This is a genomic window from Rheinheimera sediminis (assembly GCF_004005375.1).
Lineage (GTDB): Bacteria > Pseudomonadota > Gammaproteobacteria > Enterobacterales > Alteromonadaceae > Pararheinheimera.
This window is the reverse complement of sequence record NZ_RZUF01000003.1, coordinates 1-57671: the sequence shown is the minus strand read 5'-3', so window position 1 is coordinate 57671 and position 57671 is coordinate 1. Positions and strand designations below refer to the sequence as shown.

The 57671-nt window shown below is 47.1% G+C and carries 45 protein-coding genes and 1 pseudogene (1 of these 46 running past the window's edge); 21 read left to right on the top strand and 25 right to left on the bottom strand.

Annotation, left to right across the window (positions count from 1 at the left end; genetic code table 11):
• On the bottom strand, positions 1 to 1482 hold the 5' portion of the coding sequence (gene waaA, locus EMM73_RS02430) for a lipid IV(A) 3-deoxy-D-manno-octulosonic acid transferase (RefSeq protein ID WP_409994295.1). It extends 576 nt beyond the left edge of the window; the window shows 1482 of its 2058 coding nt (coding positions 1–1482); the start codon lies at positions 1480 to 1482; the stop codon falls past the left edge of the window.
• Between the two features lie 177 nt (positions 1483 to 1659).
• On the opposite strand from waaA, the gene EMM73_RS02425 reads away from it, so the two are divergent.
• Positions 1660 to 2490, top strand: coding sequence for a glycosyltransferase family 2 protein (locus tag EMM73_RS02425; RefSeq protein WP_222422577.1), 831 nt, complete (start codon positions 1660 to 1662; stop codon positions 2488 to 2490).
• 48 nt (positions 2491 to 2538) lie between these two features.
• Here the strand turns inward: EMM73_RS02425 and EMM73_RS02420 are convergent, their stop codons facing one another.
• Positions 2539 to 3297: a glycosyltransferase family 25 protein gene (locus EMM73_RS02420; protein WP_127684868.1), complete on the bottom strand. Its 759-nt coding sequence runs from the start codon at positions 3295 to 3297 to the stop codon at positions 2539 to 2541.
• A 212-nt stretch (positions 3298 to 3509) separates the two neighbouring features.
• Here EMM73_RS02420 and EMM73_RS02415 point away from each other — a divergent pair, with 212 nt between their 5' ends.
• The 6 genes from EMM73_RS02415 (at position 3510) to EMM73_RS02390 (ending at position 9086) form a co-directional block, all read left to right on the top strand.
• Positions 3510 to 4115 (top strand): D-sedoheptulose-7-phosphate isomerase, encoded by a 606-nt coding sequence (locus tag EMM73_RS02415; protein ID WP_127684867.1) that lies wholly within the window; start codon positions 3510 to 3512, stop codon positions 4113 to 4115.
• Positions 4115 to 5575 carry a bifunctional D-glycero-beta-D-manno-heptose-7-phosphate kinase/D-glycero-beta-D-manno-heptose 1-phosphate adenylyltransferase HldE gene (hldE, locus tag EMM73_RS02410; protein WP_186435097.1) on the top strand — a complete coding sequence of 487 codons (1461 nt, stop codon included), beginning with the start codon at positions 4115 to 4117 and terminating at the stop codon, positions 5573 to 5575. Before EMM73_RS02415 ends, hldE begins: the two co-directional genes overlap by 1 nt.
• Before the next feature lies 1 nt (position 5576).
• On the top strand, positions 5577 to 6641 hold the full coding sequence (locus tag EMM73_RS02405; protein WP_127684866.1) for a glycosyltransferase family 9 protein: 1065 nt from the start codon (positions 5577 to 5579) through the stop codon (positions 6639 to 6641).
• Positions 6638 to 7195 (top strand): D-glycero-beta-D-manno-heptose 1,7-bisphosphate 7-phosphatase, encoded by a 558-nt coding sequence (gene gmhB, locus EMM73_RS02400; RefSeq protein ID WP_222422576.1) that lies wholly within the window; start codon positions 6638 to 6640, stop codon positions 7193 to 7195. The genes EMM73_RS02405 and gmhB overlap by 4 nt, the downstream gene beginning before the upstream one ends.
• Positions 7196 to 7226: 31 nt before the next feature.
• On the top strand, positions 7227 to 8156 hold the full coding sequence (locus EMM73_RS02395) for a hypothetical protein (RefSeq protein ID WP_127684865.1): 930 nt from the start codon (positions 7227 to 7229) through the stop codon (positions 8154 to 8156).
• Positions 8157 to 8261: 105 nt separating this feature from the next.
• Complete coding sequence (locus tag EMM73_RS02390; RefSeq protein ID WP_127684864.1) at positions 8262 to 9086, top strand: hypothetical protein; 825 nt, start codon at positions 8262 to 8264, stop codon at positions 9084 to 9086.
• Between the two features lie 25 nt (positions 9087 to 9111).
• Here EMM73_RS02390 and EMM73_RS02385 read toward each other — a convergent pair whose 3' ends face one another.
• The 7 genes from EMM73_RS02385 to EMM73_RS20275 form a co-directional block, all read right to left on the bottom strand.
• Positions 9112 to 9585: a peroxiredoxin gene (locus tag EMM73_RS02385; RefSeq protein WP_127684863.1), complete on the bottom strand. Its 474-nt coding sequence runs from the start codon at positions 9583 to 9585 to the stop codon at positions 9112 to 9114.
• 32 nt (positions 9586 to 9617) lie between these two features.
• Positions 9618 to 10376 (bottom strand): class I SAM-dependent methyltransferase, encoded by a 759-nt coding sequence (locus tag EMM73_RS02380; RefSeq protein ID WP_127684862.1) that lies wholly within the window; start codon positions 10374 to 10376, stop codon positions 9618 to 9620.
• Between the two features lie 367 nt (positions 10377 to 10743).
• Positions 10744 to 11814, bottom strand: a complete 1071-nt coding sequence (locus EMM73_RS02375; RefSeq protein WP_127684861.1) for a hypothetical protein — start codon at positions 11812 to 11814, stop codon at positions 10744 to 10746.
• A 188-nt stretch (positions 11815 to 12002) separates the two neighbouring features.
• Positions 12003 to 12566 (bottom strand): hypothetical protein, encoded by a 564-nt coding sequence (locus EMM73_RS02370; protein ID WP_127684860.1) that lies wholly within the window; start codon positions 12564 to 12566, stop codon positions 12003 to 12005.
• A 504-nt stretch (positions 12567 to 13070) separates the two neighbouring features.
• Positions 13071 to 13772, bottom strand: a complete 702-nt coding sequence (locus EMM73_RS02365; protein WP_127684859.1) for a DNA-3-methyladenine glycosylase I — start codon at positions 13770 to 13772, stop codon at positions 13071 to 13073.
• A gap of 126 nt (positions 13773 to 13898) precedes the next feature.
• On the bottom strand, positions 13899 to 15920 hold the full coding sequence (gene prlC / locus EMM73_RS02360) for an oligopeptidase A (RefSeq protein ID WP_127684858.1): 2022 nt from the start codon (positions 15918 to 15920) through the stop codon (positions 13899 to 13901).
• A gap of 131 nt (positions 15921 to 16051) precedes the next feature.
• A complete protein-coding gene (locus EMM73_RS20275; RefSeq protein WP_261373306.1) occupies positions 16052 to 16183 on the bottom strand; it encodes a hypothetical protein in 132 nt (43 codons plus the stop codon).
• 400 nt (positions 16184 to 16583) lie between these two features.
• Here EMM73_RS20275 and EMM73_RS02355 point away from each other — a divergent pair, with 400 nt between their 5' ends.
• Complete coding sequence (locus tag EMM73_RS02355) at positions 16584 to 16853, top strand: hypothetical protein (RefSeq protein WP_127684857.1); 270 nt, start codon at positions 16584 to 16586, stop codon at positions 16851 to 16853.
• 390 nt (positions 16854 to 17243) lie between these two features.
• Here EMM73_RS02355 and EMM73_RS20450 read toward each other — a convergent pair whose 3' ends face one another.
• A complete protein-coding gene (locus tag EMM73_RS20450; protein WP_186435096.1) occupies positions 17244 to 22502 on the bottom strand; it encodes a S8 family serine peptidase in 5259 nt (1752 codons plus the stop codon).
• A gap of 127 nt (positions 22503 to 22629) precedes the next feature.
• The gene (locus tag EMM73_RS02340; protein WP_127684855.1) at positions 22630 to 22857 is read right to left on the bottom strand and encodes a hypothetical protein; all 228 of its coding nucleotides are present in this window, start codon (positions 22855 to 22857) and stop codon (positions 22630 to 22632) included.
• Between the two features lie 190 nt (positions 22858 to 23047).
• On the opposite strand from EMM73_RS02340, the pseudogene EMM73_RS02335 reads away from it, so the two are divergent.
• The 6 genes and pseudogenes from EMM73_RS02335 to EMM73_RS02305 all read left to right on the top strand — a co-directional run bounded on the left by EMM73_RS02335 (position 23048) and on the right by EMM73_RS02305 (position 28386).
• Positions 23048 to 23872, top strand: a pseudogene (locus tag EMM73_RS02335) (MipA/OmpV family protein).
• Between the two features lie 17 nt (positions 23873 to 23889).
• Positions 23890 to 24267: a DUF3019 domain-containing protein gene (locus EMM73_RS02325; protein ID WP_186435095.1), complete on the top strand. Its 378-nt coding sequence runs from the start codon at positions 23890 to 23892 to the stop codon at positions 24265 to 24267.
• Positions 24267 to 24968, top strand: a complete 702-nt coding sequence (locus EMM73_RS02320; RefSeq protein ID WP_127684852.1) for a response regulator transcription factor — start codon at positions 24267 to 24269, stop codon at positions 24966 to 24968. Before EMM73_RS02325 ends, EMM73_RS02320 begins: the two co-directional genes overlap by 1 nt.
• On the top strand, positions 24965 to 26158 hold the full coding sequence (locus EMM73_RS02315; protein ID WP_127684851.1) for a sensor histidine kinase: 1194 nt from the start codon (positions 24965 to 24967) through the stop codon (positions 26156 to 26158). The genes EMM73_RS02320 and EMM73_RS02315 overlap by 4 nt, the downstream gene beginning before the upstream one ends.
• An 82-nt stretch (positions 26159 to 26240) precedes the next feature.
• Positions 26241 to 27590, top strand: coding sequence for a glutathione-disulfide reductase (gene gorA / locus EMM73_RS02310; protein ID WP_127684850.1), 1350 nt, complete (start codon positions 26241 to 26243; stop codon positions 27588 to 27590).
• A 130-nt stretch (positions 27591 to 27720) separates the two neighbouring features.
• Entirely contained in the window at positions 27721 to 28386 is a 666-nt protein-coding gene (locus EMM73_RS02305; RefSeq protein ID WP_127684849.1) for a type 2 periplasmic-binding domain-containing protein, read from the top strand.
• On the opposite strand, the gene EMM73_RS02300 is transcribed toward EMM73_RS02305, so the two are convergent.
• The 9 genes from EMM73_RS02300 to EMM73_RS02260 all read right to left on the bottom strand — a co-directional run bounded on the left by EMM73_RS02300 (position 28377) and on the right by EMM73_RS02260 (position 43789).
• Positions 28377 to 28601, bottom strand: coding sequence for a hypothetical protein (locus tag EMM73_RS02300; protein ID WP_127684848.1), 225 nt, complete (start codon positions 28599 to 28601; stop codon positions 28377 to 28379). The two genes, EMM73_RS02305 and EMM73_RS02300, sit on opposite strands and share 10 nt — an antisense overlap.
• 123 nt (positions 28602 to 28724) lie before the next feature.
• Complete coding sequence (locus tag EMM73_RS02295) at positions 28725 to 38612, bottom strand: Ig-like domain-containing protein (protein ID WP_127684847.1); 9888 nt, start codon at positions 38610 to 38612, stop codon at positions 28725 to 28727.
• Positions 38613 to 38648: 36 nt separating this feature from the next.
• Positions 38649 to 39878, bottom strand: coding sequence for a TIGR03032 family protein (locus tag EMM73_RS02290; RefSeq protein WP_127684846.1), 1230 nt, complete (start codon positions 39876 to 39878; stop codon positions 38649 to 38651).
• A 165-nt stretch (positions 39879 to 40043) separates the two neighbouring features.
• Positions 40044 to 41240: a S8 family peptidase gene (locus EMM73_RS02285; RefSeq protein WP_127684845.1), complete on the bottom strand. Its 1197-nt coding sequence runs from the start codon at positions 41238 to 41240 to the stop codon at positions 40044 to 40046.
• The gene (locus EMM73_RS02280; RefSeq protein WP_127684844.1) at positions 41230 to 41793 is read right to left on the bottom strand and encodes a phage tail protein; all 564 of its coding nucleotides are present in this window, start codon (positions 41791 to 41793) and stop codon (positions 41230 to 41232) included. The genes EMM73_RS02285 and EMM73_RS02280 overlap by 11 nt, the downstream gene beginning before the upstream one ends.
• 10 nt (positions 41794 to 41803) lie before the next feature.
• Positions 41804 to 42325 carry a phage tail protein gene (locus EMM73_RS02275; protein ID WP_222422575.1) on the bottom strand — a complete coding sequence of 174 codons (522 nt, stop codon included), beginning with the start codon at positions 42323 to 42325 and terminating at the stop codon, positions 41804 to 41806.
• 10 nt (positions 42326 to 42335) lie between these two features.
• Positions 42336 to 42866, bottom strand: coding sequence for a phage tail protein (locus EMM73_RS02270; protein WP_127684842.1), 531 nt, complete (start codon positions 42864 to 42866; stop codon positions 42336 to 42338).
• A 63-nt stretch (positions 42867 to 42929) separates the two neighbouring features.
• A complete protein-coding gene (locus EMM73_RS02265; protein ID WP_127684841.1) occupies positions 42930 to 43229 on the bottom strand; it encodes a DUF6916 family protein in 300 nt (99 codons plus the stop codon).
• A 41-nt stretch (positions 43230 to 43270) separates the two neighbouring features.
• Positions 43271 to 43789, bottom strand: coding sequence for a GNAT family N-acetyltransferase (locus EMM73_RS02260; RefSeq protein ID WP_127684840.1), 519 nt, complete (start codon positions 43787 to 43789; stop codon positions 43271 to 43273).
• A 177-nt stretch (positions 43790 to 43966) separates the two neighbouring features.
• Here EMM73_RS02260 and EMM73_RS02255 point away from each other — a divergent pair, with 177 nt between their 5' ends.
• Positions 43967 to 44740 (top strand): sulfotransferase family protein, encoded by a 774-nt coding sequence (locus EMM73_RS02255; RefSeq protein WP_127684839.1) that lies wholly within the window; start codon positions 43967 to 43969, stop codon positions 44738 to 44740.
• On the opposite strand, the gene EMM73_RS02250 is transcribed toward EMM73_RS02255, so the two are convergent.
• From EMM73_RS02250 to EMM73_RS02240, 3 genes are read right to left on the bottom strand one after another with little or no spacing between them, the layout of a single operon-like run.
• Positions 44710 to 45840, bottom strand: coding sequence for a hypothetical protein (locus EMM73_RS02250; protein WP_127684838.1), 1131 nt, complete (start codon positions 45838 to 45840; stop codon positions 44710 to 44712). The two genes, EMM73_RS02255 and EMM73_RS02250, sit on opposite strands and share 31 nt — an antisense overlap.
• Positions 45841 to 47823 carry a phytanoyl-CoA dioxygenase family protein gene (locus tag EMM73_RS02245; RefSeq protein WP_127684837.1) on the bottom strand — a complete coding sequence of 661 codons (1983 nt, stop codon included), beginning with the start codon at positions 47821 to 47823 and terminating at the stop codon, positions 45841 to 45843.
• Positions 47786 to 48388, bottom strand: coding sequence for an aspartyl/asparaginyl beta-hydroxylase domain-containing protein (locus EMM73_RS02240; protein WP_127684836.1), 603 nt, complete (start codon positions 48386 to 48388; stop codon positions 47786 to 47788). The genes EMM73_RS02245 and EMM73_RS02240 overlap by 38 nt, the downstream gene beginning before the upstream one ends.
• A 65-nt stretch (positions 48389 to 48453) precedes the next feature.
• Between EMM73_RS02240 and EMM73_RS02235 the strand changes: the two genes are divergently transcribed.
• The gene (locus tag EMM73_RS02235) at positions 48454 to 48945 is read left to right on the top strand and encodes a hypothetical protein (RefSeq protein ID WP_127684835.1); all 492 of its coding nucleotides are present in this window, start codon (positions 48454 to 48456) and stop codon (positions 48943 to 48945) included.
• Positions 48946 to 48947: 2 nt separating this feature from the next.
• Here the strand turns inward: EMM73_RS02235 and EMM73_RS02230 are convergent, their stop codons facing one another.
• Complete coding sequence (locus EMM73_RS02230) at positions 48948 to 50399, bottom strand: FG-GAP repeat domain-containing protein (protein WP_127684834.1); 1452 nt, start codon at positions 50397 to 50399, stop codon at positions 48948 to 48950.
• 163 nt (positions 50400 to 50562) lie between these two features.
• On the opposite strand from EMM73_RS02230, the gene ylqF reads away from it, so the two are divergent.
• The 5 genes from ylqF to EMM73_RS02205 all read left to right on the top strand — a co-directional run bounded on the left by ylqF (position 50563) and on the right by EMM73_RS02205 (position 56011).
• Entirely contained in the window at positions 50563 to 51498 is a 936-nt protein-coding gene (ylqF, locus tag EMM73_RS02225; RefSeq protein ID WP_127684833.1) for a ribosome biogenesis GTPase YlqF, read from the top strand.
• A 40-nt stretch (positions 51499 to 51538) separates the two neighbouring features.
• Complete coding sequence (locus EMM73_RS02220; RefSeq protein WP_127684832.1) at positions 51539 to 53200, top strand: amidohydrolase; 1662 nt, start codon at positions 51539 to 51541, stop codon at positions 53198 to 53200.
• A 202-nt stretch (positions 53201 to 53402) separates the two neighbouring features.
• Positions 53403 to 54152, top strand: coding sequence for a TrmH family RNA methyltransferase (locus tag EMM73_RS02215; protein WP_127684831.1), 750 nt, complete (start codon positions 53403 to 53405; stop codon positions 54150 to 54152).
• 87 nt (positions 54153 to 54239) lie between these two features.
• A complete protein-coding gene (gene cysM / locus EMM73_RS02210) occupies positions 54240 to 55121 on the top strand; it encodes a cysteine synthase CysM (RefSeq protein ID WP_127684830.1) in 882 nt (293 codons plus the stop codon).
• The gene (locus tag EMM73_RS02205; protein WP_127684829.1) at positions 55121 to 56011 is read left to right on the top strand and encodes a DMT family transporter; all 891 of its coding nucleotides are present in this window, start codon (positions 55121 to 55123) and stop codon (positions 56009 to 56011) included. Before cysM ends, EMM73_RS02205 begins: the two co-directional genes overlap by 1 nt.
• 3 nt (positions 56012 to 56014) lie before the next feature.
• On the opposite strand, the gene EMM73_RS02200 is transcribed toward EMM73_RS02205, so the two are convergent.
• Positions 56015 to 57214, bottom strand: a complete 1200-nt coding sequence (locus tag EMM73_RS02200) for an alpha/beta fold hydrolase (RefSeq protein WP_261373305.1) — start codon at positions 57212 to 57214, stop codon at positions 56015 to 56017.
• Positions 57215 to 57671: the final 457 nt, after the last annotated feature.

Below are 57671 nucleotides of genomic sequence, written 5' to 3'. Positions count from 1 at the left end.
ATAATGCCGCAGCACCGCCTCTTTGGCATTCTGCTGGCGGATAAACCAAACTGTATTACGGCCTTTCGACTGACCTGCGACTAAGCCCTGTTGCAACCAGAATTCGCTTTGGAAGTAAGCCAACTCAAAGTTCGGATAAAAGTGCGGGTCAAACCAGGCTAAGTTATTGCCTTGATTTAACTTTTCAACTTCAGCCATAGGCACTAATTCCTGCACTTTTGCCATAATCCGCGCCACTGCACCTTGTTGCTGCTGATACAGCTGTAAACCCTTAGCGCCGGTCTGAATAGCAAGCTCTGGCTGCTGAATAAGTTGAGCTACAGTGCTCACCAAATCAGTCACTGTACTTACCTGAACATAAGCCTGCTGCTGTTGCAGCAACTGAAACACCAGCTGAAAATTAAACACATAAGGGCCGGATAAAACGGCTTTGCCAAAAGCCATAGCTTCCAGCGGGTTATGGCCACCACGTTCAATCAGGCTGCCACCGATAAAAACAAAATCAGCGAGTTGATACCAGCTTAATAACTCGCCCATCGAATCGCCAAGCCAGACTTGGGTGCTGACATCGGGCAAACCATTCACACTGCGGCGGACAAAGTTCAGTTGCTGTTGTTGTAATAGCTCTGCCACAGCATCAAAACGCTCCGGATGTCGTGGTACCAGCACCAGCAGCAGCTGTGGGAACACAACTTTTAATTGCTGATAAGCCTGAATAAGCAGCTCATCTTCACCCACATGAGTACTGCCAGCCACCCAGACTGCCCGGCCTTGCAACAGAGGTTTTAAGCTGTGCGCCAGTTGAATGCTGCTTTTAGACACATCCAGTTCAAATTTTAAGTTACCTGCCACCTGCACATGCTTTGCACCCAAAGCTAAAAAGCGGCGGGCACTGGCTTTATCCTGCGTCAGAATTTGGCTGATGTTCTGTAGCATAGGCCGAGTGAAAAAACTAAAACGCCGATAACCTTTGGCTGAACGTGCCGATAAACGCGCATTGACCACCAAAGTTGGAATAGACAGCGCTTTGCAATTCGCTATCAGATTAGGCCACAGCTCAGTTTCTAAAATCAGTAGCAACTGCGGCTGCATAAAACTCAGCCAGCGCCGCATCAATACAGGGTAATCAAAAGGCAGGTAACAATGCTCTAGCTTGCGGCCCAATTCGCGCTGTTCAGCCACTAGCTTAGCAATAGCGGCTGAAGCTGTAGGTGTGGTGCAAGTGATAGTTAAGGGAAGTTGCGGGTACTGCACTAACAACTGTTTAATCAAAGGCTTGGCGGCGTTAAACTCCCCTACAGAGACTGTATGCAGCACTATGCCGTCTTTAGCTGAAGCTGCAGGTAAGGTTAAAGCGAAACGCTCCGCAAAACGCTGGCGATATGCCGGGTCTTTGCGCGAGCGCAATAGCAGATAAAGCAACACTAAGGGGGTTGCCAATAGCAGTAACACTGAATAGAACAATAAACTCAAAGCAGTCACAGCCTCAGCAGAAAAGGTATTCAAGCCGGCAAATGATACCAGATAAAATCCTGAGCCGGAAAAATGCAATTCAGCAGTTCACCAGCGTCAAAGGATATATTCCTTGATCCAAAGCCTGTCTTTAGATGATCATAACCTTCTATTTAAGTTTTAATCTCTGAATAAATGGTTTATCGCATGCCTGAACATAACCCTCAAATCAGTATCATTATTTCTACTTACAATAGCCCATTGTGGTTAACTAAGGTGCTGTGGGGCTTTGCCGCCCAAACCGATACAGATTTTGAAATCGTGATTGCAGACGATGGCTCTACCGAAGCTACAGCTGAACTGATTAAGGAGTTTCAGCAACAAAGCACACTTCGGATCCAACATGTATGGCATGCGGATAACGGCTTTCAAAAATGTATTATTTTAAATAAAGCCATAGTGGCAAGCACAGGCAATTACCTGATATTTACGGATGGTGACTGCGTGCCACGCCGTGATTTTGTTGCCGTGCACAGAGCCAATGCCAAACCGGGTTATTTCTTGTCAGGTGGCTACTTCAAATTACCTATGAGTTGTAGTGAAGCCATTGATCAGGACGCTATTCAATCAGGTAAAGCTTTTGATATGAACTGGTTAATTCAGCATGGCTACCCGGCCAAAGGCAAAAAATTACGTTTAACGGCATCAGGTTTGCTGGCTGACCTTTGCAATGCCCTGATCCCTACGGCCAAAACCTGGAATGGTCATAATGCGTCTGGCTGGAAAAAGGATATTCTGGCAGTAAACGGTTTTGACGAGCGCATGCAGTATGGTGGTGAAGATTGCGAAATGGGCGATCGGATGAAATTTAACGGTATTGAGGTAAAAAGAGTTCGCTACACCGCAGTGTGCGTACATTTGGATCACGCCCGTGGTTATGTCACGGACGAAATGAGAGCAAAAAATAAACAAATCCGTAAACAAACCCAGCAACAGAAAAAACGCTATACCGACTATGGCGTAGTCAAAGCCGGTTAAAAAACGTAAAAACAGGCTAGCTCAGGCCTGTTTTTACTGCAGCCTTTCTTAGCTCTGACTTATGGTGCTTAAATCGCCTGATATAGCGGTTTTACGAACCCAGCCTAGCTGCACTCTATACCTTATGTTGTGCCAAAACGCAGTGCCGCCTTTGCGGCTACCGCCACTCATCAAATCAATTTCACTTTCAAACCTACTGGAAGGCCAGACGGTATAGGGCAAAATTGAGTAGACAGTAAAATCCAGTTCAGGATAAAACTGCAAATCGACATCCACAGGCCGGAAAATTTTTGGCCTTGCCAGTAGTTTTTTCGCACCTTGTAAACTAATGGCATAACCCGTAGTGCAGTTTGGCACTTTACGAAAATTCACTAGCCTGTAGTCTGCAGTTAATGGTAAAGATTGATAGCCCTGGCCATTACGGTTATCCGACAGTTTGATCATGTCCCATTGCTGCAATTTCTCAACCAGTGCCAGCACATCAGGAAAACCTGGTTCAACCTCTATATCGTCTTCCAGCACTATAGCCACTACGATATTCTCATCGACCATACGCTGCCATAAAGCCCTGTGGCTTAAATAGCAACCAATTTCACCTGGCGATAAAGGTCGGCGAAACAAGGATTTATTCAAATGGCGGTCGTAACAGGCTTCAACTTGCTCTGCAGTTAAATTTTTACCATACACTGCACTAAAACGTTCCGCAGTTAACCCCAGCTGCTTTAGTTGCTTTACTGTAGACTCATAACGCTCGAAAGAGCTATCCAGATTTATCACCCAAATTGGCATAGTAATAGCGGCCGTCAAAGCTGTCTCCTGACTGATTCTGCCTGTGAGTCCACAATCTTATCCTATAAGCAGCAATGGACAAAAACTGTTTCATCCAGTCCATTGTTCAGTCCGGGCTCAGGTCTTTACCGCAAAATCATCAGCTAAAAAAAGTTGAACGCTAAAAAGTTCTTTTGCAATAAACAAGATCCGTTAAAATGCTTTATTCATTGAGCTAAACCGAGCCTGCTATGTCAGATGTAAAATCCAATTCAACACCCAGTTTAAAAAGCAGCTTTTTAGATAGTTTACAACGTCACCGTGACGCTTTTGCCACAGTGGAAGCCTATCATGAGCAAGCCATGCAGCTGTTGGAAGCAGTACAACACTGCTTAAAACAAGGTGGCAAAGTAGTATGGATGGGCAATGGCGGCAGCGCCGCCGACAGCCAGCATTTAGCAGCGGAATTTATGGTGAGATACAAAGCAGAACGTGGCCCACTGGCCTCTATCGCCTTAACTACCGACACTTCTATTTTGACCGCCCATGCCAACGACTACCATTTTGACAGCGTATTTGAGCGCCAGGTGTTAGGTTTAGTACGGCCACAAGACGTGGTGATTGGCCTGACGACTTCAGGCAAAAGCCCAAATATCAATTTAGCTTTAAAAGCAGCCAATGACTTAGGCGCTTTCACAATCGCCCTGACTGGCCGTGATGGTGGTTTAGTCAAAGACATCGCCAAACTGCCTATTATCGTTAAAAACGACGAAACAGCCCGTATTCAGGAAGTACATATGTTTATTGGCCACTGGCTTTGTGAAGCGCTGGATTTAGCCATTACGGGAAACAACTGATGATTAACTTAAGCCTGCTGCAAAATTTGTCTTCTGCTTCTGTGCTGGTGGTGGGTGATGTGATGCTGGACCGCTATTTTAATGGCGACTCGCAGCGTATATCGCCCGAAGCCCCGGTGCCTGTGGTGAAAATCAGCAAAATAGAAGACAAAGCCGGCGGCGCTGCCAACGTGGCACGTAATATCGCCCATTTGGACGGTAAAGTGGGCTTATTAGGTATTATTGGTAACGACAGCGCTGGTGAATCGCTGCAGCAATTGCTGGCGGGTGAACAAATTCATTCAGAATTGTTTAGTCAGAATGACAAACCTACTATCGCCAAAATGCGGGTGGTGTCACGCCAACAGCAAATAGTGCGGCTGGATCAGGAAGAAAGGTTCAGCAGCGAAGATGCCGAACTCCTGGCGGAACGTTTTGCTGCTGTGTATCAAAACTACGATGTGATCCTGTTTAGTGATTACAATAAAGGCTCGTTGCAGCAGATTTCTAAAATGATCACACTGGCCAAAGCGGCAGGCAAAACCGTATTGGTTGACCCCAAACAAGCAGATTTATCGGTGTACGCCGGTGCTGATGTGATTACACCGAATTTAGGTGAATTTAAAACCGCTGGCGGCAAAATAGCTTCAGTGGAAGAAATGCTCAGTTCAGCCCGCGAACTGATGCAAAAAGCCGGTTTAGCCTCGATTTTATTAACCCGCAGCGAACAAGGCATGAGCCTGATTACCGCGACTGAACATCATCACTTCCCGGCCCAAGTGCTGGAAGTCAGTGATGTAACAGGTGCTGGCGATACCGTAATAGCCACTTTAGCTGTGATGTTAAGTGCTGGCATGTCGCTGCATGACGCTACTCAACTGGCGAACTTGGCGGCTGGCATAGTGGTCGGCAAAGTCGGCGCAGCCACAGTTTCTCCAGAAGAGTTGGCCGCTAAGCTAAATAAAGATTTATTCCGTCAGGGCGATTTTTACCAGACGCCTTTTGATAAAGTACTGCAGCATATTCAGTTTGCCCGTCAAAACGGCGAGCGTATAGTTTTTACTAATGGCTGTTTTGACATTTTACACGCTGGTCATGTGCGTTATTTAGCTCAGGCTAAGGCCTTGGGTGATCGTTTAGTCGTAGGCCTGAATTCTGATGCTTCAGTGCGCCGCTTAAAAGGCGAACAGCGCCCTATCAATACCTTAGAAGACCGCGCCACAGTGCTGGCAAGTTTGGCCAGTGTCGACTGGGTGGTGCCTTTTGGCGATGACCTTGCCGAAAATGACACGCCGCTCAAATTAATCAGCACCATATTGCCAGACGTCTTAGTCAAAGGCGGCGACTACAGCATTGCAACCATAGTAGGTGCAGATGTGGTGATAGCTCATGGTGGCGAAGTACAAGTACTGACTTTTGTTGATGGCCGGTCCACCAGCAAAGTCATACGGAAAATTCAGGACTTGCAGGGAAATAACTAATTTGTCAGTGCCACAGTTCAAGTCCATTTGTATTCTGCGTTTATCCGCTATAGGTGATGTCTGCAATGCAGTCTCTGTAGTGCAAGCTATTCAGCGCCAGTACCCAGAGGCACAAATCACCTGGATTATCGGCAAAATCGAAGCCCGTTTGCTGGAAGGTTTGCCAGCTGTACGTTTTGTCGTCTTTGATAAAAAGCTCGGCAAAGCCGCTTATAGCCAGCTGAAGCAGGATTTAAAACACGACTATTTTGATCTGCTGCTGCATATGCAGGTGGCCTTTCGCGCTAACCTCGCCTCGCTCTGCATTAAGGCGCGCAAAAAGATTGGTTTTGACTGGCACACTGCCAAAGAGTTACATGCGCTTTTTATGCGTCACCGCATAGAACCAGCACCACGCAGCCATGTATTGGATGGCTTTCGCCAGTTTGCCAAAGCTGTTGGGGTTACAGAGCAAGAACTTGGAAAAACTCCAACATGGCAACTGCCTATTCCTGCAGCAGACGAGTTATGGGCTAAACAGCAGCTAGCCGCCACTGGCAACTCCCGCGTTTTGATTATCAGCCCTGCCGCCTCTAAAGCAGAACGTAACTGGCTACCAGAACGTTATGCAGCTTTGGCCGATTATGCTCATGCCAAAGGCTTTGCCGTGATCTTATGCGGCGGCCCAACAGAGCTGGAACGCAGTTTAAGTCAGGCCATTCTGGCTTCAGCCAAGCAGCCCATTACAGACCTGACCGGCAAAACCAATTTAAAACAGCTGCTGGCTTTATTAAAACACGCCAGTTTAGTCTTGGCACCCGACACAGGCCCAGCTCATATGGCGGTGGCTGTTGGCACTCCGGTGATAGGTTTATATGGCCACAGTAATCCGGACCGCACCGGGCCTTATTTATTCCGCCAGTATGTGGTGGAGGTCTATCACCAGTCGTTACTGGCACAGCAAGGCAAAACTGCAGCAGAGCTGAAATGGGGCACCCGCGTCAAAGGCAGCGATATTATGCAGAAAATAGCTGTAGAGGCCGTGACTGCTATGTTTGATAAAGTAGTGGCCGAACAGAAACTATGAAAAAGATGCAAAAAGCCGCCTTTTTAGACCGTGATGGTGTGATTAATGTCGACCATGGCTATGTCAGTGAGCCTTCGCAATTCGAGTTTATTGACGGCGTATTTGACGCTTGCCGTCATTTGCAGCAACTGGGTTATCTTTTGATAGTGGTCACTAACCAATCTGGTATAGGCCGCGGCTATTACAACGAGCAGCAGTTTCATGAATTAACTGACTGGATGAAAGCACAGTTTGAAGCTCATGGCGTGACTCTGACCGATGTATTTTTTTGCCCACATCATCCGGTCAATGCCAAGCCACCTTATCAAATCGACTGCGATTGCCGTAAACCAGCGCCAGGTATGCTGCTGGAGGCCATCCACAAGTATCAGATTGACCCCAACCAAAGCCTGATGCTGGGTGATAAAAAAGCCGATATGCAGGCAGCCAAAGCTGCTGGTGTTGGCCGTAAAGTACTGGTGTTATCAGGCCAAAGCTTAACAGCGGAAGACCAGGCCAGTGCTGATGAAGTCTGGCCTTCAATTCAAGCGGCGCTGGAATTAGTTACAAACTAAACGCCTGGCTCGCACTTTTACAAGGAATGTAATGCAAAAGCTTTTAACTAAGACCTTAGTGGCTTTGCTGTTCGCCTTGCTGGTCTGCGGTGGCCTGGTTTTTATAGCCAGCAATCACAGCAACACTAAGCCGCAAACTCAGCAAAGCGATGATATTGAAGAACCCAACCCTGTGCCCTTCGCTGTTCAGAAAGAACTGGTAACACAAACCAACCCGGCCCCAGCAGCTACAGCTGAACAGCTGGTCGTGATTGAACGACCAGACTGGACACTGGATCAGCCTTTACAAACTCAGCTGATAACACTGAAAAATCGGGCAGACCAAGGCGATCTGCCAGCTGCTTATAGTCTGGCAATGAACCTGAAGTTTTGTAACACAGCGCCACTGGATGAGACTGATTTAGAGGAGCGGCTGCAACAAGCCTATCAGTATAAAGATGATGGCTTTGCTATAGCTGACATCAAACAACGCTATGAGTTTTGTGAAGGAATAGACCAACAGCAACGGGCTGAATTCTACCTTTATTTAGAAAGTGCCGCCAAAGCGGGTTATGTGCCGGCTCAGGAGGAGATGGCCACAATCACGTCAGAGCAATTTATGCAATTAGCTGACTCAACTGAGCTTGAACGCGAAGCCTATATCCAAAAGCGGGAAGAATTTATTCAGCTCCAGCTCTCTTTACTGGAATCCGCGTCGCAGCATGGCAGCATCAAAGCGCTGATCACATTGTCGACTATGCACCACTCACAAAACTATGGTGCCAATGGCCGGGCTAAATCTTACGCCTTAAACCTGCTGATCCTGGAACTGACAGACGACAATGAATTACAAAGCAGATACTCATGGTTTGTGCAACGTCGTGAGTCAGAACTTAGCCCGGAGCAGATTGAACAAGCTCAGGTTTTGTCACAGCAGTGGCTCACTCTCATCAAGGCAAATGGTACCTTGTATTTGCCATAAGCGGCCCTTATCCGCTCGCAATAGGCTTTGAACCTTAGCCACAGTCATAAGGAACTATGCTATATCTATGATGTTATGACATAAACATCAGGTGCTTAGCAAAATATGAACTCCGCAGAAAACGAAATTCAGCAATGGAACAATGAGCAAGTCAATGCTGTAGTGGCCGACTTAGCCCAGTTGCGGTTGTTGGTCGATTTAGAACTGGTTCCACGTTACCCTTATCTGGGCACTAAGACTTACCCCTTGGGGCGCTGCAAAGAAATTCGCGATGCGGTTTTTATCAAGTTACAGCAACAACTACCACAAGCGACAGAACCTGGGTTGGTTTTAATCCGCGACCAGCTGCAAAAAGGTGAGAGCCTGAAAAAAATATGGGGCGCTTTACGGGGTGTTTATTTTCAGAATGCGATGGCTATTGGCGATTGGTATTTGGATGTTTCAAACGATACAGTGAACCCGAATAAACCGCGGATTGAAGTGTTACCTTTAGCCAGTTCAGGTTTTGCCGCAGTAACCAGCTTTGAGCAATTTATAGCCGTAGCCCGAAGTTATTGGGAAGTAGACGTTTATCGCAATGATATCTGCCCCGCTCTGGCACCTTATATGCCTTTGCTATACATCTCAAAAAGCGGCACTTGCTGGCTCGGAGAAGCCACAGATAACATGCTGGCCGTCGCGACTGAAAGTGAGTTTGCAGCGTCCGAACGTATTTTATTAACTCTGCCTACAGCTCCACAACAAGCCGTTATTGGATGGAAAGAGGTGTTATCCAAAATTCAGCAGAATGATTTCCTGCACCAGCAAGGCGATGCCGTAGCCTATTGCCAGTCCTATCGCGCTCAGCATTATCATCAAGACTCACGCATACGCGACAGGGCTGTCTTAGCCTATGTCTCCTTGCCCAAAAGTATTTCCTTAACCTATTGAAGCAGCAATTAACTATAGAGCTGGCTTACACCAGCTCTAACATCACTTCAGCTTTACTAACTTCAAACTGTTTGGGCTCGTCGACATTCAGCGCTTTTACCACTGCATTGTCCACAACCATAGCATAGCGCCTGGAACGCAGACCGCCAAAATCGCCGCTATCCATATCCAGACCAATAGCTTTGGCAAACTTGCCTGCACCGTCTGCTAAAAATACAATGTCAGTGGCGTTGTGAGCTTTACCCCAAGCATCCATCACATAAGCATCGTTCACCGAAGTACAGATAATACGATCCACACCTTTATCAAAAAACTGCTGCGCCAATTCAATAAAACCTGGTAAATGGGCTGCACTGCAGGTGGGCGTGAAAGCACCTGGTACCGCAAATAACACTACTTTTTCGCCTTTAAAGACTTCTGCTGTGGTCAGGTTCACCGGGCCATTGTCGGTGAAACGGGCGAAAGTGATTTCAGGTAAGGTATCGCCAATCTTGATCATAAATTTATCCCTTTTTAATCCAGCTCATTCAGTTATTCGAGAGCTGCTTTGACATACACATCAAATCTATTATTTTTGCCTTCAATTTGCATGCTGGGTTTTTGCCCAGCTAAAAACTCTGCATAACCAGGCCGCTTTACCACTACTCTTTTGCTGGCCAGTTGCCAGGCGAGCGGAAACAAGGCATCTGCATCCTCATCTGTACCAACCACCTGATGAAAGGCCTGCATTTCTTTTTTCACCAAGGCCGATTTTTCACGGGCTGGAAACATAGGGTCTAAATACACCACATCAGGGCTTGGCAATTGGGTCAACGCCTGTTGAGACGGCGCAAATACCAGTTGCATACGTTCAGGCAACCAATGGGCTAATTCAGGATCTAGGGCTGCCCGGCGTAAACCATCCGCCAATAAAGCCGCTACAGCAGGCTGACGCTCCACTAAAGTCACCTTTGCGCCAAGACTTGCCAGCACTAAGGCATCACGGCCCAAACCTGCGGTTGCATCTACTACAGTTAAACCCGGTTTTTTAGTTAAGCCCACAGCTTTGGCTATGGCTTCACTTTTACCGCCACCAAACTTACGTCTGTAGGTTGCAGCACCACTGGCGAAGTCGACCAGTATATCGCCTTGTTTATTAAGTTCAGTGTTACGTAACACCAAAGCCTCACCAGTCCAGCATAAATACCAGCCTTGGGGCGAAGCTGTTGCTTGCAAACCAAAGTGGTGTTGCAGGCTTTCGGCCAGTTCAGGGGGAAAGTCGGGCTGGATTAAATAACAGGTGCTGGACATAGCGTTACTTTAACTTTTCAGATCAAGGACAAAACTACAGCTAGTGTAACCGCCCTAGCCCTGTTTAAAAAAGGGGTCAGAGCACATTGTTAACAGTTAACAATGTGCTCTGACCCTAATTTTAGGTTTTCATTCCTACATAGTTATCACCGCAGCTAAAGGCCNCTTTTGCTTCGCCAAAAGAAAGCTATCCAAAGCCAGAAAGTGCAGGATGCATTTTCTTACAGCCGAAGGCTGGCCCAGCAGGGATTCGGTGGCAGTAGTTAGTGTGGCCACTTCTGATCATTTGCTGGAAACGAAAATCGGAAATGACGCACACAGCAAGACCTGACTCTGAGCTAGCCTGCCAGCTGCTTTGTGCTACACCTTATTTTGCTCTGGAGCGGGCTTTGCGCTCTAAGTCACCAAAAAATTCCATTTGCCTTTGTACACATTCAGAAGCTTCCAGCATAGCGCCAGTGGTATCAGGGAGCACGTCTTTGAGGGCCTGAAGTTCATAACCGTACGCTCGGGATAAATAAGCGAGGGAGGTTTCAAAATCATGTTTTGCGGCTTTGGGACCTTCGTCTGGTGGTGCAATAATCACATTTCCAATGGTGCGCGCTTTATCGATGCGTTCCTCCAGCTCATTGATATAATCATTGATTTTATTGTCTTTACCCAATGAATAAAGAGGTTTCAGTTCGGGTGGAAAATCTGTTGAACTGACAGTGGTGATATAAGTAAAAGCTGCGCCTAAATCAAAACGTTTGATACCGAATGCGGTGTAAGCCAGTGCCTTGTAAATATGTTCTTCAATGTCAGTATTAATTTGGCCTGTCTTTTTGTATATCATCTCAGCATTGCTTAACTCTATTAAGATTAAGTGCGACAACGCTGTTCCTGTGTGGCCTTTAACAACCAGTCGTTGTGCAATATTACGCTGGCTTTCGATCTCAACATCATGACGGCTCAAAGCGGCAATCATGGCATATTCATTATCGTTCTCAATTTGTTGCCAAAGTGCATCGTAAGTCGATGCCATATAGGGTACAAGATATTGACTTCTATCAGACCCATAACCATCAGGCAGTAAAGGAGAAATGTGTCCACGCGACAGGTTCCGGTCTTCCAGCTCGCGATGATAATAGTCGATATCCTGCTGGTTTAAGTCTGTCACCGCAATACACCAGTCAGAGTCGTAATCCATTTTACCTTTATTGGCGTTATCGGCATCTTTTTGCACTGGCAGTGCAGCCTGAAGGGGCGTGTTATTACTCATATCACTTAACAGGTGTTTTGAACCTGACTTGCTGACGTTCAGTTCAGGCTCTATCTGACTTTGAGTAGCTTGTTGATGTTGTTCACTACTCAACCAATAGCCGCCGAACCAGCCATAAAAAATCAGTATTAGAACGAACAGTATTGTGATTGCTTTAATAATGCTTAGTTTTTTCATGCAACTTCACTTGTGATTGGTCTGATACCGCTTGTTGGGGTTAATCCCTAAGTATTTTTCAGCCTGAAGGACCGTGTTCCTGACATCTATTACTAATCAACAGCTTTTTCTTTGAACTACACAGAATACTGTTTATAAGCTCGTTTCTGATTCAACTGTCCAGCTCCATTAGACCAGTTGATAAATAGTTATTTTTTTGTACATTGCAATTCATACATTGCGCGGTTTATTTCGCAGCCATTTACATACCCATCTCGCTTCGAATTAGCGATATTCATACAGGAGTCATAGTTACGAACTGTAATACCACCAAAAATCACCTTCATTCCGACCTCAACATCAAAGAAAGCAGGACACACATAAGCCACCGCATTTTGATAATGGCTACCCGGACCAATAACGGTATTTAGGCAGCTTCTAAAGGCCAGATTGGCTTTGGCAAAACAGACTTCTTTAGTTTCTTTTGATGGATCTTCCGGCGCCACCGGCGAACCACCGCCACCACCACCGCCACCACCGCTACCACCGCCAGGACCTGGCGTTTCCCAGCGTTCAACTACAGGCTTTTTGATCGGCTTCCCTATAATTGCGATAATCTCAATGCCACCATCTGATGCATGGGCTGAGTCTAGTGTAACTTTAATTGAACTCCAAAAACTAACATCCGCACCACTCTCATTTACTGAGTTATCATACTGCACTCCACCGAACAAACCTAATGATAGTAAAGCGACTTTAATTCCGTTTCTCATTTATCTGTATCTCCAAAAATACAAAACAATTAACTGCGCCCATCCATTTAAAAATAAAATCAAACAAATGTAGTAGAACATTACTCTAGTTGCTAGAAGACAATTCGTAAGGAATTGACCGAAACATAATGCAACAAAAGCAATCAAAATTGAAACATTAAAATAAAATAAAATAAACAAATAAACCCAAAAATAAAACACAACGCATAACCGTCTTGGCCCAGCGTTTTATGCATAGACCACACTTACTATAGATGATTAGCGTTCCGCGGAGCAGAGATCGACCTCGTTAAGGGTGTGAAAACTAACTTTTCATCCGTACTTAAAATGGTAAGTAAAACTTGAGCTTACGGCAGTCTTTGCTTGACTTGAGTATTTAGCCCAAGTCAGTGCATGTAGGAAGGTTGATTGTTTAACTTTTAGTTATGTGCAGGATATTTCCCGGGCAGAAGTGGTATAACAAATGATTAAAAAGAGGCAATGCTTTGACCTTGCCCCTTAAAACTACATCTTCAGGCCTACATGGTTATCACCAAAGCTAAAGGCGACCACTTTGCTGATTTCCTGCAGGCTTAAACCTGATTCTTGTTGCCACAGGTTAAATTGCTGTTGAATGGCTTTCTGGTTTTTCTGACTGGTTAAACCACCTTCGACCACACCAAAGTTACGCAGATAAGCTTCTAAATCCTGGCTGATAATAAAGGTATCTTTACCCAGCATACGAAGCGCATAAGCGCCGGTATTACCGCCTAAACGACAGCCGTGTTTTTTCAGATAGCCCCATAAGCCAATAATGTCTTCACCTGGCCACTGAGCTAAAAAAGCGCCAAAGCTGCCATATTTGTCAGCGACCTGCTGGATCATCAGCGCGTTGTCGCGTATCGCAAACACCTTGGTGGCGTTGCGGATAATACGAGGGTCTGTGGCTTTGGCTGCCAGCATCTCGTCACTCATCAGCAGCATTTTTTCCGGTTCAAAACCAAAAAAAATCTCTTCAAAACCAGGCCACTTTTTCTCTACCACAGACCAGACAAAACCAGACTGAAAGATTTTTTTGCTGAATTCACTTAAACACTCCGCATCTGTCAGCTGTTTCAGCTGGGCGGCTGTACGGGGTTTATTTAACAAAAACTGCAAGGCGGCTTTGCCCCCTTTGCGCTCAGCTGCCCTTTGATAGATCTGTTCAAACTTTTCAACAAAAGCCATCAAGGCTTCTCCTATTCATAGTCCAGAGTAATTGGAGTTCATGTAGGGGCGTGGGCTGGCCCCCGCCCGCATCCTGCCTGAGCGAGGAACCTGATCAACAAAGCTGCAGCTTCAAGTACGAAGGAACTAAGCTGCTATGCCCATATGGCGTAATAGAGCCGCATTCGATGGTTCACGGCCACGGAAGGCTTTAAACAGCTCCATAGGTTCTGCGCTGCCGCCTTTCTCTAAAATACAGTGCAGGAAATCCTGCCCCACAGCAGCATTAAAAATACCTTCTTCTTCAAAACGACCAAAGGCATCGGCCGACAGTACTTCAGCCCATAGATAGCTGTAATAACCAGCACCATAACCACCAGCGAAAATATGACTAAAGCCATGCTGAAAGCGGTTAAAGCGTGGCGGCATAATCACTGAGACTTGCTGGCGCACATCATCCAGAATGTGCTGCACACGGCCACCCAAAGCCGGGTCGTATTCGGCATGTAAACGGAAGTCAAACAAAGCAAATTCCAGCTGACGTACTAAAAACAGCGCCGACTGGAAGTTCTTCGCTGCCAGCATTTTATCCAGCATATCTTGTGGCAAAGCTTCGCCTGTCTGGTAATGACCAGAAATAAGCGCCAAGGCTTCAGGCTGCCAACACCAATTTTCTAAAAACTGGCTGGGCAATTCCACTGCATCCCAGGCTACACCGCTGATACCAGCCACATCAGACGCATCCACTTGGGTCAGCATATGGTGTAAACCATGACCAAACTCATGAAACAAAGTAACGACTTCATCATGGGTAAATAACGCAGGTTTGCCGCCTACAGGTTTATTAAAATTACAGGTTAAATAGGCCACCGGATGTTGCAGGCTGCCATCCGCTTTCCAGCGTCGGCCCTGGCAATCGTCCATCCAGGCCCCCCCCCGCTTTTTCGCACGAGCATACAAATCCAGATAAAAACTGCCGCGCAGCTCGCCTTTGGCGTCAAAAATATCGTAAAAACTCACATCCGGATGCCAGACATCCACGCCATCACGTTTTTGCACGCTGATGCCAAATAGCTTATTTAACACGCTGAACAAACCTGGCACCACTTTGCTTTCAGGGAAATAAGGCCGCAAAGCTTCATCGGAAATGGAGTACTTGGCCTGCTTTAACTTTTCTGAGTAATAAGTCACATCCCAGGAATTTAATTCCTCCACGCCAAATTCAGCTTTGACAAAAGCTTTCAGCTCAGCCAAGTCCTGCAAGGCCTGAGGCTTAGCTCGACGGGCTAAATCTGCCAAAAACTCCAGCACCTGAGCCGGGCTTTCGGCCATTTTGGTCGCCAATGATTCTTCCGCTGCGTTATCAAAATCCAGCAACTGCGCCAGTTCATGACGTAGCGCTAAGGTTTCTTCAATAATGGCTGTGTTATCAAACTGACCCGCCGTTGGTCCTTGATCGGATGCACGGGTGCAATAAGCCTGATACAACTCAGCACGTAAATCGCGATTGTCGGCATAAGTTAAAATGGCGATATAACTTGGAAATTCCAGCGTAAAGACCCAGCCGGATAGTTCTTTTTGCGCAGCCGCTTCTGCCGCAGCTAATTTGGCATCTTCAGGCAAACCTGCCAGCAGGCTTTCATCTTCAACATGCTTAAACCAGGCTTGGGTAGCATCCAGAGTATTGTTAGAAAAACTCGAGGCTAAATCAGAAGCACGGCTTTGAATTTCACCATAACGCTGTTTTTTCTCATCCGACAAACCAATGCCTGACAATTTAAAATCACGTAACGCGTTTTGAATTACTTTCTGCTGCGCCTTTGTTAAGGTGGCGTATTCCGCACTTTGCGACAGCTTTAAGTACGCCTGATACAAACCTTCATGCTGACCCACATAAGTACTGAAATCGGATAACAGCGGCAAGCAGCTTTCGTAAGCTTCACGCAGTTCAGGGCTGTTTTTCACAGAGTTTAAATGCGATACCGGCGACCAGAACTTACCAAGCTCATCGCTGTTTTCTTCCAACGCCACAATCAGCGACTGCCAGCTTGGATTGGGCTCTTGCACTACAGCTTCGATATCTGCAGTACAATGGGCTATCAGTTGCTCTACACGAGCTTTGATTTGTGTCGGTTCAATTTGACTAAATACAGGTAAGGCTTGGGTCATGATGTATCTCTGTGAACTCTCTCTGTAGAAGCAGTATTGGGGCTTTTAGCACATTCTCAAGCATAGAATGCCTTTTTTATGGAATTGGCGATCTAGACCCTCGCCATGCCAATCGAACTGCCAGTTCTGTTTTACAAGCGACCAGCAAAAGCCACCAACATCAACAGGCCCCAACCATCAAAGGAACCTGATGATTTAGGTTTAACTTCTATTGTCACCTGATTGTTTTGCACTGTTACTGTCACTTCAGTCTGGCAGTTCATTCTGCACTGTCTTCCAGCTCTATTTCCCGCTCGACAATCTGAACTCCTGAATGTCACAGGAGAACGATCATGGCAATAACTCATCGCAGTACAGCCCAGTGGCAACATTTTATTGAGCTATTACAGGCTTTTGACCAAAGTGCCGCGCAGTTTTGCAAAATTCATGACCTCGGTTACCTCAGTTTTTTTCAAATGCCTCCTGCGATTTGGTGCTGAACATAATGCCGATGTTCAGATACAAGCCCGAGCTTTTTCAATGTTGGTTTTAATTAGTTTGGCGTGTTCAGCAAAATCATAAGTCGTTTCATTCCAATCAGTCGTCAACAACAGTTTTTATTGCCGCCGTCCATTGATGTGTGGTTGCCGGAGCGGCTTATAACCCTGCGCAGCTATTGGCTATTTGGGACTATGGCTACTCCACCGTTTTGTTTTCCAGCGTAAACTGGAACTGGCAACTTATGATTCCTTTGCTTTGCACTTTTTGCCCGACAGTCCCCATATTGACCAGGGTATGCTGGCTAATTTCCGTAAAACCTTCTTAGTTGAACAGAAAAGTCTGTTCGTGCAGGTATTGCAACTGGCGCAGACGATGAAACTGATGAAGTTCGGCCAGACCGCTTTGGATGGCAGCAAAATGAAAGCTAACGCATCAAAGCACAAGGCGTCCTAACATGGGTGTATCAAAAACAAGAAACGCAACTCAAATAAGAAGTCCGGATGTAGCTGCAAAAAGCAGAACAGCCAACCATTCAACCGATACAGAATCGCAGGATTTACTGGCCGAGCCGGCTTGGTGCGGGGAGCGTTTAAAATAGATAACCCAAGCCGAGGACAATGACAATAGCCAACCCTTGAGCCTTTAACTGTTGGAGATATTTAAGTAGCCGATTAATACAAAGACCGATTGCGCGGTCTAAACCACCATAGTATCGGCCGACCAACTGCTGGAACAAGGTTTTGCAACTGATAACTAGGCCTGCGCGAAGCGCAAAAAATAAACCCTGCGCTAGTGGCAGGGTTTATCAATATTGACTTGACTAGCCTTTAGTTTTGCTAAGTTTTACTTGCGAGTGCGGCGACGGAAAGCAACACCTAATAAGCTCATCATCAACAGCGAGCCGAAACCTATAGCACCACCTGAAGATTTTGGTTTCACTTCGGTTACGACTTGTTTATCTTCAACTTTCAAGGTCACTTCAGCTTTACTGCTTAGCATGCCGTCAGACACCGTCACCACAAAGCTGTAGTTACCGCTGGCTACATTACTCAGCGTTAATTTACTACCTGCTGCTGTTGTAGTTACTGCAGTGCCAGACTTCTGCTCCCAAGCAAAACTTAATGCATCGCCATCAACGTCCAGGCTATTTGAGGCATCAAGTGTGATGGTATTACCCGATGTACCCACGACGTTACTGCTAACCACATTTGCTGTGGGAGCATCGTTTTCTGGTGTTACCGTCAATATGAAACTCGTGCTGACTTTGTCTGAAGGCTGATCGACATCGGCAACTGTGACTGTCACTGTAGTCTCGCCATTAAAATTCGCTTCCGGTTTAATAGTTAGAGTGCTGCCAGAGGTGTGCTCGTCGACGGTACCAGTAATGTGCTCCCCTGTAACACTAATTAGGTTCGCTCCATTATTTTCATCGGCATACAACACTTTAACGCCTTTGAGTTCCGAGTCTTCATTAATCATCGCATTTGCAATAACCCCAATAGTTAGATCACTTGGGATGACGATATCCAGCGACATCGAAATGTCTTCCATTCCTGCGACTGTGCTATTTGCCTTGACGGTCAACGTCTGACCGATGGCTTCAGGCGCAATTGTCCCGCCAATGTTTACGCGAAACTGCGAAGACTCAGGACCGATGTAGTTGTAACACAGCACTTTCCCGACGCTTAATTTGCTATCTAAATCTTCAAAAGCGTATTGCGAGGCAACATAGCCTTCATAGGGTCCAAAAGTCGAGAGTTGACCAAGGAAGCCCTGAACACCGACTGAGCCACGGCTATTGCCGCCGAATTCTAATTGGTTGTAAGCCATGTAGAGTTCGTATTCACCATCACCAAATTGTGGTTGGTTGTTAAAAATCAGCTGGAATTCGAATCGGTCATCACCGTCACCAAAGATAGGTTCTCCATCTTCATCATCTCCAATGTACGGCATGGTATGCATGCCATCCCATTCGACTATGGTCCAGCCGCTTTGAGTGCTTGCAAGAGTGATACCGCTATCCCAGCTCAGTGGTGTCGCTGCAGTCTCATACATAAAAGGTGCTCCACCCCAACCACGCCACAAAACCCCCATCGCTTGATGCGGTGCAGCATAATAAGGAAATGGATAATGAGCAGCGAAGAAGTACGGATCACTGCCAAAGGTGACATTACCGTTACCGCGAATTGCCATCACTTGCGATTTTGCGAACTCATTGTTGTATAAGCCAAAGCCTGCGCCATCACTAAATAACCAGTTATACGGGATTTCTGTACCGTGTCTTAACATAGTTGGGTCATCGCCAAAGCTTGGTGCAAATCCAAAGTTACTTAAGTTCACATATCGATCATTGTTCTGACCGAAATTGGGCACACGACACAGCAAGTCTTCATCGCTGGAGCTGATTTTATAAGCAGGAGTAATATCGGCAGTGTTGGGCTGGGTTCCCTTGATAGTGAGAACGCCGTCACTGAGGGTTGTTTCCTTAACGATACTTTCAGCACTCACTTTGATAGTGTCGGTTGATAACTGAAGGCCTGCAGGAATTGTTGCCGTCAAAGTAAAATCCCGATCCGCACCTGACAAGTTTGGTAGTGCCGCAAGCGTAAAATTGACCTGCTGTCCCACGCGAGCTTTGGTATTACCTGCTGACAAGGTCACATCGTTATCGCCACGGCTAAGTTTCACAGGGATAAACCCAATATTGCCAGGATTGGCGGGGGATGATCCGATATCAAAACCTGTGTAAAACACATCGCCAGTCACCATCTCAGGTTTATTCCAGTTGATTTGTAAATTCACTGGCGTTTTCCCGTCGGTTTCCGCAAGGGTCGTGATATTGATATCTGTCGCTTGATCTGCTGTTACCACAGCATAAGTGTATTCAAAGGTGTCTGTGCCAGCATCCATCCAGTCATTCGGGTTATAGAGGATAGCAAAGTATTTACCTGGTTCAGGATCGTTGATATTACACAGATTGTTGTAGTCCACATGCCATGACACACACAACATCTCAGTATCCAGATCCATTTCGCCGTTATTGTTGAAATCCTTCCCTAAATAAACGATGGCATTGCCAAAGTTATAGGCGTCTTTATTGCTCGATGCTGTTCGACGGAAGTTTTCAACAATTAAGCGTTTACTATTGGTTGGAACATCAATCCAAAAACTATGAACGGCCTCATCGATTCGATTTTCCGGGAGGGCGCCATCACGAAATGGCCATGGGAACGTAAAGTCATTATCTTTAGTTAAAGTAACGGTATGACGCTCCGCCTTGACGGCTTGGTATGTTCGAGTGACCGGCTGTTTCATGGCTGGCAAAACCATCTCTTTCACCGTAAAGCTACTGTTATTACGATGAGCGGTTACAGCGAGACGCTCTGGCAATGCGCCATTATCGTATTGAAACACCACAGGTAAGCGCATTTCAGGAGCTTTGTTATTTACTTCCTTGAACATAAGATGCGAGTGCAATTCAACCTCTGAATTTCCCGCAACATCTTGAGAGTTCATGATGGATGCTTTCACCATCACCGATTGACTTTCGCCCGCTTTTAACGTGAATTCATTCGGGATGATTTCTAGTTTAGCGCCCTGTTGCACAAATCGTCTGGAATCATCCTCTGACCAATTGGTAATTTCGTCGGCGGATATAGTCCAGCTACCGTCTTTTGTTGCGGTAAAAGTGCGGATCCAGTGGCATATTGGTTTACAACTAAAATTAACCATTTCAGGTAAATTCAATTTGTGCACGACCCCACCATTAGCTGGATTTGCTGCCAACATATTCTCGTAGCTTTCATCCAAAACTAACCCAGTGTCGATGGCTGCGGCGACATTAATACGACCTGTCCCTGCACGATACACTTCGGCTTTTGGGTTTTTCTCCCAAGCCTGACCTTTGGCAATAGCGTAAGTCACAATAGGTTCTGCGGTTAACTGTAAAGCTGATTGTTTTTCAGCAACAGTCCATGTGGGATGCGCTTGGCTTAACAATGCTAATGCGCCTGCGACATGGGGGGCAGCCATTGATGTCCCGCTGTAGATGCCAAAGTCACCGGTTGACGGTGTTTGCCCTAACCTCTCAGCAAAAGGACTTTCATCGTTGATGGCTGCATAAATTGCGACGCCAGGAGCTGCCACTGAGGGCACCAGGTGCTCTGGATTTGCGACACTAGGGCCGCGCGACGAAAAATCAGCCAATTCATCAGCTGCGTCATCATCGACTTTGCGCTCAATGTTTGTAGCCGAAATTGTCAGACGATGGCCTGTGCTGCTAGCGGAATTCAGCCAATTACTGAACGTAGACCACCATTGGTTGCTGGTAATATGAATGCCGGGAACGACATAAGTATCTGTGGAGACAACATTGGCTTCGTCGCCATAAGTTGCGGTATTTCGTAAGATAAAGCCTTCAGCACCACCTGCTGCGATGTGCTCTGCTTTCTCCACGCGAGGGTTAGAGCCGCGATCGCAAACCACAATCACATTCGCAGGATTGCCATCCGGATCTAAGTACGGGTTTCCCTCACTGTTACGCAGATTGTCGAAGGTACCCGCAGCAAACGGCTCAGTACAGAGAGCGTTACCAAATTGCTTCGCATGAACCACGACCCCGGTGACTGAGGAAGTATTGATTCCACCCGTTTTTAACGACTGAGTGGGAATATTACTGCCGCCACTGAAATCTTTCACCGTCGTATCAATTTCAATGGTGCGGCCAGTTGTAGAGGCAGCTACATTTAACAACCATGGGGATACATGATCGATGTAACTCATCAGTTCTTGGCCACCACTTGAGCCTGAATTTCCTGCAGATGCGGCAATTGCGATACCGGCCTGATGAGCGCCCAAGAATGCAAGTTCGATACTGTCGTCCCAAGGCGAGGTGGTATTCATCACATTGCCAATAGAGAAATTGATCGCATCAACGCCATCAACTACCGCATCTTCAATAGCGGCAATCAGCGCTTCACTGGGGCAGCCTTCTAATGGGTAGCACACTTGGTAAGAAATTACGTTTGCATGGGGCGCTACCCCTGATATTTCAGGGAATAACTTTTCTTTGAGCACCTTACCATCACTGGCTGGGCTTGGAATTGCAGTCACAAAGTCGACATTTTTCAGCACATTGCCGGCAGCTGTAGAGCCAGTGTGTGAGCCATGCCCTGACACATCTTCTCCTACCTTGGGATAAACATCGTCATAGGTGTCAGTAATCACGCTATAGCTGCGCATCCCAATGAGTTTGTCGTTACAGCGGGATTTAAACTCATCAATTGCACAATCCCCAATGTAATTTCCGGCACCCAGTGGGTTAGTGTGGTCATAGCCATCACCGCCAATGTCGGCAAATGCCGGGTGATCACTATTCACACCGGTGTCGATGATCCCGACAATGGTGCCTTCTCCTTTAAACGGCAATGCCAGACTTGTGTTACCGGTCCAAACTTTGTCAGCGCCAATACGTTGCGGACCGATATCGGTCTGTAACTGGTACATCTTTGAGCGTTGCACACTCACGATATTTGATAGCCTGGCCACTTGTTCTGCTTCGTCTTGCGTTAAGCTGATACTGAACCCATTAAGCGCATTGACGAAACGTTGACGAAACTCGCGATCTCCAACCAGGTTAGAAATTTCACTCAGCACATCATCTTGCGCTTCGTAGAGGTAGTCTTGGTATTCCCTAATAGCATCGTTGGTGGGTTTACTTTGTCTAAACAAGCGTTGTTCAGCGCTCGCCTTTGTCAATTTCGTTGCTGATAGCCCGCTAATGCCACCTGTATATTGACTGACTGGGTTTTGTTTCAGGCGAACGATATAAACCTGCTCACCCTCGATACCCTCTTCGCGTACAAAATTCACTTTTTTCGGTTGGAGCGCTACGTTCAAGCCGTCATTAGCTAAACGATTATTTTGCAAAGTTCGGCTATGTTGACGTTTATTGATTTTATCCGCGTCTACCATGACAGATTTTAACGTGTTCGGGTTGCTTGGTTGCTCTGGAACTGTCGGCAAATGCGTATTTGCCGCATGCGCAATGGCAATACCACCTAACGCTGCTGCAATTGCATAAGTTATTGTTTTAATTTTCACTGGATTCTCCATTGATGATTATTGTCACGACTGGTTATTTTTCCGTCGCTAGTTTCATCTAAGCATCCTGTGGTGCTAAATCGCGAAGCTTTTCATGTATCAGTTTGTATCAGCTAACTAAGCGAGTTTATGGAAAAAACCTATTAACATCAGAGCTGTAGTGTTTGGTGATGATCTTTTTCGCCCGCTCAGCGGCGGCCTTGGAGTACAGCAGCATCCAGGGTTGCGGTATCCCCATATACTCTGCATGCTTAGCGGTGTACTGATAGATGTCATCAATAGGCTGCCACTGTTGTGCCGACAACGCCTCCGTAATGAGCGACAGCGGATGATTGGGCAATGGCAGTACTGCCACTCTGGACTCTCTAACTTATTGATTATTGACGCGGCTTGTTATTTTCTGTCGCTGAACTTATCGAATCATTCAAGCTGTAAAATGCGTGAAGCATTTCATGTATCAGTTTGTATCAATACAGTAAAACTAAAGATTTCATTTTGAAGAATTGCTAGAGTAGAGCCCGCTTGTTTTATTTTTTTGGATCTTGATGAAACTGTTTCTGGCGATTGTGCTGACTACGCTTCTGTATAGCCATCAGGCTATAGCAGATTCCTCTCTGACCGAAGTGGGCCAGTGGCGATTTGCTTTGTCTGTCGGCTCGGGAAAGGTAACTACACCTTTATCCAATAGAGACGATTTACATGGGGCTGTCCTACCAGCTATTAGCTACTACGGTGAGCATTTTTATGTAGAAAATAGTTTTGTCGGTTATAGCTTGATGGAAAACGTACACGGGTATATCGATATCGTCGGCTCACTGAATGACGATGGCTTGTTTTTTGAATTAGACGGCATAAACCAATTTGGCTGGTGGGATGCTCTGGGTCAACACCCCTCAAACGGTAAACCGCCCCATGAGGAAAGCTTTCAGGATATTGAACGTGCCTTATCTTATATGGGAGGTCTAAGCTTTAACTGGCTGCACGATCTTGTAGATAGCAGGCTGACATTATTACAAGATATCAGCGGCGTGCATCATGGCCGCGAAATTCACCTGACGCTGCGAAAAAATTACAGCCATCAGCAATGGACATTGCAGTGGCAAGTTGGCGCTATTTATAAAAACCAGCGACTGAATAACTACTACTATAACGTTAGGCCCTATTAACTCAACAATACACCCAGTTGGTTCAGCCTACCCTCATCCAGACAATATTTTTTTGGCCTTAACCTCAGTTATCAACTGACACCAGACTTTGCCATTCAAGCCTTCTGGCAAAAGAATCAGCTGGACGAGACGCTGTTACGTAGTCCGCTAGTACGAACTGACTATTACTACAGTCGATTTGTCGGAGTGAGATACAGCTTCTGATGAGTGGAAGGCTTAGTTTGGCAATTCATCTGTTTAGTTTAGCTCTGGTGGGTGCTGCAGAAGCAACCTCAGCCGAACTACAGCTGAAATTAATACCGCAAACCTGCGTCGTCACAGAGCAGAATCCTCGCTGCCAGATCAAAGCGCGACTACTGGTGAATAGTCACTTGCAACAGCAAATCTGTCTGCATCAGGATACTTTGTTACATAGCTGCCAATTGCATATCCCAGGACAAACAACTGCTTTTGAGTTGTCAATAAACTCTCACAACAGTGTACTATTGCGCCTGAAAACACCTCAAGGTAAAGCTATTGCCTCCGCTACATTGCAACTGGTGCAATTTCAGGGTGCCTATAAAAGGCACAAACGTGGTTATCTGTGGAATATGCTCTGATGCACCAGCACAGCCGGATTTTATTAATTGAAGATGACCGCGGCCTTGCCTTGGGTATTTGTGAATATCTGCGCGCTCAGCAGATCCAAATCACTCATGTAGCTGATGCCAGTAGCGCGTTAACTGCACAAGGCGATTATGATTTAGTCTTGTGTGACATTATGTTACCCGATGGCAATGGCCTGAATTTATTAGTAAAACTACAACAACGCAGATCCTGCCCCGTTTTGTTTCTTACAGCTCTGAGTAGTGCTGAGGACCAAATTTGTGGTCTGGAAGCAGGCGCAGCAGATTATCTGTGTAAGCCTATAGATCCAAGTTTACTGCTGGCAAAAATCCGTAGCTGTCTGCGCGCTAGCCAACGCCAACTTCAACCTTATCGTCAACTAGCTCTTCATGACCTGGTGATAGACTTCAGCTTAAACCGTGCTTTGCTCGCCGGAAAACCTTTGCAGCTCACTAGTCTTGAATTTGATATTTTATGTTTCTTTATCGCACGTCCAGGCCAAATTATCAGCCGCGAACTACTGTTTCAACATTTGGTAGGGCGTGAGTACGATGGTTTGGATCGGGCTATTGATGTGCGGATCAGCAGATTGCGCAAACATCTTGAACACCTAGCAGTTCAAGGCTTATCGATAGTCACAGTACGTGGACAAGGCTATTTATTTAACTATTTGCCCAAAGGACTGCAGCCATGAACAAGCAGTTCTTACGTTTTTATCTGTTGTTGCTACTGTCGTGTGCAGCTTTGCTGTGGGCGCTCGGTAGTATTTATCAGTTAACACAGCAGGAGCTATGGAACTATCAGCTTGATGCAGAACCTTTATTCGAACTGCAACAAAAAAGCCCAATTTTTAAGCAAGTATCGGCATCGAGCCTTTATTTCCCTCCCGAATTAAGTGAATTAGTGCGCCAACAACAGATCGTTGCAGTAGATTTGCCAAACGGCTACAGTTTTTATTATCGTCAAAGCCTCCAACCTAACATGCTCGACCAGTTAGGTCCGCTGCCTACACCTTCTTTTGCTGATGATAGCCTGCCATTCTTACTCTATGGCGCTTTGGCGTTACTGTTTTTAGCCTTGTTATGGCCAGTATTCAGAGATATCCGGACTCTGACGGTATTGACAGAGCAATTTACCGCCACGCCAAGAGCTTTACGCAGTCAAATCAGACCAGACTCCAGTTTGTATCCATTAGCACAAAGCATGGAACAAATGGCCAGCCAAATCAGCCAATTGATAGCTGTTAATCAAGACATGTCACGTACCATAGCTCACGAAACACGCACACCATTAGCTCGAATGAAGTTCACCCTTAGCCTAGCAGCATCGCAGTTGGATAACAGGTATCAGCGGCGTTTGCTGAATGATATTGAAGAAATTGATGCTTTGGTCAGCAATTATCTGGATTTTTCAAAACTCGACTACTTCCGTCATCAGCACCAGCAACCCCATCAGTACGTACCGGAGTTGATGGCCGAGCTGGCGTCCCGTTTTGATGTTTACCAGCACGCTTTTGACCTGAGCTTTCAAAGCTCTGTTACCAAAGCACAGTTTCACTATCCGGCTTTACTGCTCGCGGGGCAAAATTTGCTCGCAAATGCAGTACGCTATGCCAAAAGTACTATTCAAGTCAGGTTTGAACAAGAAGGCAACTATTACAGATTAACTGTATTTGATGATGGCCCCGGGCTGGATGAACATCCCGATGTACTGATGCGTTTATTTCGTAGAGGTGACAACAGTTCTGGCTTTGGCTTGGGTTTGTATATTGTTAGTAAGGTAGCGCAGTGGCATCAGGGTGAAGTATGTATTCAAAGCAACCCAGACCAAGGCACGAACGTTAGCTTACGCTGGCCTGTAGACGAAACAGCTCCAGCAAACTGATCGCTTCGTCGCAAATGCACTTGAGTTAGCCCACAATAGCCTCATATTAAAATTCAACCAAACAAAAGCAAGGCTAAACAACATGACTGAACATTTTGACTATATCGCCATAGGCGGCGGCAGCGGCGGTATTGCCAGCGCCAACAGAGCGGCCAGTCATGGCCAGAAATGCGCCATTATTGAAGCTAAATTTTTAGGCGGCACCTGCGTCAATGTCGGCTGTGTGCCGAAAAAAGCCATGTGGTTTGCCGGCCAAATTGCTGATGCTTTTAAGTACGCGCCGGATTATGGTTTAGATGTTGAAATGCCAGCTTTAAACTGGAGCAAACTGGTCGAAAGCCGTGAAGCTTATATCTCTCGTATCCATAGTTCTTATGACAGAGTGCTGGCAAAAAATGGCGTTACAGTGATCCGTGGCTTTGCCCGTTTTGTTGATAAAAACACAGTCGAAGTAGAGGGCAAACTCTATAGCGCTGACCATATTACGATAGCCACTGGCGGTCGTCCTGTGCGTCCTGATTTACCAGGCGCAGAATTGGGCATAGACAGTGATGGCTTTTTTGCCTTGCAAAGCCAGCCTAAACGAGTAGCAGTAGTAGGTGCTGGCTATATAGCGGTAGAAATTGCTGGCGTAATGCAAGCCCTTGGTAGCGACACCCATTTATTGGTACGTAAAGACAAACCACTACGCAGCTTCGACCCTATGTTATCCGACACTTTGGTCGAACTGATGGCCAAAGATGGCCCACAACTTCATCCCCATACTGAAGTCAGTTCCATCAGTAAAAATGCTGACAACTCTCTCACTGTGCAATTGTCTACAGGTAACACCTTGACTGTGGATTGCCTGATTTGGGCTATAGGCCGCGAGCCTGCCACTAACCAACTGCAACTGGAAAAAGCTGGTGTCAAGCTGGATGAGCAGGGGTTTATCCCAACAGATGAGTATCAGAATACCAATGTACCTGGCATTTATGCTGTGGGCGATAACACAGGCCGTCTGGCTTTAACGCCAGTAGCAGTGGCAGCCGGACGACGTTTATCCGAGCGATTATTTAATAACAAACCAGACAGTAAACTGGATTACAACACAGTGCCCACCGTAGTGTTTTCGCACCCTCCTATCGGCACTATAGGTTTAACTGAAGACGAAGCGCGTCAGCAGTTTGGTGATGAACAAATTAAAGTCTACCGCAGCGAATTTGCTGCTATGTACACGGCTTTAACCCAGCATCGTCAATTAACCAGAATGAAACTGGTGTGTGCAGGCCCTACTGAACAAGTGGTAGGTTTGCATGTGATAGGTTTTGGCGCTGATGAAATGCTGCAAGGTTTTGGCGTCGCCATCAAAATGGGCGCAACTAAGGCTGATTTTGATAACTGTGTGGCTATACATCCAACCTCATCTGAAGAATTCGTTACCTTAAGATAAAACAAATGGGTCAGCACACATGGTTAATCATTAACAATGTGTGCTGATCCCGTTTTTTGTAACAAAAGACTGTTCTTTGCCTGTTTTTGCTATAGTCGATTCAACTCGGCTTGATGGATACAGCTTCACTATGCGTTTTTTGGTTTTCTGTTTGTTTTGTATCGGGTTTTGCCCTGCACTCGCTGCTGAACGAGACATTACTGTAGGTGCTTCCAATAATTTACCTGCGGATCACCCCAGCATTGTCTTAATGCAACAGGTCTATCAGCAGTGTGGCTACAATATGGTATTGATTGTCATGCCGTTGGAGCGTAGCGCTCACGAGAGTAACAAAGGCCACATACTGGATGCTGAGTTAAGCCGCACTGCTGAAGCTGCCGAGATTTTGCCAAATATGCTGAGGATAGATGTGCCCATTGGCTATGTGCGCATTACCGCCTTTAGCCGTGATCCTCAACTCCAAATTAATCACTGGCAAGATTTGTCGGCATTTCGTGTTGACGTATTGCGAGGCATTTATCTTGCAAAAATAAATATGCAGGGATTAGTCTATACCGAGGTCAACTCTGTTTCTCAGGCCATTCAAAGGCTGCTCTCTGACCGCACTGATGTAGTTGTAGCCTTGGGTGATGAAACAGAAAAGTTGTTAAAGCAGCAAGCAACGCAAGGGATCTACACCATAACTCCCGATTTAGCTAAAACGCAGATCTATCACTATGTTCATCAACGCCACGCAGCTTTAGTTCCTCAACTGGAAGCTGCATTGCGTCAATTAGTTCAGCCAGCTCAGTTGTAAGATCGAAAACGTGCCGCATCCAGTATGGCGAATAAATGGGCAATACCGCCGATAATTAAAGGAATAATTAACCACCATAGCGCATAGCCGACAACAGTAATCACAAAAAACAGTATGGCAGCTATTAAACGCCCCTGTAAAAGCTGGCCTAAACCAGGGATAAACACACTACATAATGCGGCCAGTACATTGCCGCCGGATCCTTGTCCTGACATTGATTTTTACTCCAATTCGTTGCGGCTTCAGCTTAACAAAGCTAGCGAGAGACTGGCAGACTTTTTTGTGACAAAACATAACAAAGGCGGCCAGTGCCGCCTTTAATAAACAAAAGTCCGGGGCTAGAAACTAGTTCTCAGACTGAGCCACCAGCTATTAACGTCGTTTGGTTTCAGGCTTAATTGCTGAAAGCCTAAACCCAGTTTCCATTCGTCTGTCAGTTGATAGTTCAGCTGAACCCCAAGCATCAGGTCGACACCGTCACTGTCTGAGCGTATCACTGAATCATCCCTCCGGCTTTCAATGTCAAACTTCCAGAACATCAGTCCTAGTGGCACTTCCACAGCCCATTGCTCGTTTTGCCACAAGGTATAACGGCCACCCAGAGTAAAACCATCGGCCAACACAGGGCTGACTTCTTTTACCAGCTCATGATATTGCTCTGGTGTCAGGCTTTGTGCTGTGATTTGGCTACTCGCCTCACCTAAATCCTGATACCCCAGCTCCAAGGCAAAAACCGGGTGCAACTGATACCCCAGATAAAGACCATAAGAAGCGGAACTATCATCAAAACCAGTGATAGTGCCGCTGGGCAACTCTTCGACTAAACGGCTTTGTTTTTGGTCGGCCTTACTATGACCGACAGAGCCTTGCAGATACCAATCGGCACTCTGACTAAAAGGGCTGAACGACAGTAGTGCCACAGCAGCCAACCCGAGCACTGAACGGCGACGCAATATCACAGCTCCTGCTAATATCATCACCATCCACCAGGTCATACTGCCTCCGCTTGATTTGTTATCTACGACTACATCTTTATAAGCACGCACAGTGACACTAACCTGAGCACTTGCCTCCCCCCCAGCGCCGTCTGTAATGGTATAGCTGATGATGTCTACCCCATCAAAACCGGCTTTTGGTGTGTAGCGTATGCGTTGATCGGCCTCGATGCTCACAGCCCCCTGTACTGCACTGGCATTGCTGATGATCAGTGTATTGCCATCTTCATCCGAATCATTGGCCAAGACATTGATCAACAGCACTGTTTTATCGTCAGTCGAAGCCGAGTCATTGACTGCAACAGGCGCAGTGTTACCCAGCACTGTAATTACTAATTCGCTGCTGGCAGTTCCGCCTTGACCATCGGTAATGTTGTAAATCACCGTATCAATGCCGATAAAGTCCGGGTTAGGGCTGTAGCTTAGCTGTTGGTCGGCCAGAATGGTCACTGTACCAAAGCTACTCACGGCCTGACTGACAGTTAAAGTGTCTCCGTCAGGATCGGTATCATTCGCCAGTACATTCACAACCACTGCAGTGTCGGCTCTGGTCGTAGCTTGATCCGCGACTGCTACAGGCAGATTGTTACCGTTTAGCTCTACTGCAACACCACCGGGGTCGACAATGGCGCTGTTGGCAATACCGTCAGCATCATTAGGGCCGCCATCTTCCACTGTGACCTGCACACACCAATGACCTTCCGTTAAACCCGGAGTCCACTCTGTACCGCCAGGTGGTGGACAGAAGCCTCTCTCGCCCTGAGTACTGGCAATTGAGTTGCGCTCATTGCTGACAAACGCGACCCAACCAGTCACATTGCTATACTTACGATATACCGCATTTGCCGGTACAGGTAAGCGTTGTGGTATCACCAAACTGTAGCTTTGACCCTGCTCCGGTAAACCATAGGCGATGAAGTCAAAAATACCGCCAATATTCAGCGCAACATTGTCGGTTGCGACAGCATCTTTGGCAATTTGCAGACCACCGGCATCGGTTTCTGCGGCTATGGTTCCTAAACGTAAACAGACTCCCGGATCACCTTCGGCCAAAAACTCTGTCTGTCCAAGAAACTCAGTAGGCATAACGTTACATTCATCTAGTGCATCCAGATAATCCGGAATACCATTACCATTGGAATCAGCAAAACCTTCCTGATCATCAGGTATTAAATCACCATCTGAGTCTTGCGAGCCCAACACAGGTAAACTGGGCCTGATCACAATAAAGACTGAGGTGCTGGACGATAAATTGGGAGTACCGTTGTCTGTCGCCGTATAGCTGACCTCAAACAAACCAGGGCCTTGGTCTGCAGGGTCAAAACTCAGTTGTGTTTGATCTGAGGTTGCATTCACCAGACGACCAAGATTCCAGACACCACTCACCTGATCTAGTGGATTGGCATCCGTAACTGTTGCAGTTACACGAACAATCCCTTCACTTTCACTCACAGTCAAGCGGCTTTCATTGCTCTGATTGACATCTAAAGTCACTACAGGGGCAATATTAGCTTCGGTGACCACAATACGGCTGGTGCGCTGACTACCGCGATTCACACTGGCATCCAGGCTAATCACTATGTCTTCGGTTCCTTCGTTCTGGCCATCTTCCAGCACAGTAAAGCGGATACTGGTACTAAAGCCAGACGTGATTTCAGCCACACCTGATACCAGTGTATGGTCATTTCCGTCCGCGCTACCGCTGACAGTATAAGGAACTAACACAGGGTAGACAGGAGCAGGGCCATTGAGGATCACCTCAACGACGACTTCACGACCTTCCGTCACTTGTTGATCTTTACTGAGGGAGATCAGCGGCTTCACACTGACTTTTTGTGCTTGAGTGGCAGTATTGCCAGCAGCATCAGTGGCTTGCCAGTAGACAATATGCTCACCTGGTTGGAAGAACAAACTACCGTTGATCAGCGATACTCTCAGACGACGACCAGTGCTATCCACAGCTGTGGCTGTACCAAGAGGCACGCGGGTAAACAAGGCTGTAGCATTGACTTCAATATCAGCAGGCACTGTAATCACAGGTAAGCTTGATGCAGCTCCACCTTCAATAATTAAGCTGACGTTGGCACTGGCTCGGCCACCTTTAGCATCCGTCACTGTATAACGCAGACTGACAGGGCCTACATAGCGGTCCGGCGCGGTTAAAGTTAAACCTTCAGCATTAAAGCTAACGGTTCCTACGCTGGCTGAAGCGCCATCTATGGTTAAAGTATCACCATCTACATCGGTATCATTAGCCAATACATTCAACAGATACTGATTATTCTCAGTGCGCTGCAGGCTGTAACTATCATCCAGCAGTACAGGATTATCATTAACTGGTGTTACAGTCAGACTGATAGTGGCCACATTCGAGCTTAGCTCAGCATCTTTTGCAACGAACCCAATACTGTCTGAACCGTTAAAATCCGGGTTCGGTGTGTACAGCACTAAGGATCCCTGCACTGTTGCAGTACCATGTTCAGGTTGAGTCATAATCTCAAAGGTCAGGGGATCCTGATCCGGATCCTGAGCTGTTAAAGTCAGGCTCAGAGGCGTATCTTCTAACGTAGTAGCAGCGCTGTCGGTGACAACAGGTGCATCGTTAACATTAGTTACCGTCAGCGTAAAGGCTGGCAGTGCAGCACTCAATTCGCCATCTGAAACTGAAATCACAATACCAGCAGTCACACCTACATCGGCATTACCCGGAGTACCGGTGAGCGCACCTGTTGCCGTATTAAAGCTGGCCCAGGTGGGTTTATTCGCGATGCTAAAGGTTAAGCTTGTACCCACATCCACATCAGCCGCTGCAGGCACAAAGCTATAAGCTGCGCCCTGAGCTACAGTGATTGCAGGGGTTCCACTGATGCTTGGTGCATCGTTAACATTAGCTACAGTGACAGTAAAGCTTTGATCTGCAAATAAACCTGCCGCATCAGTTACTCTTAATGTGACTGCATGTGCGCCTACATCATTATTAGCCGGAATACCGGACAATACAGCTGTGCCAGCATTAAAGGTCAGCCAGGCCGGCGCAGTCACAACTGAGCGGGTTAAAGTATCACCAGCGTCCACATCAGTCGCCGTAAAGCTATAACTGTATGGCGAACCTTGAGTGGCTGAGGTGACTGCTGTTGAAGTGACAACAGGGGCATCGTTTACATTCACCACAGTAATAGCAAAAGCAGCCAGTGACGCTGTTGCTGTGCCGTCGCTGACACTGATCACTATGGCTGAGGTGGTGCCTACATGATCGTTGGTTGGTGTTCCGGTCAGTGCACCTGTTGCCGTATCAAAGCTAGCCCATGTGGGTTTATTACTGATGCTGAAGGTCAAGGTGGTACCTGCATCTGTATCTGTCGCCACAGGGGTAAAGCTGTACAAGCTGTCTTCATTCACTGAAGTTGCAGGGCTGCCGGAAATCACTGGTGTAGCATTAAATAGTTTCACTACAGTTGCTGTAGCAGCTGCACCTGCATTACCTACTGTATCCGTCAGAATAACACTCAGCTGTAATGTTCCTTCAGCCAAACCTGTCACATTAATAGGCCCAATTTGCTGATTGACCGCTGTGACCACTCCGGTGTTAGTGACTGAATTAGTGCCATCACTCACCACATAAGTGTAAGTAGAGCCGACTTCAGCACCAGCAAACACAAAGCTCATAGCGTTCTGATTGGCTGCATCAATACGGTTTTGCTGAATCACAGCGCTATAGCCTGATGGAGGCAATAGATCGATAGTTAATTCATTAGTGGAAGCGTCAGTTCCCTGATTGCCCTGGGCATCTGTGGCCGTTACCACTAGGTCGTAAACACCGTGAGGCAGAGCGGCAATCTGATTATCTGCTAAAGTCCAGCCGCCATTACCGTTGTTGGTTGCTGTATAGGTTTGACCATTCACCACCAAACTTAAAGTGGCAGTGGTATCGTCCACAGTACCAGCTAAAGCTGGAGTTGAGTCTGCCGTAGTAAGCGTAGTAACAGTGACTACAGGGGCCACAGAATCCTGAGTCACAGTCACCACGTCCACAGCTGCCGATCCATTGGCCGCTTTGTCTTTGGCTATAACCACAAAGTTATTTGCTGTGTTTTGTGTCAGAGGTGCCGTCAATGACCAGTTGCCTGTAGTAACAACACCCACCTCTGCGCTGGCCAGCACTGTGCTGTTATCTGCAACGCCATCATTGTCGGCGTCTGCAAACAATTCTACTGTGACACCATCTTCAGCATGAGTACCGCTGATCAGTTGGCTGAGGGTATTCACAGCCAGAGCGGTGGCAGGACTGGTGACCACAGGAGCAACTGGTGCAATGGAGTCTTCGGTAATAGTAGCAACATCCACGGCAGCCGAGACATTACCAGCAGCATCTTCAGCTATCACAACATAGTTGTGTGCTGTGTCTGCAGTTAAAGGCTGCACCAAACTCCAGTTGCCATCGGCATCGACCACAGCACTGACCAAAACCCCACCGTCTGCAGTGCCATCATTGCCTGTATCTGCATAGAGGTTGATCGTCAGGCCAATTTCAGAATGAGTGCCTTTAATCTGGTAATTAGCAGCATTTACAAACACAGCCTGAGCTGGATCTGTCACTACTGTTAATGCAGGAGCTGTAGTATCGACCTGAGCAGCGCTATTGCTTGTAGCAGCAAAAGTCAGTACCGCATCGTTATTACCCGAATCACGGATGGTATCGCCATTAAGGCTGATACTGTCGCTGAGGATTGCAACACCTGAATTGCTGGTATTTTCACCAGCTACTACTGTGTAGCTATAGGTCATGGTATTGCCCGTCGCACTTACAAAAGCAGCTGTTGTATTGGCGCCCCCCACATTAATACCTAAAGTAGAGTTCATGCCGGATACGGTGACTGAGTCATTGAGTGTCACCGTAAAATTAATGCTATCTCCGGCTTTAAAACTACCGTTTGCAATAGCCACAGCGGTGACAGCTGGCACATTAGCGTCCTTCACCACAGTATCAGTGACTGGTGAGCTGACATTCCCAGCCGTATCCGTCAAAGTCAGACTTAAAGTTAAAGTGCCGTCATTTAAACCACTGACATTAACCCCACTGATAGTTTGACCTGCCGAATTGACCGCGATACCAGATGCAGTCACAGGAGTACCGCCACTGCTACTGGTAATAGTATAACTTGCTGTGGAAGCTGTCTCAGCGCCAGCCAAAGTAAAGCTAACAGCCGCCTGGTTCGCCGAGTCAACTGATGCCTGATCAAAACCTACGCTCGTAATAGCAGGAGCATCCCTGTCTACGGCATGAGTACTGCCAGCCGTAAAGGCTGCAGCCTGATTCCCAGCTAAATCAGCTATACCAGAGGCATTGGAATCCAGTCTTAAGGTACCAGTACCGGTAATACCACTGACGGTGACATCAACACTGTTACCGGATACAGCAGATACGCTGCTGACAGTTCCCGCGGCAGTGCCTGTCGCAGTCACACTAAAATCAGCTGAGGCCAGACCATAGACTGTGTCATTAAAACTCACTGTATAGGTCAGGCTGGCAGCGTTGATTAAAGCCGCACCATCAGGAACAGAACCCGTTACCAGTGGCGCCGTAGTATCAATAGTGATAGTTAAGCCAGCAGAAGCCACTGATTCATTGCCCGCCGTATCAACGGCTTTCGCTGTTAACGTATGACTGCCCTCACTCAGCACTGAACTGGTAATGCTCCAGTCGCCCCCTGTCGCAGTCGCAGAGCCCAGAACTGTAGTACCGTCTGTATCATACAAAGTCACAGTACTGTCTGACTCAGCAGTCCCCGTCAGTGTTGGCGTGGTGTCGTTGGTCACATCATCTGTAGAGCTATTACCCAGATCAGACCCAGCCGCTAAATCGGGCGTAGAAGGTGCATTCGGCGCTACATTGTCTATAGCGTAGTTGTTGGAGTTGGTGGTGCCTGTGCCTGTATTACCTGCCGCATCGGCTACACCTGTGTTATCCAGTGTGATCTGATTCGTTGAGGCTGTGACCCCGGCTGAAGGTGTGAAGGTTGCTGTCCAGGTAATGCCACCATCAGCGCTGCTGACCGCAGTTAAAGTGCCGTTGGCTATGGTTAAATCTGCATTGGTAAAACCTGTCACAGCTTCACTGAAGGTGAAAGTCACCAGCGAGGTTTCACCTGATTTTAACGATGTATCAGCCACTACTATAGAAGCTGTTGGCCGCGCTGTGTCTATGGCGTAGTTATTGGAGTTGGTTGTGCCAGTCCCTGTATTGCCCGCTACATCATTGATGTCGGTGTTATCCAGCGTAATTACATTCGTAGCATCAGTAATACTGACTGTTGGCGTCAAGGTCGCTGTCCAAGTCACACCACCGTCGCTGCTGCTCACCGCAGATAAACTACCGTTTTCTATAGTCAAATCGTTGTTATTAAACCCAGTAACCGCCTCACTAAAGGTAATAGTCACCAGCGAAGTTTCACCAGCAGTCAGAGAGTTATCAGAGACGACCACAGTCGCAGTTGGTCTTACAGTATCTATGGCGTAATTGTTGGAATTGGTGGTGCCCACACCTGCATTACCAGTTGCATCTGCTACATCTGTGTTATTCAGGGTAATAACGTTAGTCGAGTCTGTAATACCAACAGTGGGTGTTAAAGTCGCAGTCCAGGTAATGCCTCCATCAGCGCTTCCAACTGCGGTTAAAGTACCGTTTTCGATGGTTAAATCGTTATTATTAAACCCAGTGACAGCCTCACTAAAGGTAATAGTAACCAAGGAGGTTTCACTTACATTTAAGGAAGTATCAGCAACCACTATGGTTGCTGTGGGGGCAGTGGTATCAATCACCAAAGCTTTGTTTGCACCCAGTGAATTAGCAGCACCTGGTGCAGGTAAAGTTAATATAGCATCTACAGTTGAACCGTCTTTAATAGTGCCGCCATTAAGGCTTAATGCATTCACAGAGATATAGTCCAGATCGCTGCTGGTATCCCCTGCCTGTACTGTGTAGCTAAAGGTCAGCGTAGAGGTGCCTGAGCCACTGCTGTAATTAATGGTTCTGTCTGTTGCGCCAGTTTCCAGCGTCAGTTGTGGCGTACCAGTGACAGTGACATTGGCACTGAAATTCACCTGAACAGTGACGACATCACCCGCTTTATAAGCACCATCGGCAGTAGATGCCGTGACTGAAGCAACTGAAGCGGCAGCCCCGCTGGCGGTAATCCCATTGCCTGTTAAATCGGCTACATTCACGGCAGCATCAGCACCTCCGGCCCAGTCTTCTGCTGCTGCAAGATTATAGGTGGTTCCGTCACTGGAACTGGTGCCATTTTTATTAACAAGAGATGCCACATTAGTTTGGTCTGTGGCGCTAAACGTCAGGGTAAAACTGGTTGACGATGTCACTTCAACGTTAGTTGTGTTGGTCAGGGTATAGGTGCTGCCGCCCTCACCAGTAATGACAAATTTATTAGCCACAATATCGTTTGTAGAGCCGCTTTGCCGCACAAACCCACTGCCAGTAACCACCATCACGCCGGTACCTATATTATATGTGGCTGCGGTAATAGTGGGGGGAGCTATATTAGACACAGTCACCACATTGCCTGAATCTGACGTAGTAGTGGTAGCATCAGCACCAGCAGCCCAATCCTCCAGACCGTTTAACTGATAAAGCGAACCATTGACACCTGATGTACCAGCTTTTCCCGATATCAGGTTAAACGCCTCTTTATCGGCTGAGCCTAACACCAGGCTAAAACTGGTACCACTGGTTAGTTCCACACTTGCTGTATCAGTAAAGGTAAAGGTTGAACCAGAACCACCTTCTCCTCTGTAACTGAATTTAATACCATCAATATCATTACTGGCGCCGGCTTTACTTAAAAAATCAGTACCAGTGACAACCAAAACGCCGGTAGTGGCGTCGTAAGTGGCTGAAGTAATAGCAGGAACAGCAACGTTGCTGACCGTCACACCATTGCCCGCCGTATCCGCAATCACGACACTTGAAGCAGCACCACTGTTCCAATCTTCAGCTGCGGCCAGATTGTAGTTGGTGCCGCTGGTGGAACTGGTGCCGTTTTTGTTTACAAACAGGTTCAAAGCAGCCTTGTCCGTTGCACTCAGCGTCAGGCTGGCACTGGTACCAGAGCTAATTTCAGCATTGGCGGTATCTGTCAGGGTATAGGTGCTGCCACCCTCACCAGTAAAGGTGAATTTATTGGCCACAATGTCGTTGGCGGCACCACTGGCAGACTTCAGATTAGTGCCAGTAATCACCAATGCACCGGTAGAGGCATTGTAAGTGGCCGATGTGACTGTAGGCTCTTGAACGTTGGAGACTGTAACACTATTGCCTGTTGTATCAGTTGCTGCCGCCGAAGCAGCTATAAAGCCTGCGGCACCGGCAAGGTTATAAGTTGTTGCACCTGTAGAGCTGGTGCCGTCTTTATTGACAATCAAATCAAGCGCAGCACGATCTGTGCTGCTCAGTGTCAGCGTAAAACTGGTGGCAGTGCTTATTTCTACATTGGTTGTATTGGTAAGCGTGTAGGTAGCACCACCCTCACCTGTAAAAGTAAGCTTATTGGCGATCACATCATTGGGCGCACCACCTGTTGCCGTAAAATTCGTCCCTGTAACTACCAGAGCCCCGGTACTGGCATCGTAAGTGGCGCTGGTGATAGTGGGGGCGGGAGCTGAAACTACCACACAGGCATTGTAGAGGTTTTGGCAGGCGCTGAGGCTATTGCCCGTTTTGCCAGGTACAGGGAAACCATTGGAGTCATAAATATAACAGGCTGCGCCGTTATTATACCAACCAATCCCAATATAGCTTGCATTACGACCTGGTTTGTCGCAGGCTTTATTACCACTTCCAGTGGGAAAAGCCGCAAATTCTTTTCTGGATATAAAGTTTTGCCCTGACTCAGTCGCTTGTTGTTCAGCTCCCGGCACCAACAAGCCCTGCTCTGCCAAAAAGGCTAAAGTGTCTGCAGCAAGTTCAGTTGGTAGGATATGTTCAGAGCCTACGCTAGTACCAAAAGAGGCAAAAGGATTACTTTGTGTAGCAGCGTTCTCTGGCTCGTTGTTCGATAAGCTGCCAGAACCAGGCAAAGCCATGGCTGCAGTACGGGACTGAGCACGCGACACTGAACTACTTCGCACAGAAGCAAAGGCAGGCTGCGCCAGCAACAAAGCAGGCCATAGGGCTTTAAGTGAGGTTTTCAGAATTGAGTTTTTAGGGCGGGCACTCATGATGCAATCCTTGTTTGATCAACAGCTATTAGTCATTCACTCTGCCAGGGCAGGAAAACAGAAATGGTTACGCATTCGGGGATGACCGGGTTCTATCAGCTCAGGAAAGCTGCAGCCAGTTAACACCGCTACGTCATAAATCTGATCGACATTTCCGGTAAACTTAAGAGTGGCTATAGTTTTGCCGCTGTCAAGGTTAAACAACCAAATACCGGAACAAGTGTCGGAATATCTGTTGGCTAAGGGTGCAGGCGAAGTTACGTCGCTTTGCCGTACTTTGGATAAACCAACAATTAAAAAAGGGCCATAAAAAGCCATGCCACGGGTAAAACCCGGCACTTCAGCCAGTATGTCATTCTGGCCGGTTTTTGGGTCATAACAACAAATCTGGCCTTCTCCTGAATTGCAGTAATACACTTTGTTGCGATAATAGCGGGGAGAATGCGGCATACAGAGGTTATCTAACAAAATTTTATTTTGCTCAACATCCATTAAAGTGCCATCAAATTTATCGCCTTTACGCCACATGGCTGGTTTATTAAATTTTGAGAAGGTGGTGACATAAGCAGGTTTGCCGTCTTTCAGTGCCATACCATTTAAATGGCAGCGATCTTCCGGCATTAATTCAGTAATAAAATAGGGTTTCCAGCGAGGAACAAAACTGGCTTCTGGGCTTAAGGTACATAAACAGGAAAAACTTGAGTTAACGGCCCATAAGCCTTCAGAGCCCCATTCAATATCATGGATATTAATCATGCCGCTGTAATGGGCACTCCGGGTTATAAAACAAGCATCTGTACGCTCATCTACCGGCTCCATCAGTTGTTGCTGATAATCCAGCCAGCGTTGTTGTTCCTGCTGCAGTTTTTCCTGCTCAGCCCTCTCTTCAGCCATCAGATCTGAGCGCTCGTCAAGGCTGCTTTCCACTGCATTGTCTTCGGATCCGGTTTTCAGCCGTGGCGCTGTAATATCCTGCTCTATAGGTAATAAAGGCTGTTTGATTTGTTCAAGCAGCGCATCTTCACGCTGAAATTTCAACACTTGTGTAAAGACGCCCAACGTCAGACTATTTTTTGTAACGGCAAGTCCCATAGGACGAGGAAAACTTTTGTAATTGATATCTAATTGGCCGCCATCAGTTCGCACCAGCATTAAACGACCAGCCTGATAGGACGTAAACACCAAAGCAATATTCAGCTGTTTTAACAAAGCGGGTAAATTGTCGCTGTATTCAGCACTGTAATCCGTCTGCACTTGTTCCTGCATTACAGCAAACCTCATATCCTTTTGTCTTATTGTGCTTCAACTTAGTTTTTACTATTAACTTGCTTGGTTGAACACAACAATTTCACTTAAAGTTTCATTTTTTTCATTGTGCCGGGGTTTTGGTTACAATGTAAACAGTAAAATGGCATTTTGTGCACCAGATTGCTACGGGTCAGAGTTCTCTGCAGCTTTGCCAGATACAGGCGATACCCACAGCTGAAGTTGATCTGGCCTGGGATAAACTCCGGAAGCCATTTTTACAGCCAGCATAGCACTGACATAAGCAGTTGCTGCTGAAGTGCCGGTAAAAGCGGAGGTTTTGTTGTTTGCACTGCTTGCCAGTTGAAAATAAGCCGGGGCATTGATATCAATACAAGGTCCGTAGTTAGAGTAAGGCCAAAGCTCGCCATCATGTTGTGCTGCTGCCACCAGTAAAGCGCCTGGCAGCGCACTAAAAGCATTAGAGCTGCAGGCATCGGCGGCGTTATTGCCGGCAGCAAAAACAAGATAAGGCTGCTGTTGCTGCCATTCATTTAGCAGCTCTGCCAGAGGGTCAGGCAGAAATGGCAAAATCCAGCTGCTGTTCACAATATCAGCCTGCATCATACGGGCAACAGTAAACCCCAGCAGCAGATCAGAAGTCCAGCTGGAGACTTGCCTGATCAACACCAATTCAGGCTCCAGGCCATGCTGCCTTGTTGTGTGCAACAGCAACGCGGCCACCCTGGTGCCATGTTGATCCTGCGCTAACTTCGGGCTGGCATCCGCCAGCCGTAAATCGGCATCATACTGCAAGGCGATATTCAAACTTTGCAGCGCCGGATGCTGTAGATCAAAACCATCATCAATAATGGCCAGCCGTACTGTTTTGGTGGCTTTTACAGGCGTGATAAGCTGTTGATGCCTGGTCTGCTTAGAGCTTTCCTCTGCTCCTGCGTTTTGGCGTTGCAGCAATAGATCGGGTTGAACGGCCAGCACCTGAGCATGCTGCTGAAGAAACGACAATACAGCTGAAGGTGGATTATCTTTGACTGTGACCAGCCACCAACTGGCCTGTTGCAATTTCGCCAGTTGCTGCACTTTTTCAATAGCAGGGTGAAATTGCCTCAGGCTGGCTGCATTATGCAGAAGAGCAGTTTTTACCAGCAACCTGTTACTCAGTTGCACTTTTAATGTTTTACCCTGAACTTGCATTTGATAGTGCGAAGCAACAGGCTCCAATTGCAGTTGCTGCTTCGCATTAACAAAAAACAAAGGACTTACAGCTGTCGTGTTTAGCTGAACCGCCGCAGCCAGACTTGATGTCAGAACGGCGTTAGCCAGCAATAAAACACTACACCAGCCCATGGTTTTAATTGGCACGCATCGGGAACATACCGTCAACACAAATACAAAACCTTAAGGCCAAAAATGGCTGACGGTTTTCATGAGCTAATGCAGCTCCATTTTGTCCACCACTTACTCCTATAGTTTCTTCATTTAACGGCACAGCGGTAGTTCCGGAAAAATTCGGCAAATAGGCAACACCACCACTCCAGTTGGACAAATACGTTGTATCTGTGGCCGTATCTGTCAGCTTGACTGGAATTGTATTTGCAGCCGTTACGCCGTGGCTATGAGATGGTATTGTTTGTTCCGTCAGAGTGACAGTTGTTGTGCCACCAGCTTGCCCCAGTTGATGGTAACTTAAAGGGGGTTTCTGACCGCTTTGGCCACCTACATGCAAAGGCACACGAGCACGTAAGTCGGGTAAAGCAAAGTTGGTTTGTCCGTTGCCGCCATAATGATTTCCAAGCAATGCAAACAAAGCGCTATTTTGTTGTACCAGCATGACAGTGCCAGAGCAATCAGCCCAGTCGCGTGGCGCAAACATATAAGGTAATATCCGGATTTCTGCGAGATAAGGTGAAGACATAACAGACTCCTTAGTTTCGGCTTGGGAATACGCCCAAAAGCGCAATAATAAAATTAACGCCCAGATAAGGCATCATATTGTTATGTGGCTGACTGCCACCAACAGCTTGCAAAGCCTGAGCAGAAATAGTAGCTGTTGCCGGATTATTTGTGCTTTCCACATAGTGATTTCCCTTAGCAATGCTGTTACCTGCAGCTGTATTAGCCGTAGCTGCAGCGCTGCTGACCATAAAACTATGGCTGTGGGATGGCAGTTGGTTTTGACTTAAAGTTACAGTTTCTGTTCCTGCGGCCATACCCAGCACCCAGTTATTGGAGCCAACATCTGACGCCTGGCCTCTATGCACAGGAATACGGCCCTGTAAACTGGGCACATTAAAAGTGTTAACCCCATCGCCGCCATAAGTGGTACCGATCAGCGCATATAAGGCTTCATTTTCGACAATAGCAACTGACTGACCATTACAAAATGCATAGCTGACAGGGCTGAATACCCCGGCAAAGATCCGGATATCACCAATAAAAGGTTCCATAATTCGTCTCCTAATTGCGGCTTGGATAAAGGCCTGTCAAGGCAATCACATACATCAGGGCCAGACTGGGCTGAACATTAGTGTGGGGTTGTCCGCCTACAGTCTGAACTGTAGCAGGCAGCAAGGTGGTATCCGGGTCACTGCTATTGTAATAATTAGCATCGGCTGTAGCCAATGTGGAATTTGGTGCTGTGCTCCCTATCAGATTACGTAAGGTCGCAGGTGCAGAGCTGGCCTGAAACAGATGGCTATGGGGCGGTATTTGCGCCAGGGTCAGGCTTACATTTTCCTGTCCGGCGCTAAGACCCTGATTATAAGTAATATTCAGAGCTGGATTAGCCCCAAAGCAGACAGGGGTGCGGCCACGCAAATCCGGCAAGTTAAAGTTGGTTTGGCCATTACCACCAAACTGCACACCGAGCAGGCTGTACAATGCCTGATTGGTATTGATAACCAAAACTTGCCCGTCACAGGCGCTCCAGTACTTAGGGGCAAAATTATAAGCGACAGCTTTAATTTCTCCGACATAGGGTGTTGACATAGTTGTTCCTTATTGCTCAAACAAAGGGATTAAACAAACTACTGCTGTGTTGGTCATACCCACTTAACTGACCGCTTTTTTCCTCGAAATACAAATGTGATAACTGTCAGCCGCATGAGGCGTCAGCAGCAGCTCTGCTGTGCCAAAAGCCGGATGGCTTAGCCTGTAAGTGCCCTGAGGGCAATGCAGATCAGGCGGGCCTTTTAATTCCACAGAAAAGGCGTCAAAGGCATGTTCCAGCCCTTTATTCCGGCTCACTTGTGTGACAGTAAGCTGCAACTGAGTCTGCTCTGTTTCAGGGTGTAAAACAGCAATCTGCTGCCCCACTAATTCTTGTACTCTGTCGTAAGTAAATAATTCCAATCTGGCCTCCCGGTTGTGGTTTTTAGTGTCCGGCTAAGCAACTACGCCATGCTCTGACTGAAACTGCGTAAGGCTGGCGGGTACCAAATCATGCGCTCATAAGGGGGTTGAACAACTTCGGTGGAAAACCCAAGGCTTTGGTATAACTGCTTTGCCACCTGGTTTTGTTGCTCTACCGATAACAGCATGGGAGCAGCCACCTGAGCGGCACAGTGCTGCAGGGCTTGTAATACAGCCTTACCAAAACCCTGGCCACGGGCTTGCGGAAGAAAAGCAATATCAATCAGATGCACCAGATCATGAGAAAAATCTATGCTGGCTTTGCCTATAGGCTCCTGCTGCTTTTCGATGATGAAATACATGGCGTTGGGAAACTGCTCTGAGTAGCTCTGAGTTTGTGCTTTCAACTGCATTTCCACTATGGTTTCAACCAGATCTTTTTCGGCACCTATCCATTGCAAATCCTGCCGGACTGCATGATGTAGTTTTTCCAGAAAAGCCTTATCTGAAGCAACAGAGGGGCGAATATGTAATCCGAGTGGTAATTGAATGCCCTGCACTTTGGGGTCCTTGTAGTTATTATCGCTGCAAACAACTATAAGCACGACTTTGAAAAACAACAAATTAATTTTTTAAAAATCAGACACATCGGCACAGTCCGGGAAATGACTCTTTAGTGGTGGACGACAGAAAAATGTTTTACAGTAGCAAAGCCTCAAATTTTCAGGAAAAGCCGAATGATATCAGCTACTTTTGTGTTCTCTACCGGTCGTTGTGGTACTCAGTGGCTGACAGAAAAGCTGAGCTTGTTGTACCCGAACCAACAGATAGTGCATGAGCCTTTGTCTTTCCATTACCGGCCAGACCTCAATACGGAACTATTGCCACTGAGTTGTAATAAGGAACTAATACAACAGCACATGTCCGAAATTCAGCAACATTTAAACCAGGGGCGGAGTTATATTGAAACAGGTTTTCCCTGCTGGCGTCATTTAGAGTGGTTCAGGCAGCAACTAAATGGGCGGGTCAGGCTCATACATCTGCACCGAGACCCACTGGATACAGTACATTCGTTGCTCAAGATAAATGCTTTTGTGCCGCCTTTTGTGCCGCATTTACCACTGAAAAATTTGTTTTTGCCAAACCCTGAACAGGGTTATCTGGCAGAGTGGCATGCACTCTGGCCTCTGCTCAACCCAGCTGAAAAAAACTTATGGTACTGGACCGAAGTGCAGGCTAAAGCTTTACAACTCCGGCAGAATTGGCCTGCTGAGGATTGGCTGGAATTAAGCTTTGAGCAATTATTCAGCGCAACAACTGAACAAGCCTTAACTGAATTTTTCGGGCCTGAAGCTGTTGCTGATGCGGCCTCTCCGGGCCTGGTTGATCAGTATGGCGCTGGTGCTATTGCCCTTTGTGCTATTGAATTTCCGCTGTTACAAAAAGTACCTGCTATTAAGCAAGTAGCAGAACGTTTAGGTTATAACTCCGACTTTTGCAGCAACAGCTGATACAAAGGCTGTAGCCTGCCCTGGATCAGCTGCTGTTGCTCAGGGTCAAATACCACATCAAGCCGTGCTGAAGCCTGCTGAAAAGCCTGTTCAGGTTGCTTGGCGTCTCTTGTGCTGAAACTTTGCCAGCGCTGTAGCTCATTGCTGTCAGGTGTCCGGCCAAGCCAGGCCGCCAGTTGATCTGGGCTTGATTGGACTAAGTGCTGATAGTCGATGAAAACAGCCTGCTTCTGCCGAACAAGAGCTTCACTACTTTGCATCAGGACATAAAGCACTTCACAACGGCCACTAAAAAAACTGCCACAGTGTTGCCAGATATCACCCAGAACCCCAAGCTGACTAGGAAGGCCGGCCATATGCATACCAGAGATCCGCTGATGTGAGGCCAGAATAGCTTCAGGATCCCGCCCGAGGCACAGCGCTTTGGCAGCAGGAAACTGTTGCAGCCACAGCGGCCACAGCGGCAAATCCCAGGCGTTTAATTTCATTACCAACTGAGTTTCTCCATGCCGGAAGCGGCCTTGCAACTGAACAGCCAGAGTTAGCAGTTGTGGTTTGAGATCTTCAGGCCAGAACGGGTCCAGTAACATATCGCTGATTAACATAGGTTCAGACAGCAGCTTTACCCCGGATAGCTGACGATATAAGCCCCCCAATAAGGTAGAACCGCAGCGGGACCAGTGAAAAATAATCAGGTCCGGACTGACTAGGGCTAATGTAGCAGTTTGTGTCAGCAGGTCAGAAACTAAGGTGACAGGCCTGATAAAGCGTGCCAGCAGCTTGCCTCGTTGTTTTAGTACATCGTCCTGAAAAAAAGGCTGCTGCAACGGCTCAAAAGCGGGAACCCAGTTCAGGGCCTGATGCATTTTCCGGTAATCTGCGGGTTGCCAGAAACGACTGAACAGCTCCAGATCAGGCACCAGCACAGTGTTATTCTGCTGATCTAAAAAGCTCAGCATCAGGTCAAAGGTCAAATCTTGCCATTGCAGATACAAGGCCATTTGTTGCACAAAATCAGCGATAGAGCAGCTTTGCTGTAATGCTGCCAGTTTTTTGCCATCATGCAACAATTGCCAATACAGTGTTAATTGATACTGCACTCAGGCTTCACTTTTTATCGGGTAACAGTTGATATAATGCACCATGCGGGGTTTATCTGTTGTATTGACACTGGGGCCGTGAGGTAAGGCATGATGCCAGATGATCAAATCTCCGGCCTTTGCCGCTATAGCTTTCACGGGCCAATCAGACCACTGCTGTTGCTGTAACTCAATCTCCGTTTTGTCCTGACTGGTGATCCAGTGTTCCGCCTGCAGATGAAAACCTGGCACACAACAAAAAGCCCCTTGTTGCTCTGTGGTATCAGTTAAATAAACTAAACCCTGAGTTGCAAACTCAACAGGAGCACGAAGTGGCATATCCCAATGCAAATCCGGGCCAGGAAAGGCCCAGTCTGCCGTCTGTGGTGGGTTAAAACTTACTCTGTCTGTGCTCATCACCAGATCGGTTCTTTGCCAAAGCTGCTCAAAAACCTGTCGGATCAGGGGCACTTCCCGGTTGGCATCTAAAGCCGGATGACGAAACAACGGCAACATGATTTTTTCACACAAGCCCAAATGCCTGTACCAGCTTTGTGGTTGCTCTGGCGAGGCCTGCAGATAGTGCCAGATAGCGGCCCTGCTTTGTTCACATTGTTCCGGTGTCAGTACAGCCGGCACCACCAGATAACCAAATTGGTGCCAGAAAGCCAGCTGTTGCTCTGACAGTACTGAAGGTATTGCGCTACTCTGTTGCCCGGCAGCCAGTTCACGCAATTGCTGATTGATCTGCTGCTTTTGTGTTTCAGTAAGTGCTAATTGCCGCACTTCCTGTTGTAACTCAGACAGCCTGTCGCAGCGGTATAACAGCTGCAAACCCGGATGTAAGCCTAAACCCGCCAGATCCAATAGTGCTCTGTCGACTAACCATTCGTTTGCAGGCAAGGCAGTGGGGAGTTTTAACTTTTTGATCTGAGTTTTTTGCCACAATCTGTAAAAATGAAAGAGCCCTTCGACACTCAAATCATCACTTGCCGCCAATGGAAAGCTCAGGCTTTGATAATCTAATTGCCACAACGGAATTTGCCCGGATTGATAACTGAATTCAAGCACAGAGCCGGGTTTAAGCAGCAATTGTTTGCGGTATTTTGCCAGAGTTAACTGGCTTTGCTTCTCCACCAGCCGAAACTGCTGATAGACCTGAATTTCAGTGCACAATTTAATATCTACCGGGCCAGGTTCAAATTCAGGCAATAGCATCTGGTTTTGTAGTAGTCCGGTTTTGCCTTGTGCCAAAGCTTTAGCACTATCCAGGTCCAAACAAAATACAGGCCCTAATCTATGACGTTGCAGCTTTTGTTTATACTGCCATTCCAGATCTGCCGACAACAACACTTGTTGTGGGATCAGACAACCGCCGTCTTTCAGACAAGGCTGTAAATTGACAAAAATCTGCACCTGAGGTTCCTGCTCCAAAAACTGATTCATGGTTTCAGACAAGATCAGGTCATAGCTCACGCCTGATTGCGGTTGCCACACAGTCGCATCAGCGCATACCCAGTCCGCTATTCTGTCCTCCAGTTTCAGCGTTTTACATAAATGCCGGAAGCTATCGAGGGAAAACTGATGAATATCCAACGCAGTCACCTGAAGCTGCTGTGCACTGAATACACTGAGTAAGGGCAAGATCAGCCAACCTAAAGGGCCAGTGCCCGCATAGAGCACAAACACTGGGCGATCTTCGGTTAGACGGTCCTGTACCGCCCTGTAAATAGCCTGAATAAAGACCCTGCTTCGCTCAATATCCTCGGCGCACTGAGCCGCTGTTGTTGGGGAAACCGCTTTACCAAAAGCGGTCAGGGTAAAGTCTTTATCTTTGTATTGGTCTGGGTGCAGGTCCAGATCGAGATGCTGGCATAAGGTGGCGAGCAACGAAACAATCAAAGGCCGCGCTTCAGCTGCACCCTGACACTTGAGGATCTGAGTCGCAAAAAGTGATAACACATCTTCAGTTAACTCTGGATAACTCAGTGTGCCATCCGGCATAAATTTGCTCCTTTAATTCAGCATTGACTACACAATCCAGCACCAGATTGATACGAGGCTCGGCACCTTTATTTTCAACCCTATGTACCTGATCAGCGTTGATGTACCATAGCTGGCCTGCTTGCATAGGCACCAGTTGATCATTGACAAAAAACTTCAGTAATTCATTGGTTTGCAGTGGCAGATGCAAACGAGCTTCGCCATGTTCCAGGCTTAAGCCGTGATCACAATGCGGTTTAATTTCGGCCGCAGGGTGTAAGCGCATCAGTCGCACTGACTTCACCTGATAGGGCAACTCGTTGATGAAACGTAATAAGGCAGGGCTTTGTTCCAATTGCGGCAAATTGCTCCAACCTTCACTGGGGTAAAGAGCAAAACTCTGCAAAATAGCATGACCATTCAAATGCTCTGAGGCACAACGCAAAGGTAATACATCCCATCCGCCCTGATAGTCTCTTTGATTCACATGAGTATGCCATTGCAACTGCAGCAACAATTCAAGTTCTTCACGCATTTGTTGAAATCCGGCAACAGGGCCGAGCAAAGCAAAACTACAAATAGTCATAGCTAAGTCGTTATTTTTGTTTTATAAAAATCTAGGCTAGCAGAAAAAAGGAACAAAGAAAGGCAATGAGGGACAAAATCACAGCACCACTGCAAAAAGTATTAGCCTTTTTTGACAATATTGGTATTAGGTATCAGCTCCAGCCATTGGCTGAACCGAGCTTTTTAGCAGGAGTGTTGATTAAAGAAGGAGGTCTTTGTATTGACCCTGAACAGCTTACTCAACCGGGAGATTTGCTGCATGAAGCAGGTCATATAGCCGTTACGCCCACAGCCCAGCGTCATTTGCTGAATGACAATGTGAATGAATCTGCCAATCAGGGGCCAGCCGAAGAAATGGCGGCTATCGCCTGGTCATGGGCAGCTTTGGTGCATTTAAATTTGCCGCCTGAATTTTTATTTCATAGCGAGGGCTACAAAGGCGGTTCAGAAGCCTATATAGCCGCCTTTAGTGGTGGAGGCGGTTTTGGCCATCCGCTATTGAGCTGGTATGGCATGTGTGAACAATCATCTGCTGCAGATGGCTATCCACAAATGAAACTATGGTTAAGACCCTAAAGTTATTGCTGCAGTAAAAAATGCAGCTGGTTACGCACAGCTTCCGGATCTAAATGGGTAAAAGGTAAAATCAAATCCATTTTACCGTTTTGGTCTATATCTGCTGTGGAGGCCAGCATACCGTTTAACGGTATAGCCTGCTTTAAGCGAACACTTTTGCTGCTAAATAGTTTTTCTTTGGCACTTTGATATAGCTTTAAATGATCTTCATCCCCTATCAACAACAAAGCCGGAGCCTGCTCTGAGACCAGTGCCTTCAGTACAGGCAAATTCACCTGAGCATTGCCAATGCTGACCTTCGCTGTTGCATCTTGCCGATACACAGGCTTATCAGGAAATTTTCCGCTGGGTAACTGTGGAAAAAACTGCAGTTCCATAGTCGCAGTACCAGCCAGTAAGGCCCTCACTAAAGTACCTATACCAAATTCAGCTGCAGGGGTAAAAAAATCTAACTTTTTGTCGTTGTTCAGATCGGTAAATACAGGTTCAGACTGGATACCTTTGGTATTAATACGTGCATCAGGTTCGGTGTTGAACTGCAAAGCCCCCTGCTCAACTGTTCCATAATGAATACGATAGCTATAGCTTTGCTCCACTGCGTCGGCAAACTGCTCCTGACGTACAATAAAGTCGGCAACTCCATCGTTATTTAAATCTTTCACATCGTACAACCTGCTGATCGACAAGCCTTTAAAGCTTCGGCCATCGCCGCCCCTCAGCTCAGCCTGAACGTCTGGTGTTAAACCTAACCCAAGCTGAATGGTCTGGGCCTGGGTAGCAAAACCGCTTTCTGTTTGCAGATACAACAACAAGTTATCATCTATCGCAAAGCCAATATCAGTGCGTCCATCACCATTCCAGTCCAGAAAGCGTGCTTTGCGGCCAATATAATCCGGGTTTTCATCAAAAATGCGGGATTTGGCTTCCACAGCCAAAGAGAATTTATTAAAACTGCCATCCTGTTGCTGCATATACACATGATGCGCATTAAAATCTGTCACTACAAAGTCAGATAAACCATCATTATTTAAGTCATAGACAAAATCCAGTTTCAGCAACCTTTTGCTATCCACTGTGCGATACATAGACTCAGTGTTGAGTAACCTATGCCAGCTGCTATCTTCAGGCTTGAAAAAACTAATGCCTTCATTGCCCAAGACAACCAGTACTTCAACTGGCTGACTTTTGATCTGCGCTTTATGAAAGAACTGTGCCTGTGTTGGGATAGCCACCTGCTTCGCTGTATTGTTGGTTAAATCAACCCAGCTCAACCAGCGACTCTCGGATGAATGACCAGACTGCAATACAGCCTTTGCACTTGGTATCAGTAAGGTACTGCCATTCGCCGGATGTTCCAGCTGCACCTGAACTTGTTTAAACTCGGCGGCCATTGAAGGTGCAGCTGATACAACAGCTGTGATGGCTAAACCTGTCAGATACTTCAACTTCTGCATTCCCTGTGACTCCGTTGTGTATGCATTACAAGACTCTTCTACGTAAAAAGCTGCTAATCGGAGGTTTAAGCCGGAAAAAAGTTCCTGCCTCAGCTGATAACAGCGTAAAATATTGAATTGTTTCCTGTTCCAACCGCCAAGCGGCTAACCCAAGAGAGTTTTTATGTCGATAAACTGGTTCCCAGGCCATATGCACAAGGCCCGTAAAGAAATTGCCGAGGTTATGCCACAGGTCGATATCATTATCGAAATGCTGGACGCCCGCATTCCTTTTTCCAGCGAAAACCCTTTGGTGCCCGAACTGCGTGGTGACACTCCGGTGATCAAGGTGCTAAATAAAGCCGATCTGGCAGACCCTGCTGTCACCGCTTTGTGGGTAGAACGTTTTGAACAGGAAAAAGGCATTAAAGCCATTCCTATTAGTCAGCAAAATCCCGAACAAATCAAGGCTTTATTACAACTTTGCAACCAAATGCTGCCAGAGCGCAATTTAGATATCCGCGGCGCACGCGCCATGATCATGGGTATTCCAAACGTAGGAAAGTCGACCATTATTAATACCTTAGCTGGCCGTATTATTGCCAAAACCGGCAATGAAGCTGGTGTTACCAAGATACAACAAAGGATCAAACTCGATAACAATGTAATCCTGACTGACACGCCGGGCTTTTTATGGCCCAAGCTGAGTCCGGCCAGTTGTGGTTATCGTTTGGCCGTTACTGGTGCTATTAAAGACACCGCCTTTGATTATGCAGATATAGCTATTTTCGCGGCAGATTACTTGCTCAAAGCTTACCCTCAACAAGTAATGGCAAGGTATCAGCTAAAAGAACAGCCCGAAAATGACGTCGCCTTATTAGACGCTTTGGGCGAACGCCGTGGTTGTATGCGTAAAGGTGGCGTGGTTGATTTACAAAAAGCAGGTTCGATTTTAATTACCGAACTTCGCGCTGGTTTATTTGGCCCTGTCAGTCTTGAAACACCAGATATGGTGACAGAGGAACTGCAGAATGCTAAGTTAGAGGAGGCCATCAGAGCTGCTGAAAAAGCCGAGCGGGAAAAAGTCCGCCAGCAAAAAGCCAAGAAAAAATACCGTTAGCCCGGCAGGTCCGGCAACGGACCAACCAGGGAATTCTGTTATGCGTTTTTTTACTCCATCTATTTTCAGTGTAGCCCTTCTCAGCAGCTCTTTATCGGCTGCACCTGTCATGCTGCATAATATTCAGGGTTATGGCTTTGATGAAAAAGGCCAAATTGCTGAGTTCAACCATTTTGTATTTGACAACCAGACGGGCAAAGTCTTAGCTCGTGGCGATAAAACCGCTGTTGCTGCCTACCACAATGCAGAGCAAATAGACGGCAAAGGCCAGACATTGTTACCCGGATTAATAGACGGCCATGGCCATGTATTGGGCCTGGGTCAAAACCTGAACAGAGTAGATTTGCGTAGCTCAGGCAGCGAGGCTCAGGCTGTAGCCCAAGTTGCTGCTTTTGCTAAAAGCCATCCACATTCACAGTGGATTTTAGGCGGTGGCTGGAATCAGGTGCTGTGGCCTACCCAGCAATTCCCTGGTAAAGCCTTGCTTGATGAAAGTATTAGCGATAAACCCGTTTGGCTGACCCGGGTGGATAGTCATGCGGGTTGGGCTAATAGTAAAGCGCTGCAACTGGCTGGAATCACCAAAGCAACCATAGATCCTCCAGGTGGGGAAATTATCAGGGATACAGAAGGCAATCCAACAGGCGTATTAATAGACAATGCCATGTTATTGCTGGAACAGCATATTCCACAGCAATCAGAAGCTGAACGTTTAGCTGCCCTCAATGCAGCCTTCGAACACTTGCTGGCTTTAGGCATTACTTCGGTGCATGACGCCGGGGTCGATCAGGCAAACTTAGAAAGCTATCAAAAGCTACGCAAAGACAATCAATTACCACTGCGTATTTATGCCATGCTCTCTGCTACAGATCCTAACTTAGCCGGCTGGTTAAACGCAGGTCCGATCTTCGATCCAAACGAGTTATTTGTAGCCCGCTCTGTGAAGATTTATGGCGATGGAGCTTTAGGTAGCAGAGGTGCAGCCTTAATAGAACCTTATTCTGACCAGCCTGGCCAAAAGGGTTTATTTGTTACTCAGCCAGACAAGTTAACAGCGGTTATGAAGCTGACTCTGGAGGCTGGTTTTCAAACCAATGTGCATGCCATAGGTGATTTAACCAACCGTTTGGTACTAGACAGGTTTGAGCAGTTGGCAAGCAAAGAGCAATTAGAACAAGGCCGCCACCGTATTGAACATGCACAGATTGTGTCGCCTAAAGATATTCCGCGTTTTGCACAGCTACATATTCTGCCTGCAATGCAACCTACGCACGCAACTTCAGATAAAAATATGGCCGCCGATCGTTTAGGTATAGCCCGTTTACGCGGCGCTTATGCCTGGAAAAGCTTTGTGGATCAGGGCAGTCGCATAGTCGCTGGTTCAGATTTCCCGGTAGAACTTGCTAATCCTTTCTACGGCATACATGCTGCAGTTACGCGTCAGGACCAGCAAAACCAACCTGTAGGCGGCTGGCTACCGGAACAGCGTCTGACCTTAACTCAGGCCTTAAAATCTTTTACTCTGGACGCTGCTTATGGTGCCTTTCAGGATCAAAGCATGGGGTCCTTAGCACCTGGCATGTGGGCTGATTTTATTTTGGTTGATCGCGATATTTTTAAAGCTCCTGCTGAAACTTTATGGCAAACCAAAGTGCACCAAAGCTGGGTAGCAGGACAACAAAAATATCAGGCACAGCCGTAGAGGCGGGGCTTGTCCCTGCCCGTCTCAACCACCAATCTATGTTCGGAAGAGAAAAAGTGTAGCTTACAAGGCTGCGGAGACTGTAAACCAAGCAAGGCGACACACGTAGGGGCGGGGCTTGTCCCCGCCCGTCTCGCCGACCAATCTATGTTCGGAAGAAAAAGCGCAGTCAGGCAGCTGCGGCTTCAAGTAAGAAGGGTTTATGATTAGTCAGAAATGGTCGAAGCTTATTCGGTCCCTGCAACAAAAAAAATACCGCAAAGCTGAGCAGCTATTTTTTGTCGAAGGCGAAAAATCTGTGCTGGAATTACTGCATAGCCCATGGAAAATAAGGGCTGTCTTCGGTACAGAACAGTTTTTACAACAACATCATGGTCTTTGTACTAAAGCTGATTTAGTGCAGCAATGTACTGAACATGAGTTGGTGCAGGTTGGTACTTTTAGCAGCAATAACGCCGCTTTGGCTGTGGCCGAAATCCCTGTAGCCATCTCATTTAAAGAGCAGCAAGGCGATTGGGTGCTGGTATTGGATCAAATCAATGATCCGGGTAATTTAGGTACTATTATCCGGGTGGCTGACTGGTATGGCATTCGCCACATTCTCTGTTCGCCTGACACAGTGGATTTATATAATCCTAAAGTGATAGCAGCAGCTAAAGGCTCATTTTTGCGGGTGCAGATGTTTTATCAGGAGTTATTGCCTGTATTGGAGCAAAGCAAAATGCCGGTGTATGGCGCTTACCTCGAAGGGGAGTCAGTGCATCAATTAAAGTTAAGCAACGTAGGTGGTTATCTGGTGATGGGTAATGAAGCCAATGGTATTAGCCCTGCTTTAAAATCAGTGATCAGCCACCCTGTGACTATCCCTAGTTTTAGCGACACTGAATCGTTAAACGTGGGCATAGCAACAGCTATTTTGTGCGACAACTTAAAGCGTCTTTCAGTGTTTTAATGGTTCTGAGTTATAGCAGATCCGTCTGTGAGTAAAGCGACGGATCCGCTACACTAGCCTCAATTTCCCAAGTCCAGCTGAGGCCTTATGTATCCTACCCTTGAAGATTATGTTGGCCAGACGCCTTTGGTGCGGCTGCAACGTATGGCTAATCACACTCAAAGTACAGTGCTGTTAAAGCTTGAAGGCAATAATCCTGCGGGATCAGTCAAAGACAGACCAGCGCTTTTTATGTTGCAGCAAGCGGAAGCAAGGGGCGATATCAAACCTGGCGACTGCCTGATTGAAGCGACCAGCGGTAATACAGGCATAGCTCTGGCCATGGCCGCAGCCATTAAAGGCTATAAAATGAAGCTGATTATGCCTGACAATATGACAGAAGAGCGTAAGGCATCGATGCGGGCTTATGGTGCCGAGCTAATACTGGTCAGTAAAGAACAAGGCATGGAATACGCCCGTGATTTAGCCAAACAAATGCAGGCTGAAGGTGCGGGTTTAGTGCTGGACCAGTTTAATAATAGTGACAATCCGGCGGCACATTTCGCTTCTACGGGCCCTGAGATCTGGCAACAAAGTCAGGGTAAAGTGACTCATTTCGTCTCCAGCATGGGCACCACTGGTACTATTATGGGGGTGTCGCGTTATCTGAAGCAGCAGAATGATGCGATTCAAATCATAGGCTTGCAACCAGCAGAAGGCAGCAGTATTCCGGGCATTCGCCGTTGGCCTGAAGCCTATTTACCTGGCTTTTATGAAAAGCAGCGGGTTGATCAAATCATAGATATCACCACAGACCAAGCCTTAGCCACTATGCGTCAACTGGCGCAGCAGGAAGGTATCTTTTGTGGTGTTAGTTCCGGCGGTTCTGTTTATGCAGCATTGCGCCTGGCCGAACAGCTGCAGAACGCCGTGATAGTCGCCATTATCTGTGACCGCGGCGATCGTTATTTATCTTCAGGAATATATTAGTGCCTTTTGAATACTTAGCTTTATTGGCGGCTGTGTGTTGGGCTGTTGGCAGTTTGTTATCAGCCACCGCCTCCAGTCATTTAGGCGCTTTTGCTTTTACCCGCTGGCGTTTGGCGTGCGCGGCCAGCATGTTATGGCTTTGGGCTTTTTTTAGTGGTGGCTTTAGCACACTGGCTTTACCTCAACTGCCGCTTTTGGCCATCTCAGCACTTATTGGTATCTTAATTGGCGATACCTCGTTATTTGCCTCAATGAACCGACTAGGGCCACGCCGTGCCGGTGTGTTATTTGCCACCCATGCGATGTTTTCGGTGTTGCTGGCCTATCTGTTTTTAGGTGAATCCATCTGGGGCTGGACTTTAGTCGGCTGTGGTTTGTTAAGCTCAGGCGTGATGACAGCCATAGTGCTGGGGCGCAGAGCGGAAGAACAACATCATTGGGAGTCGAACCAATCCCAACTTCGTTCCGGTATCGCCTTGGGTCTAACTTCGGCTTTATGCCAGGCTGCTTCAACCTTAATGTTAAAGCCTTTGATGGAGACTGAGATCGATGCGGTCAGTGCTTCGGCAGTACGGATGACGGTCGCATTATTTGCTCATTTGCTGCTGTTCTGGGTAGGATTTAAGGTAGCCCGTGTTTATTTACCTATGACGAAAAAAGTATTCGCCATGGTGTTTGTTAATGCGGGCTTGTCCATGGTGATAGGTATGACACTAATTTTGCAGGCTTTAAAAACGGGCGATGCAGGTTTAATAGGTATGCTGTCTTCTGTCAGCCCTGTACTAGTCGTGCCTTTATTGTGGCTGGTTTATAAAAGACGGCCTGCCGTCGGTGCCTGGCTAGGTGCCAGCTTAACAGTTGCTGGCACTGTGCTTATTTTGTGGCACTAAATGCTAGATAGCTTCTGGAATTTGGTTTTTGTGGTAGTCAATCAGACTTAAAATCTCAGCTAAAGCACCTGCATGGTTTGGCGTTAAAATGCCATTGTGACCAAAAATAATATCGTTAGACACCGCCAGTACCCAAACTGCTTGCATATTGGCGTCATCACAACTTTGAATAGTACGACGCGCCTGCACCCGGGCGCGAATACGCCAACCCGATCTATTTAGCTGCATCATACAGCCCGGAATTGCATCGTGCTGAGCCAAACTGCTATGCAAGTGCAGAGGCGTTTCACAGTTACCTCTTGGGCATTTATCTATATCGTGAGTAATGGCCCAGGAATTACCTACCGCCTGCTCACCATCTTTTATAAAATTAAAGGCCTCCTTCACAGCAAAGTCGCCTTTGGACTGCAATACCACCATACTGGGCTTCTGCCTGTCGACGCTTAATAAAGTATCGAGCGGTTTGTACTCTTTTGCGGTCACTGCAGGGTTTAGCAGTAAATATAAATTCGGGTTGTCTTTGCCGAGATCTATGGCTTTTTTTACCCGTTCTTTACTGGCGTGCAAAGCCACTGAACCGCCTAAACTATGGCCAATAAAGATGTACCTTTTCAGCTGGCCATGCTCAACCACTGCATCGAGCTTGTCCAATAACTGACTAACACCCTGTTCGCCAACCAGGCGCGATACTCTTTTACGCTGAAATATAGTCGGAAAATCCAGAGGTTCCATCCAGCCTTCTGATTTATGGGATCCATCAAGCCACAAAGGATCATACTTGTCACCGCGCCAGCCTAAGTAAAGGCCGATAAGATTACGCTGCGGCGCAGCTTGTTGTAACTCTTTTATGTAGGTCTGAAAAGCGACAAAATTTGCATCGGTCGGAGCCGCATTTTGATGCCAGCCATGCACAAAAATAACAAGTTCGGCTGTGGCTGAGTCAGGTTTTTTTATGCGTTCAAATAAAGCCTGCTGCTGTTTTAAATCATGTGGCTGGCCTTCGTCATTAAATTCCACCACATGAAAGTTGCCGTTGGCTGTGTTTTCGTCCGGGAAATGATATTGCTGATCTGGGACTGGTGTGACAAAAGTGGAGATAAGCAGCAAAATAAGCAACATCAATGGGGTTAACTTCAGCCATGAACGCCAGCCAAGCCGGATCATTCTAAACCAAAGGTATTGCACTGCACGAACTACGATCAAGCGACACCCAAACTGCTGTAAAAACAGGCTGCATTATAGCGAAATGGGCGGGTAAAAGGTAGGAGGTATTAGTTCTTCGTGTTAACGGAATTGCCTGTAGGGGCGTCCCTTGTGGGCGCCCGTTTTGAATTTTAAGAGCAGTGAAGTGTTGAATTTGGGTGCGGTGAACTACATTATTGCGGCCTCCTGCACCACCCTCCGGGCCGGCTGCGCCGTTCAAAAACGTTCCAGACGTTTTTGTGCTCACCGCATCCCGGGGTTCTGGGAGAGGCGACCGCGGGCCGTCTTGTCCGGCCGCTCGCAGAGCTCGTGGCGTGAAACAGGCGTGACGCAAAACTATTTGCGTCACGTTTTCCTGTTTCACCCTGGCGGTGAACTACAGTGCTCACCCCATCCTGGGGTTCTGGGAGAGGCGACAGCAGAACCTCTTGTCCGGCCGCTCGCAGAGCTCGTGGCG

Coding starts and splice junctions, on each gene's coding strand:
- EMM73_RS02245 (WP_127684837.1), bottom strand. CDS start 47,823: ATGCCGGATGGCACACTGAGTTATCCAGAGTTAACTGAAGATGTGTTA.
- EMM73_RS02275 (WP_222422575.1), bottom strand. CDS start 42,325: ATGGAACCTTTTATTGGTGATATCCGGATCTTTGCCGGGGTATTCAGC.
- EMM73_RS02255 (WP_127684839.1), top strand. CDS start 43,967: ATGATATCAGCTACTTTTGTGTTCTCTACCGGTCGTTGTGGTACTCAG.
- EMM73_RS02290 (WP_127684846.1), bottom strand. CDS start 39,878: ATGCAGGAACAAGTGCAGACGGATTACAGTGCTGAATACAGCGACAAT.
- EMM73_RS02295 (WP_127684847.1), bottom strand. CDS start 38,612: ATGAGTGCCCGCCCTAAAAACTCAATTCTGAAAACCTCACTTAAAGCC.
- EMM73_RS02390 (WP_127684864.1), top strand. CDS start 8,262: ATGAACTCCGCAGAAAACGAAATTCAGCAATGGAACAATGAGCAAGTC.
- ylqF (WP_127684833.1), top strand. CDS start 50,563: ATGTCGATAAACTGGTTCCCAGGCCATATGCACAAGGCCCGTAAAGAA.
- EMM73_RS02280 (WP_127684844.1), bottom strand. CDS start 41,793: ATGTCTTCACCTTATCTCGCAGAAATCCGGATATTACCTTATATGTTT.
- EMM73_RS02365 (WP_127684859.1), bottom strand. CDS start 13,772: ATGGCTTTTGTTGAAAAGTTTGAACAGATCTATCAAAGGGCAGCTGAG.
- hldE (WP_186435097.1), top strand. CDS start 4,115: ATGATTAACTTAAGCCTGCTGCAAAATTTGTCTTCTGCTTCTGTGCTG.
- EMM73_RS02415 (WP_127684867.1), top strand. CDS start 3,510: ATGTCAGATGTAAAATCCAATTCAACACCCAGTTTAAAAAGCAGCTTT.
- EMM73_RS02300 (WP_127684848.1), bottom strand. CDS start 28,601: ATGTCAGGACAAGGATCCGGCGGCAATGTACTGGCCGCATTATGTAGT.
- EMM73_RS02395 (WP_127684865.1), top strand. CDS start 7,227: ATGCAAAAGCTTTTAACTAAGACCTTAGTGGCTTTGCTGTTCGCCTTG.
- gorA (WP_127684850.1), top strand. CDS start 26,241: ATGACTGAACATTTTGACTATATCGCCATAGGCGGCGGCAGCGGCGGT.
- EMM73_RS02270 (WP_127684842.1), bottom strand. CDS start 42,866: ATGTCAACACCCTATGTCGGAGAAATTAAAGCTGTCGCTTATAATTTT.
- cysM (WP_127684830.1), top strand. CDS start 54,240: ATGTATCCTACCCTTGAAGATTATGTTGGCCAGACGCCTTTGGTGCGG.
- EMM73_RS02320 (WP_127684852.1), top strand. CDS start 24,267: ATGCACCAGCACAGCCGGATTTTATTAATTGAAGATGACCGCGGCCTT.
- EMM73_RS02385 (WP_127684863.1), bottom strand. CDS start 9,585: ATGATCAAGATTGGCGATACCTTACCTGAAATCACTTTCGCCCGTTTC.
- prlC (WP_127684858.1), bottom strand. CDS start 15,920: ATGACCCAAGCCTTACCTGTATTTAGTCAAATTGAACCGACACAAATC.
- EMM73_RS20275 (WP_261373306.1), bottom strand. CDS start 16,183: ATGAACTGCCAGACTGAAGTGACAGTAACAGTGCAAAACAATCAGGTG.
- EMM73_RS02240 (WP_127684836.1), bottom strand. CDS start 48,388: ATGACTATTTGTAGTTTTGCTTTGCTCGGCCCTGTTGCCGGATTTCAA.
- EMM73_RS02220 (WP_127684832.1), top strand. CDS start 51,539: ATGCGTTTTTTTACTCCATCTATTTTCAGTGTAGCCCTTCTCAGCAGC.
- EMM73_RS02235 (WP_127684835.1), top strand. CDS start 48,454: ATGAGGGACAAAATCACAGCACCACTGCAAAAAGTATTAGCCTTTTTT.
- EMM73_RS02380 (WP_127684862.1), bottom strand. CDS start 10,376: ATGTCCAGCACCTGTTATTTAATCCAGCCCGACTTTCCCCCTGAACTG.
- EMM73_RS02425 (WP_222422577.1), top strand. CDS start 1,660: ATGCCTGAACATAACCCTCAAATCAGTATCATTATTTCTACTTACAAT.
- EMM73_RS02305 (WP_127684849.1), top strand. CDS start 27,721: ATGCGTTTTTTGGTTTTCTGTTTGTTTTGTATCGGGTTTTGCCCTGCA.
- EMM73_RS02215 (WP_127684831.1), top strand. CDS start 53,403: ATGATTAGTCAGAAATGGTCGAAGCTTATTCGGTCCCTGCAACAAAAA.
- EMM73_RS02375 (WP_127684861.1), bottom strand. CDS start 11,814: ATGAAAAAACTAAGCATTATTAAAGCAATCACAATACTGTTCGTTCTA.
- EMM73_RS02315 (WP_127684851.1), top strand. CDS start 24,965: ATGAACAAGCAGTTCTTACGTTTTTATCTGTTGTTGCTACTGTCGTGT.
- gmhB (WP_222422576.1), top strand. CDS start 6,638: ATGAAAAAGATGCAAAAAGCCGCCTTTTTAGACCGTGATGGTGTGATT.
- EMM73_RS02230 (WP_127684834.1), bottom strand. CDS start 50,399: ATGCAGAAGTTGAAGTATCTGACAGGTTTAGCCATCACAGCTGTTGTA.
- EMM73_RS02370 (WP_127684860.1), bottom strand. CDS start 12,566: ATGAGAAACGGAATTAAAGTCGCTTTACTATCATTAGGTTTGTTCGGT.